The sequence below is a fragment of the Holdemanella biformis DSM 3989 genome (genome assembly GCF_000156655.1).
Classification (GTDB): Bacteria; Bacillota_I; Bacilli_A; order Erysipelotrichales; family Erysipelotrichaceae; genus Holdemanella; species Holdemanella biformis.
The window spans coordinates 193,141-246,787 of record NZ_DS996841.1; the positions used below are offsets into that span (position 1 = coordinate 193,141).

55 protein-coding genes and 1 other annotated feature are annotated in these 53,647 nt (G+C 34.1%); of the genes, 5 read left to right on the forward strand and 50 right to left on the reverse strand.

From position 1 onward, the window contains the following. Positions 1-222: 222 nt before the first annotated feature. The 14 genes from EUBIFOR_RS02460 to EUBIFOR_RS02515 all read right to left on the reverse strand — a co-directional run bounded on the left by EUBIFOR_RS02460 (position 223) and on the right by EUBIFOR_RS02515 (position 12,321). A complete protein-coding gene (locus EUBIFOR_RS02460; RefSeq protein ID WP_040466089.1) occupies positions 223-711 on the reverse strand; it encodes a hypothetical protein in 489 nt (162 codons plus the stop codon). 17 nt (positions 712-728) lie between these two features. Beyond that, positions 729-1,493, reverse strand: a complete 765-nt coding sequence (locus EUBIFOR_RS02465) for a hypothetical protein (protein ID WP_050755939.1) — start codon at positions 1,491-1,493, stop codon at positions 729-731. A gap of 22 nt (positions 1,494-1,515) precedes the next feature. Then, a complete protein-coding gene (locus EUBIFOR_RS02470) occupies positions 1,516-2,169 on the reverse strand; it encodes a class I SAM-dependent methyltransferase (RefSeq protein WP_003864324.1) in 654 nt (217 codons plus the stop codon). Further along, positions 2,159-3,094 carry an acyl-CoA thioester hydrolase/BAAT C-terminal domain-containing protein gene (locus tag EUBIFOR_RS02475; protein ID WP_003864325.1) on the reverse strand — a complete coding sequence of 312 codons (936 nt, stop codon included), beginning with the start codon at positions 3,092-3,094 and terminating at the stop codon, positions 2,159-2,161. The genes EUBIFOR_RS02470 and EUBIFOR_RS02475 overlap by 11 nt, the downstream gene beginning before the upstream one ends. Positions 3,095-3,099: 5 nt before the next feature. Then, the gene (locus tag EUBIFOR_RS02480; RefSeq protein WP_003864326.1) at positions 3,100-3,900 is read right to left on the reverse strand and encodes a class I SAM-dependent methyltransferase; all 801 of its coding nucleotides are present in this window, start codon (positions 3,898-3,900) and stop codon (positions 3,100-3,102) included. Further along, positions 3,897-4,673 carry a hypothetical protein gene (locus EUBIFOR_RS02485; protein WP_003864327.1) on the reverse strand — a complete coding sequence of 259 codons (777 nt, stop codon included), beginning with the start codon at positions 4,671-4,673 and terminating at the stop codon, positions 3,897-3,899. The genes EUBIFOR_RS02480 and EUBIFOR_RS02485 overlap by 4 nt, the downstream gene beginning before the upstream one ends. Positions 4,674-4,931: 258 nt before the next feature. Continuing rightward, entirely contained in the window at positions 4,932-6,590 is a 1,659-nt protein-coding gene (locus EUBIFOR_RS02490; RefSeq protein WP_040466090.1) for an AAA family ATPase, read from the reverse strand. A 370-nt stretch (positions 6,591-6,960) separates the two neighbouring features. Further along, a complete protein-coding gene (locus tag EUBIFOR_RS02495) occupies positions 6,961-7,728 on the reverse strand; it encodes a zinc ribbon domain-containing protein (RefSeq protein WP_003864329.1) in 768 nt (255 codons plus the stop codon). Between the two features lie 325 nt (positions 7,729-8,053). Beyond that, positions 8,054-8,395, reverse strand: coding sequence for a hypothetical protein (locus tag EUBIFOR_RS13205; RefSeq protein ID WP_003864330.1), 342 nt, complete (start codon positions 8,393-8,395; stop codon positions 8,054-8,056). Beyond that, complete coding sequence (locus tag EUBIFOR_RS13210) at positions 8,386-8,646, reverse strand: class I SAM-dependent methyltransferase (protein WP_003864331.1); 261 nt, start codon at positions 8,644-8,646, stop codon at positions 8,386-8,388. The genes EUBIFOR_RS13205 and EUBIFOR_RS13210 overlap by 10 nt, the downstream gene beginning before the upstream one ends. After that, entirely contained in the window at positions 8,637-8,780 is a 144-nt protein-coding gene (locus EUBIFOR_RS13215; protein ID WP_003864332.1) for a hypothetical protein, read from the reverse strand. The genes EUBIFOR_RS13210 and EUBIFOR_RS13215 overlap by 10 nt, the downstream gene beginning before the upstream one ends. Before the next feature lie 202 nt (positions 8,781-8,982). Then, a complete protein-coding gene (lysS, locus tag EUBIFOR_RS02505) occupies positions 8,983-10,896 on the reverse strand; it encodes a lysine--tRNA ligase (protein ID WP_003864334.1) in 1,914 nt (637 codons plus the stop codon). 44 nt (positions 10,897-10,940) lie between these two features. After that, positions 10,941-11,152: a binding site (T-box leader), on the reverse strand. 40 nt (positions 11,153-11,192) lie between these two features. Next, positions 11,193-11,753 carry a TetR/AcrR family transcriptional regulator C-terminal domain-containing protein gene (locus tag EUBIFOR_RS12065; RefSeq protein ID WP_003864335.1) on the reverse strand — a complete coding sequence of 187 codons (561 nt, stop codon included), beginning with the start codon at positions 11,751-11,753 and terminating at the stop codon, positions 11,193-11,195. A gap of 10 nt (positions 11,754-11,763) precedes the next feature. Further along, on the reverse strand, positions 11,764-12,321 hold the full coding sequence (locus tag EUBIFOR_RS02515; RefSeq protein ID WP_003864336.1) for a manganese efflux pump: 558 nt from the start codon (positions 12,319-12,321) through the stop codon (positions 11,764-11,766). A gap of 54 nt (positions 12,322-12,375) precedes the next feature. On the opposite strand from EUBIFOR_RS02515, the gene EUBIFOR_RS02520 reads away from it, so the two are divergent. Next, a complete protein-coding gene (locus tag EUBIFOR_RS02520) occupies positions 12,376-13,452 on the forward strand; it encodes an Mbeg1-like protein (protein ID WP_003864337.1) in 1,077 nt (358 codons plus the stop codon). On the opposite strand, the gene EUBIFOR_RS02525 is transcribed toward EUBIFOR_RS02520, so the two are convergent. The 14 genes from EUBIFOR_RS02525 to EUBIFOR_RS02590 all read right to left on the reverse strand — a co-directional run bounded on the left by EUBIFOR_RS02525 (position 13,449) and on the right by EUBIFOR_RS02590 (position 29,643). Next, positions 13,449-14,075 (reverse strand): SdpI family protein, encoded by a 627-nt coding sequence (locus tag EUBIFOR_RS02525; protein ID WP_244264141.1) that lies wholly within the window; start codon positions 14,073-14,075, stop codon positions 13,449-13,451. The two genes, EUBIFOR_RS02520 and EUBIFOR_RS02525, sit on opposite strands and share 4 nt — an antisense overlap. Beyond that, the gene (locus EUBIFOR_RS02530) at positions 14,062-14,340 is read right to left on the reverse strand and encodes an autorepressor SdpR family transcription factor (RefSeq protein ID WP_003864339.1); all 279 of its coding nucleotides are present in this window, start codon (positions 14,338-14,340) and stop codon (positions 14,062-14,064) included. Before EUBIFOR_RS02530 ends, EUBIFOR_RS02525 begins: the two co-directional genes overlap by 14 nt. Before the next feature lie 110 nt (positions 14,341-14,450). Continuing rightward, positions 14,451-15,341: an O-acetyl-ADP-ribose deacetylase gene (locus tag EUBIFOR_RS12320; RefSeq protein ID WP_003864340.1), complete on the reverse strand. Its 891-nt coding sequence runs from the start codon at positions 15,339-15,341 to the stop codon at positions 14,451-14,453. A 2-nt stretch (positions 15,342-15,343) separates the two neighbouring features. Beyond that, positions 15,344-15,637, reverse strand: a complete 294-nt coding sequence (locus EUBIFOR_RS02540; RefSeq protein WP_003864341.1) for a hypothetical protein — start codon at positions 15,635-15,637, stop codon at positions 15,344-15,346. 51 nt (positions 15,638-15,688) lie between these two features. Then, positions 15,689-16,609, reverse strand: coding sequence for a patatin-like phospholipase family protein (locus EUBIFOR_RS02545; protein WP_003864342.1), 921 nt, complete (start codon positions 16,607-16,609; stop codon positions 15,689-15,691). A gap of 50 nt (positions 16,610-16,659) precedes the next feature. Continuing rightward, positions 16,660-18,003 (reverse strand): radical SAM/SPASM domain-containing protein, encoded by a 1,344-nt coding sequence (locus EUBIFOR_RS02550; RefSeq protein ID WP_003864343.1) that lies wholly within the window; start codon positions 18,001-18,003, stop codon positions 16,660-16,662. A gap of 201 nt (positions 18,004-18,204) precedes the next feature. Next, a complete protein-coding gene (gene bilR / locus EUBIFOR_RS02555; protein WP_003864344.1) occupies positions 18,205-20,208 on the reverse strand; it encodes a bilirubin reductase, long form in 2,004 nt (667 codons plus the stop codon). An 8-nt stretch (positions 20,209-20,216) separates the two neighbouring features. Then, a complete protein-coding gene (locus EUBIFOR_RS02560) occupies positions 20,217-22,139 on the reverse strand; it encodes an oxidoreductase (protein WP_003864345.1) in 1,923 nt (640 codons plus the stop codon). Positions 22,140-22,334: 195 nt separating this feature from the next. Further along, entirely contained in the window at positions 22,335-23,162 is an 828-nt protein-coding gene (locus EUBIFOR_RS02565) for a DUF4300 family protein (RefSeq protein ID WP_003864346.1), read from the reverse strand. A 218-nt stretch (positions 23,163-23,380) separates the two neighbouring features. Then, entirely contained in the window at positions 23,381-24,754 is a 1,374-nt protein-coding gene (gene rlmD / locus EUBIFOR_RS02570; RefSeq protein WP_003864348.1) for a 23S rRNA (uracil(1939)-C(5))-methyltransferase RlmD, read from the reverse strand. Further along, complete coding sequence (locus tag EUBIFOR_RS02575; RefSeq protein ID WP_003864349.1) at positions 24,751-25,512, reverse strand: methyltransferase domain-containing protein; 762 nt, start codon at positions 25,510-25,512, stop codon at positions 24,751-24,753. Before EUBIFOR_RS02575 ends, rlmD begins: the two co-directional genes overlap by 4 nt. A gap of 51 nt (positions 25,513-25,563) precedes the next feature. Beyond that, positions 25,564-26,754 carry a tRNA uracil 4-sulfurtransferase ThiI gene (gene thiI, locus EUBIFOR_RS02580; RefSeq protein WP_003864350.1) on the reverse strand — a complete coding sequence of 397 codons (1,191 nt, stop codon included), beginning with the start codon at positions 26,752-26,754 and terminating at the stop codon, positions 25,564-25,566. Beyond that, complete coding sequence (locus EUBIFOR_RS02585) at positions 26,738-27,868, reverse strand: cysteine desulfurase family protein (protein ID WP_003864351.1); 1,131 nt, start codon at positions 27,866-27,868, stop codon at positions 26,738-26,740. The genes thiI and EUBIFOR_RS02585 overlap by 17 nt, the downstream gene beginning before the upstream one ends. After that, positions 27,868-29,643 (reverse strand): septation ring formation regulator EzrA, encoded by a 1,776-nt coding sequence (locus EUBIFOR_RS02590; protein ID WP_040466092.1) that lies wholly within the window; start codon positions 29,641-29,643, stop codon positions 27,868-27,870. Before EUBIFOR_RS02590 ends, EUBIFOR_RS02585 begins: the two co-directional genes overlap by 1 nt. 263 nt (positions 29,644-29,906) lie before the next feature. Between EUBIFOR_RS02590 and rpsD the strand changes: the two genes are divergently transcribed. Then, positions 29,907-30,515 (forward strand): 30S ribosomal protein S4, encoded by a 609-nt coding sequence (rpsD, locus tag EUBIFOR_RS02595; RefSeq protein ID WP_003864353.1) that lies wholly within the window; start codon positions 29,907-29,909, stop codon positions 30,513-30,515. A gap of 89 nt (positions 30,516-30,604) precedes the next feature. Here the strand turns inward: rpsD and EUBIFOR_RS02600 are convergent, their stop codons facing one another. From EUBIFOR_RS02600 to rdgB, 7 genes are all read right to left on the reverse strand, one after another. Further along, positions 30,605-30,913 (reverse strand): single-stranded DNA-binding protein, encoded by a 309-nt coding sequence (locus tag EUBIFOR_RS02600; RefSeq protein WP_003864354.1) that lies wholly within the window; start codon positions 30,911-30,913, stop codon positions 30,605-30,607. Between the two features lie 174 nt (positions 30,914-31,087). Next, positions 31,088-32,341, reverse strand: coding sequence for an EF-P 5-aminopentanol modification-associated protein YfmH (yfmH, locus tag EUBIFOR_RS02605; RefSeq protein ID WP_040466093.1), 1,254 nt, complete (start codon positions 32,339-32,341; stop codon positions 31,088-31,090). After that, on the reverse strand, positions 32,331-33,530 hold the full coding sequence (locus EUBIFOR_RS02610) for a M16 family metallopeptidase (RefSeq protein WP_003864356.1): 1,200 nt from the start codon (positions 33,528-33,530) through the stop codon (positions 32,331-32,333). The genes yfmH and EUBIFOR_RS02610 overlap by 11 nt, the downstream gene beginning before the upstream one ends. Before the next feature lie 68 nt (positions 33,531-33,598). Continuing rightward, positions 33,599-34,843 (reverse strand): NlpC/P60 family protein, encoded by a 1,245-nt coding sequence (locus EUBIFOR_RS02615; protein WP_040466094.1) that lies wholly within the window; start codon positions 34,841-34,843, stop codon positions 33,599-33,601. A gap of 207 nt (positions 34,844-35,050) precedes the next feature. After that, positions 35,051-35,584 carry a hypothetical protein gene (locus EUBIFOR_RS02620; protein ID WP_040466095.1) on the reverse strand — a complete coding sequence of 178 codons (534 nt, stop codon included), beginning with the start codon at positions 35,582-35,584 and terminating at the stop codon, positions 35,051-35,053. Next, entirely contained in the window at positions 35,562-36,083 is a 522-nt protein-coding gene (locus EUBIFOR_RS02625) for a tRNA (cytidine(34)-2'-O)-methyltransferase (protein ID WP_003864359.1), read from the reverse strand. The genes EUBIFOR_RS02620 and EUBIFOR_RS02625 overlap by 23 nt, the downstream gene beginning before the upstream one ends. A gap of 2 nt (positions 36,084-36,085) precedes the next feature. After that, positions 36,086-36,661 (reverse strand): RdgB/HAM1 family non-canonical purine NTP pyrophosphatase, encoded by a 576-nt coding sequence (rdgB, locus tag EUBIFOR_RS02630; RefSeq protein WP_003864360.1) that lies wholly within the window; start codon positions 36,659-36,661, stop codon positions 36,086-36,088. Positions 36,662-36,755: 94 nt separating this feature from the next. Here rdgB and EUBIFOR_RS02635 point away from each other — a divergent pair, with 94 nt between their 5' ends. Both EUBIFOR_RS02635 and tgt read left to right on the forward strand, forming a co-directional pair. Next, positions 36,756-37,895: a sugar transporter gene (locus EUBIFOR_RS02635; RefSeq protein WP_208853788.1), complete on the forward strand. Its 1,140-nt coding sequence runs from the start codon at positions 36,756-36,758 to the stop codon at positions 37,893-37,895. A gap of 32 nt (positions 37,896-37,927) precedes the next feature. Then, on the forward strand, positions 37,928-39,139 hold the full coding sequence (tgt, locus tag EUBIFOR_RS02640; RefSeq protein ID WP_003864362.1) for a tRNA guanosine(34) transglycosylase Tgt: 1,212 nt from the start codon (positions 37,928-37,930) through the stop codon (positions 39,137-39,139). Positions 39,140-39,183: 44 nt separating this feature from the next. Here tgt and EUBIFOR_RS02645 read toward each other — a convergent pair whose 3' ends face one another. Beyond that, entirely contained in the window at positions 39,184-40,284 is a 1,101-nt protein-coding gene (locus EUBIFOR_RS02645) for a uroporphyrinogen decarboxylase/cobalamine-independent methonine synthase family protein (protein ID WP_003864363.1), read from the reverse strand. Positions 40,285-40,410: 126 nt separating this feature from the next. On the opposite strand from EUBIFOR_RS02645, the gene EUBIFOR_RS12070 reads away from it, so the two are divergent. Further along, positions 40,411-41,445 carry a uridine kinase family protein gene (locus EUBIFOR_RS12070; RefSeq protein ID WP_003864364.1) on the forward strand — a complete coding sequence of 345 codons (1,035 nt, stop codon included), beginning with the start codon at positions 40,411-40,413 and terminating at the stop codon, positions 41,443-41,445. 23 nt (positions 41,446-41,468) lie between these two features. On the opposite strand, the gene EUBIFOR_RS02655 is transcribed toward EUBIFOR_RS12070, so the two are convergent. The 14 genes from EUBIFOR_RS02655 to EUBIFOR_RS02720 all read right to left on the reverse strand — a co-directional run. Further along, entirely contained in the window at positions 41,469-43,277 is a 1,809-nt protein-coding gene (locus tag EUBIFOR_RS02655) for a Na/Pi cotransporter family protein (protein ID WP_003864365.1), read from the reverse strand. A 169-nt stretch (positions 43,278-43,446) separates the two neighbouring features. Then, the gene (locus EUBIFOR_RS02660; RefSeq protein WP_003864366.1) at positions 43,447-44,088 is read right to left on the reverse strand and encodes a site-2 protease family protein; all 642 of its coding nucleotides are present in this window, start codon (positions 44,086-44,088) and stop codon (positions 43,447-43,449) included. Beyond that, positions 44,081-45,184 carry a redox-regulated ATPase YchF gene (gene ychF / locus EUBIFOR_RS02665; RefSeq protein WP_003864367.1) on the reverse strand — a complete coding sequence of 368 codons (1,104 nt, stop codon included), beginning with the start codon at positions 45,182-45,184 and terminating at the stop codon, positions 44,081-44,083. Before ychF ends, EUBIFOR_RS02660 begins: the two co-directional genes overlap by 8 nt. 17 nt (positions 45,185-45,201) lie before the next feature. Continuing rightward, positions 45,202-45,393: a DUF951 domain-containing protein gene (locus EUBIFOR_RS02670; RefSeq protein WP_003864368.1), complete on the reverse strand. Its 192-nt coding sequence runs from the start codon at positions 45,391-45,393 to the stop codon at positions 45,202-45,204. 2 nt (positions 45,394-45,395) lie between these two features. Then, positions 45,396-46,250 (reverse strand): bifunctional methylenetetrahydrofolate dehydrogenase/methenyltetrahydrofolate cyclohydrolase FolD, encoded by an 855-nt coding sequence (folD, locus tag EUBIFOR_RS02675; protein ID WP_003864369.1) that lies wholly within the window; start codon positions 46,248-46,250, stop codon positions 45,396-45,398. Then, complete coding sequence (dtd, locus tag EUBIFOR_RS02680) at positions 46,250-46,699, reverse strand: D-aminoacyl-tRNA deacylase (protein WP_003864370.1); 450 nt, start codon at positions 46,697-46,699, stop codon at positions 46,250-46,252. Before dtd ends, folD begins: the two co-directional genes overlap by 1 nt. Next, the gene (gene ispF, locus EUBIFOR_RS02685; protein ID WP_003864371.1) at positions 46,696-47,181 is read right to left on the reverse strand and encodes a 2-C-methyl-D-erythritol 2,4-cyclodiphosphate synthase; all 486 of its coding nucleotides are present in this window, start codon (positions 47,179-47,181) and stop codon (positions 46,696-46,698) included. Before ispF ends, dtd begins: the two co-directional genes overlap by 4 nt. Then, on the reverse strand, positions 47,174-47,689 hold the full coding sequence (locus EUBIFOR_RS02690; protein WP_003864372.1) for a nitroreductase: 516 nt from the start codon (positions 47,687-47,689) through the stop codon (positions 47,174-47,176). The genes ispF and EUBIFOR_RS02690 overlap by 8 nt, the downstream gene beginning before the upstream one ends. 87 nt (positions 47,690-47,776) lie before the next feature. Continuing rightward, the gene (locus tag EUBIFOR_RS02695; protein WP_003864373.1) at positions 47,777-48,826 is read right to left on the reverse strand and encodes an NlpC/P60 family protein; all 1,050 of its coding nucleotides are present in this window, start codon (positions 48,824-48,826) and stop codon (positions 47,777-47,779) included. 134 nt (positions 48,827-48,960) lie between these two features. Beyond that, a complete protein-coding gene (tpiA, locus tag EUBIFOR_RS13220; RefSeq protein WP_003864374.1) occupies positions 48,961-49,707 on the reverse strand; it encodes a triose-phosphate isomerase in 747 nt (248 codons plus the stop codon). Between the two features lie 18 nt (positions 49,708-49,725). Beyond that, positions 49,726-50,910, reverse strand: a complete 1,185-nt coding sequence (locus tag EUBIFOR_RS13225; protein ID WP_040466096.1) for a phosphoglycerate kinase — start codon at positions 50,908-50,910, stop codon at positions 49,726-49,728. Between the two features lie 107 nt (positions 50,911-51,017). Further along, positions 51,018-51,491, reverse strand: a complete 474-nt coding sequence (locus tag EUBIFOR_RS02710) for a 23S rRNA (pseudouridine(1915)-N(3))-methyltransferase RlmH (RefSeq protein WP_003864376.1) — start codon at positions 51,489-51,491, stop codon at positions 51,018-51,020. Then, complete coding sequence (locus EUBIFOR_RS02715; RefSeq protein WP_003864377.1) at positions 51,488-52,198, reverse strand: AAA family ATPase; 711 nt, start codon at positions 52,196-52,198, stop codon at positions 51,488-51,490. The genes EUBIFOR_RS02710 and EUBIFOR_RS02715 overlap by 4 nt, the downstream gene beginning before the upstream one ends. A gap of 106 nt (positions 52,199-52,304) precedes the next feature. Then, the coding region (locus EUBIFOR_RS02720; protein ID WP_003864378.1) for an ABC transporter permease at positions 52,305-53,647 on the reverse strand (1,343 nt) is incomplete at its 5' end.

Below are 53,647 nucleotides of genomic sequence, written 5' to 3' on the forward strand. Positions count from 1 at the left end.
CATCTCTTACAAAATTATATATTTCCTTGATTCTTTCAAATTCATCCAATTCCTTCCACTTCTTCTTTTGAATCAATTCTTGAATTGCAGGATTTGAATAATCAAGCATTTCTGTTTCTCTAAGATACTTATCCATCATTTTTCACTTATCCCTTCAGGATTTCAGATTTGAACCTACAAAACCTCAAAATCACTATCGCAATATTTACATAACGACTTTGATCAAATTTCACCAAGCAATACCACAATTCCTGCAACTACAAGTGCAACCACCAAATATAGTACAGTAGCCACTCCTCGTTTTATCAACACAGTCTTCCAAGACTTTACATATGGAATTCCTTCCATACCCTCTATATGCCAGATTTTGCTGTGTCCTACCCATAATCTGTCAATCACAATACCATCAAACCAATTCATGACCACAAGAAATAGGCAGGCTTGAAGATATGCCGTTTTTAAATCCGTAACATGATTCCAAACAGAAATAATCAGGATCAAAGCCACAAATATAATGATACAAAAAGGGATCATGAACCATTTTGACCTTTTCATGACAGTTTTCTTATCGGCAATACCACGTTTTTGTGCTTCCACTAAAAAATCTTTCGGATAAAAATATAAACAGTTACTCCCATCGTTTTTTACTGCACATTTTATTAATAATGCATACAACAGACAATATAAAACATTTTGTAAAAGTAATAACATTTTTGCGATACCTTCTTTCAAAATGTCAACTCAGGTAATCGATCTGTCTTAATAATCATTTCTAACATTCTGGCAAATCCATCTGGATACCGAATTTGATACTCCATATGGTTCAATCCCTCAAAAACTGGAAAATTCTCATATTTATAGGCTTGCATTACTGCATTTCTATATTTAAAATGATCTTCTTTACTACCAAATTCCCAGAATGTATGTTTTTGTAGCTCTTCTGATAATTTTGGAAATGGCTTATCTTCTAAACTATCATCCATCTGTTTTCTCAAATTTGTATATGACAAATTCTTTCCTGCTTCAATAAAATAAGGCTTAATATTATCATCGTCACACCACATAATTTTCTTCAATGTTTTCCCATTTGTCCAATACAAACTTTTCATGGCCACATATAAAAATGGAACCATAATTCTACGTGTTATCTTACCAATCTGTGCAAATTGACCACCATCAAAGAATATATGCTTAACCGGTATTTTTGTATCTGTTAGAAATACCATCGCAAGATCTGCACCAATCGAAGATGCTACTACTAGTTCAATCTCTTTGATCCCATGATCACTTAAAAATCGTTTAATCTGTTGTATCTCATCACTTTTACCTAGATACTTTTGATTTGAACAATAAACAGTAGATGTTGGCATAACACAATAATATTTATCTGACAGTTTTTCGGCAATTGGCATACTGCTTTCTCCAGTTACACCCATCGCATGAAAAAATAAAATCACAGGATTCAATTCATTTCCAATTGTTTGAAACAACATAATCTCACCTTCTATCCATACATTATTTTGTGCAACAAAAATATACCATCGATCCATCTATGTGAAGATCTATTTGTTTGTACATCTCTTTTAGAATATTTCTAAGTTCTTCCTCCGTTTGAAATGGTGGGGTGAACCATCCTTTCTTAGAAAGAATATGATTCACAAGCCAATCTGTTCTTTTAGATTTACCCCTAATATAAAAACATCCTATAAAGGTACCACCTGGTTTTAAAACTCGCCACGTTTCTTGAAATGCCTTTTTCTTATCTGGAAAAGCATGAAATCCATTCATAGAAACCACAATATCATAGGATTCAGCATTCATTTTTAAATTGGATACATCCCCCTGAATACATTTAATATGTGTATACCCATCAAATCTTTTCTTAGCTTGTTCAAGCATATCCATACTGTAATCAAGACAAATAATATGCGCATCTTTTAAAGCTATCCACTTATGTTGGGTAAATACAGCTGTTCCAACTGGAACATCTAGAAGATTACCTGAAAAATCATTTGGAATATATGATAATACTTTCTGTGCTATATCATTATCATTAGTACCATTCCAAAATAATTTAATATACAACTTACTGAAAATATTTCCCTGTGTCAAAACATCATCATAAATATTCTTTGATGATTCATACGCATTTTGTATTTTATCCGCCATATCCAACTTCACCTTTTTTCCATTCTTCAATCGCATTCCTAATACGAACATCAATATCTATGCGTGTTTCAAGGCATTCCTTTGGATGTTTTCTTGCGGATTGAAACGCAAATTTCACAAAGCTTGCTGAACCAATTGGAAGCATCATCTTTAACATGCTTTCTGGAAAAACAAAATGAGTCCCATATTTATACACAACAGCTTCTAACTTGCATATATGTTCTCGTTCTTCCATGCGACGAATGTATTTTGCAGCATCCCACAACACATCATCTTCAGCGCCAATCAACAATAGTTTTCCATGAATCTTTTCAATCTTGATTTTTTCTTCTTCCAAAATCGGATGAACGGCTTCTGAATCATCAAACAACTTTCTAGAATTGATCATATCACCTGTTCGCTTTGTTTCTTGTTCAATCACATGCCAATATTGAGGATGTTTATAACAAAATGGCATATATGGAAGCGGTTTTTCTCTATATGAAAATAGTGATTCACCTTCGATCGGCCATTCTTTACAACCATCTTTTTTACCTTGCATAAAGCCTTGCCAAATAAAATCACTTGGAGTTAAGCCAATTGTCAAAGTGATATCTTCAAAATAAGAAGCTGCCGTAAGTGCTAGTGTTCCTGTAGTGGATGCACCCACAATTCCAACCTTCTTGTTTCCATGTACTTTTAGCCATCTTATCGCATTCTCTATTCGTTCTAAAGGATAATTATGATGTCCATAATCTTTTTTTGCGGGTGACATAGTCATTACATTTAATCCAAGTTTATGTAACCATTTTACAGATGTACAGGCTAAATAATCCTGGGAATCATCACCAATCATGGCAATCATCGCACAATCTGAATCCGTTTTGCATTTCCAATAGTCACCATAAAATCCGTCTGTGTGTACTTCAAAATGAATTTTCTTCATCCGTATTAACCCCTATTCTTCAAAACTATAATTTTATTTGAAATATTTCGAACCAATGGAATCCATCCAAACAAATGATAAATAGGATGCAATTCTTTCATACCTTCAATCAAACTAACTTCCTTTTCAAAAATAAATTCTGGTAAAATCTTTTGTAGTTCATTTCCATTCTTTACACCCCATAAAAATTTAGCATTACTTTGATCTATCGACTTTTCTTTCATATGCTTTACTACAAAAGGCGACATAGTTTCGACAAGAACAGTTACTTTTTTAAAGGATTTTTCAATAATAGAAAACATCTTCTGCACTTCTTTTTCGTCTAAATACATAGTTAACCCTTCAATGATCACTAGAATATCTTCTCCATGATACTCAATATCATGGACATAAGAATCATCCATAGCTGATTTTGCGATTTGATACATTGGCCCTGTTTCAGTAAGAAACTGTTCCCTTATCTTCATAGTTTGAGGCAAGTCAAGATTATACCAACGAAGATATTTACCTTTCATTCTGTAACAACGAGTATCCAATCCACATGCAATATTTACTACAACTGCATTTGTATGAACATTTAAATATTGTTCGACCATACGATCCAATACAATCGTTCTTGCGATAACACCACTACTCATAGCACTATCTTTATCAGCTTTAGAAAAATCATAATCTATATTTTCAACAATATGTACGGCAATATCATCCTTGATTTTTGCATTTTGACTATTCGTTTCTTTTGCTCTAGCATATAAAGTCTGAAGCATTGTCTCTGAAACACCTGTAATATCTATTTTTGATTTCATAATCCAACATCTCCAATTACAACATTTCTTACTTCTTCTATCCACTTGTCAGGATGGCAACAAAACATTTCTTCATGCTGCATATTAAATCTATGAATATCTGGATTCTTAAAATATGTATAGTATCTCTTTTCATATTTTTTACCCATTTTTGTCGCATAAAATACGTGAATTTTTGTGTTTGGCACATCCATATTGTGTTGAACTTTTGTCACTAAATCCGAATAGAACTGATTATAAATACTCTTCTTTGTGATCCAAGAACCACCTAAACCAAACATATCTAAAAATCCATTCACAAATTTCTTCTTCGAATCATCCATTTGTGCAATCTTTTTCTCCATAAGTTTTGGAAGCGTTCCTGTATGCACCATTTTATACATAATAGGCGTTACTATAGATGCCTGAATTGTAGCCATCACCTTTCCAGCCTCATCCATATCACTACTTCCAATAATGCCATGATCCATATGAATTCTTTTTCTTTGAATCAACAAAGAAACAAAACTGCCTCCAAGTGAACAGCCATAAGCGGCTTTAATTCTTCCGCCATAATGATCTATAATTTCTTGTTCAATCTTTTCACACTCTTCTTCCATCGAATGAAATTGAGTATTCTCATTTGGATCAAAGCCATCATAAGAAACAACCACCGTATAAAAATATACATGTAATCCTTCTAACACATGATCAAAACTACTATATAAGCAACAAGTGCCCGGAAACAAAAAGATGACTGGTTTACTTTGATCTCCACTTTTATAAAACTTCATAATTAACCCTTAAAATGTTAGATAAAACTAACTTTTTCTTAGCTTCAGTTTACCACTGCAATTAACGACACGCAAGAACAATATGTAGTACAAAAGAAAAGACAACTCCTCTTAAGAATTGTCCAATATATGATTTATTTATTCCTTCAATAAATTATAGTATCATTTGTTGATATAGAAAAAGAGTAGAAGCTGTACCACACAATACAATCTCTACTCTAGTTTTGTAATTATCTTATTTCTTAATCAACCTTATCATCAAACAATGCTTTTAGAACCATGTTCCACTTTAACTACATAGCACTGTTTCTTATAGAAAGATATTCCATAGCCAATTACATTTTCATATTTTTTAAATTTATGTTCTTCAAGATATTTTTGTTCGACAATTTGTCTTGCTCCTTCTTTAGCATCATCAATCAAATCATCTTCACTTATTGAATGTTTACACTCAATAAGCACGATTGTTCCTAAGATATTTTCTGGTAAAACACATACATCAAATCTACCATTTCCAGATTCTTTATTAGATACTACCTCATAATCATTCAACAATCCTACTAGAAATCCATGATAAAAGGATTCTTGATTATCAAAATAACTAATACTTCTTAATAGTATATCATTCAACAATAGATTTACTTTTTTTGCATCTCCATCCACAAATTCTTGATACAATTCACCTTTTCTACTTGTTGTATAATCTTCAAAATATGACATGAAGGATTGTTTATAGATTTCATAAACCTCCTTATTTGGGATAACCAATTCGTATTGATTTTCTCCCCTATCTTTAATGACCTTTAAATATCCAGTTAGTAATAAAAAGCTATAAATATTATTGATATTATCCATTTCACGATACGTAAGTTCAGGCTTGATATATTTAATAAGGGATTGACCATTCATTAATAAATCAAACTCCTTGCGCAATTTTTTATCACCATTTTGAATATACTTAACAACAAGATCATTTCCACTAGTATTTGCCCAAAATGAAATTGGTTTAAAAGACACATCTTGCGTTATATTTTTTACATACATGAGTGTACTCCATGGATTATAGATTTCGTTATTGCCAAATTGATATCCATCATACCATTCTTTTACTTCATCCATCTTTTCTGATAAATTATAATCCTTTAACAACTGTTTAACTTCCGATTCAGTAAATCCAAAAGATTCACTACTAATATTATTTAAAACAGAATAAGCCGTAAAATTATTCAATCCAGTAAAAATACTTTCCTTAGAAATACGAAGGCATCCAGTCATAACACCTTTTTCTAAAGCATCATTCGTTTTAAGCGCTGAAGAAAAAACACTTCTTAAAAACTCAACCATTTCTTCATAATAATTATTTTGATATGCAGCCTGTAAAGGAACATCATATTCATCGATTAAAACAATGACTTTTTGTTGATAATAAGCATATAACGCATTTGTTATGACTCTCAATGAAATTTTCAAATCTTCAACACAAGATGAACGATTATGCAATTTATTTAAAATATCTTTAGTTGTATCCGACAATTGATCTGAAGATAATATTTCTAAGTTTTTATCTAACAATTCATAAATCACATTTGAAAAAGATGAAATTTGCGCATCAAAAGTTAAGCTTTTCATTTCCTTTAAAGAAATAAAAATCGTTGGATATTTATTTTGAACCTTTAAAGCATTCTTATTCTTCGAAATATTTAAGCCATCAAATAGATAAGAGTTTTCCTTTTCTTTGATTGAAAAAAAATAATAAAGCATCGACATATTCAGTGTTTTACCAAATCTTCGAGGTCTTGTATATAAAACAACTTGTTCATTTAATACATCTTCAATGAAATTTGTCTTATCTACATAATACGCACTTTTATCAATCATCATCTTAAAATTTTCAATTCCCGTCGGTAACAATTTCATTCTATCAATTCCTTTCACAGTTATTATACTTTATATTATTAACTTTTTCTTCAATTCCTCATAAGATTTTAAAATTCACATAACTAAAAAAAACTTCCTTTATCAGGATATCCAATTTTCTAGGGGTCTATGAAATGCAATTATTTTCATTCCTGATTCATTCTCTTTTTTTATATCTGATATAACCGTTTATAATTATTTCGTTATGTTCATTGCTTTCAACCAGGAGGTATTCCGATTTGTATTTCAGTTTGCTTTAAAAATGGAGAATCCATATTTCAGGACTCCCCATACATCGTACTAATTATGTGAATTTTTCTTGCTTGCACAAAAATCATTAACTCCAATGGTTTACTATTTTTCTTTATTCTCATCTTTTCTTATACAATACAAGTTCCGGATTTTTACCGTCTTCTTCATAAGTGCAAATAAGAATAAAATCCATATCTGCAACAACGCCGAAACATCTATCGCCGCCGTATTCACATTCAAGCTGATTGCCCAGATATGTCTTTGCCTCATTCAAAAACTTAGCCACTTGCCCATTTGGAAGCTGGTACTCAAGATTCACGTACTTTCCCACAAGGGCATTCAGTTTTTCCACCTTTGGCATTCCGTCAACATTCAATTCGTTAATTTCAATGATTAACTTTTTCTTAAATTCCTCAAATTGACCATTATCACTAAGCTCATCATATTTCTTCCAATAATCCAAAGAAGGAAGCAGCTCTTTCATATAAGAACGAGCTTGTTCCTCCGTGAAATTCTCGCTTATCATATTTTTAACACAAACTTCAATCAAATCGTCCATATCATTGTAAGTATACGTTCCATCGGCATAACACCACTTACAATAGTCCTCATTAAAAGAACCATCGTGATTATGCCCGATAATATTATCATCTTCAAGCGGCATTCCACAGCATTGACAAACAAGCTTTCTCGGTGAGCCTAAAAGTGTATTTATGGAAACATCGAATACTTTTGACAGCAATTTCAATGTTTCCGTATTAGGAACTGTTTCTCCGTTTTCCCAACGTGAAACCGCCTGACGACTTACAAAAACCTTTTCTGCAAGCTCATCCTGCGACATTCCCCTTTGGGTGCGAAGTTCAAGTATAACCTGTTTTGTGTCCATTATGAAGTACCTCCCTTACACCTTTATTATAATCTCACGCATTATCTAAAACTAGCAACTCGCAGTTGCTATCGTTATGACTCGCCTTTTTTATTCCCGGCTAAACAAATTTCACAATAATAGTTTTGATCATTTGTATCCGCAGACGGATAACCTTCAAGCTCCACTGTTGTTCATAGCCAAACTTCAACCTCCTTGTGCTTAGAGTATATGAAGTTTTGGCTTTTACTTGTAGTTTGCGAATATCCGTATAAATAGAAAAAGCCCTTTGAGAAAAGGATTTCTCCTCTCTCAAAGGGCAGGTTGGCAAACTGAAAGTTGTTTATTAAACCTTTTTAACCTTAACCAACAACATCATAGGTCTACGCATTTCATGACACATTCCCGGCATACCCATCATATCTGCCGAAGGCATTGCTTCCTCAATAGCCTCAATTTGAAAACCACATTTTATAAGTGGATTCAATATCTGCGTTAATGTGTGGTGCTGTTTAATTACTCGTTGACCAAGAAAATTGGTTTCTCTTTCGCCTGTGTAATAGTAATTGTCGATTGGCCAATATTTAGGTTTCCCATTTTCATCATAAATCCAATCCTCATTAACACCGGCGGTGAAAGTCGGATGTTCAATATTGAATAGGAAATACCCACCTACTTTTATGTGCAATACACCTTTTGATAAACATTAGCTAAATTTTCGATATAGTGCAGTACCAGGTTAGAAACAACTAGGTCATAAGTATTTTCAGGATAAATGTATTCTTCAACACCGCAAACTTTATACTTGATTTTGTCATCAGAGTTATCAGCTACTGCTTTTGCAATCATTTTTTGACTACTATCAATACCAAGAATTTCAACAGCTCCCATTTGTGCGGCATATTTGCAATGCCAACCGTAACCACATCCTAAATCCAAAACTTTTTTCCCTGTAATTTAGGGAATAACGGTTGCAACTGATGCCACTCTCCAGCAGCTTTCAGACCATCTTTGCTTCTTCCCATTTCAGCATATGCGGCAAAAAATTCACTATTATCGTAAATATTTCTCATTGATAATTACCTCCACAACTTCCAATTTATCTTTTTCTTTCTGAAAATGGGCAATTCCACAATGGAACTGCCCATATATTTTGAAAATTATGTGATTTTTAAGGCTCTGCACCGTTTCAAGCACCATTTGGTGTATTTACGTATTTTTAGAGCTTTTTCACAAATGAAGTACATCCCGTTTTGTCGGGTAAAACGGTACTTCTTAATAAAGCTTAGCACCTGCAGGAATGTTGTCATCAACCATCAATAAATTCAAGCCTTCGTGACCATTTTCTTCATGAACAGCTGAGATCAACATACCTTCAGAATTGATACCCATCATTTTTCTTGGTGGTAAGTTTACAATCGCAATTGCAGTCTTTCCAACCAATTCTTCTGGTTCATAATATTCGTGAATTCCGCTTAAAATAACGCGATCTTTACGTTGACCGTCATCCAAAGTGAACTTTAATAGCTTCTTAGATTTTTCTACAGCTTCACAAGCGAGAACTTTAACAGCACGGAAATCTGACTTACTGAATGTTTCAAAATCTACCATATCTGTGAAGATTGGTTCGATTTTTACATTCGAGAAATCAACCTTTACAGGTGCAGATTCCACTGGTTTTTTAACTTGCGCTTTCTTGTTTGAATCCCCCAAGTTCTTCATGTGAGGGAATAATAATACTTCACGAATTGTTCTTTGATCTGTCAACAACATTACGAAACGATCAATTCCAAGTCCTACACCACCAGTTGGAGGAAGACCATATTCCAATGCTTCTACATAATCTGTATCTACTTCGTTGGCTTCATCATCACCTAATTCACGAAGTTCTAATTGTTTTTCGAAACGTTCTCTTTGATCAATTGGATCATTTAATTCAGAGAATGCGTTCGCATATTCGTGTCCACAAATGAACAATTCATAACGATCCGCAAATCTAGGATCCTTCTTATTCTTTTTAGCTAATGGAGAAATGGATGTTGGATGACCATATACAAATGTTGGTTGTACAATTGTTTCTTCAACATATTTTTCGAAGAATAAGTTGATGATGTGTCCAACTGTATTATGGATCTTTTCAACTTCAATATCATGTTCCTCAGCCAATTTCACAGCTTCTTCATAACTCATATCTTGCCAGAAATCTACACCACAAGCTTCTTTGATCGCATCAACCATGTGAATACGTTTGAAAGGAGCCTTTAATGATAATTGTGTTCCTTGATAAGTAATATCTGTAGTACCCAATACTTCATTAGCTACTGAATCAAATAAACCTTCAATCAAGTCCATCATTCCATGTAAATCACTATAGGCAACATACGCTTCAACGGTTGTAAATTCAGGGTTATGCATCGCATCCATACCTTCATTACGGAATAAACGTCCAATTTCATAAACACCTTCTAAACCACCAACAATCAAACGTTTCAATGGCAATTCAGTTGCGATACGCAAATAGAAATCCATATTTAATGTGTTGTGGTGCGTTACGAAAGGTCTAGCACTTGCACCACCTAAGATTGGTTGCATAACTGGAGTTTCAACTTCCACTAAACCTTGACCATCCAAATAGTGTTGGATTGCACGAATAATTTTTGGTCTTGTTAGTGCAATATGCTTAGCTTCTGGATTCATAATCAAGTCTACATAACGACGACGGAAACGCTCTTCAACATCTGTTAAACCATGGAATTTTTCTGGTAAAGGACGAAGTGATTTTGAAAGATGTGTATAATTTTTAGCACGAACAGACAATTGCCCATGATCTGTCTTCATAACAGTACCTTCAATACCTACGATATCTCCAATGTCATTTTTCTTGAAGATTTCATATTGATCATCCCCAATTTCATCTTTACGAACATAAATCTGAATTTGACCTTCACGATCCTGGATATTCATAAAACCAGCCTTACCCTGACGACGCTTCGTCATGATACGACCTGCAATCTTAACAGTTACTTGTAATTCATCTAATTCTTCTTTTGTCTTGTCTTCATAAGATGATTTGATAATACCCGAATTTGAAGTACGATCATAACGAGATCCAAATGGATCAATACCCATGTCAATCAAATCTTGCATCTTTTGACGACGAACTTGTTCTTGTTGCGTTAACTTTTCCATTGTTTTCTCCTTTTTCTTTTATCCATAAAAAAAGGCACTTGCCACAAAGGGACGAAGTGCTCGTGTTACCACCCTAATTTACCAGACAAATCACTTTGTCTAGCCTTAGTCACTGTCTATAAACAGCGCTTCCTTTAATGCAGGAAATACAAATAGCTCCAAGTCTTTATTCCCAATTAGTCCTACGCTTTTTTTCACCAACCAAAAGCTCTCTAAAGTATTTCTAAAAGGTACTCGCCCTCTTCATTGCCTTTTTATACGCTTTTATCCTACTAGACAATACACAATTTGTCAATTTAAGATTTATCCATATATCGAATATTTAATTCTTTAATACTGTTTTTAAATAAAATATCAATCTTGGCATAATATGTTTCTACATCCGGTTCAAAATTACGAGAAATCCAATACTTTAAAAAGTATAATAAATCATTCGCATAATAATCCACTAAAAAATCCACTGTGAACCTTGAATCCAACCTACTCACATCTAAATAAGAAAATACATTTCTAAATATTTCTTTAAACACATTACTCATTAAATCTTCAAAACCATTCTGTCCTGTGATTCTGTAACAAGATTTAAAGAAATCACGATCATCACTTACAGTCTGAAAGATATGTTTTATAATTTGAGGATTGGATTCATGCTCAATCCCTTTATAAAACATACGATGAATCAAGTATTCTAAAGCCTCATACTTATCCATAAAATGATTATAGAAAGTTCCACGAATAACACCTGTTTTATCGCAAATCTGTTTGATTGTGATCTTTTCGAAAGGCTTTTGTTGCATCAAAATATACAATCCCTCACTCAGAAGATCTTTCATTGTCACCTTTTCATTTAATGTCATGAAATCACCTCTACAATCGAATTAATTTAAAAATTAATGATAAGCTCATAAATAAGTATACGACTCCGCAAAGAAAATAATAAACCTTTTGATATCTGGCACCATTATAATATCCAATATAAAAATGAATCATATAGCCAGCAAGTACAATTAAAAATAAGACTAAAGACTCCATCAAATAAGGAAGATTCATATAATAACAGCCAACTCCAACAAAGAAACAGTCCAATCCTCCAATAAGAGCCAATTTAATAATTTGTTTTGTATCAAACTCTTGTAGTCTCTCCACAAACTTTCCACGCTTAAAGCTATAGATGATCATTCCATTTCCAAGAATCAAAAAGACAAATATCGCAACATATTTATTCAATGTTGCCAATGGACGTCCAAAAATATATGTGGACATTCCATGTCCTAATAAAAACATACCTGAACTGCATAGCGCAAAAATCAATCCATAAACCAATGCTTTTGAAAAGCGAATATTACGAATTGAAGCACCCTGTTCTAGTGCACATACAAATACGTCTAAACTCAGACAAATACACAAAATTCCAAATATCAACATAACAATCCACCTTCACTAACTTTATTGTATACGAACTTTATAAAATTTAAAATTATGGATGAACATATTTCATTAAATGTATTTATGCACTACAATAAACCTATGAAAAACATCATTGACTACATTAAAGAATACGGAAATTTAACCCTTGAAGAATACCCATTTAATAATGTGGACTCTTTAATTCTCTCACAAATTTCCTATATTAAATTTGAAAACTCAAGCATTGACATCGAATCCGAAATCCATTTATTAAGTGATTTTGAAAATGAAATTAATGATTTATGTACTAATACCCGAGTACCTGAATTAAACGAGGAATTATTCCTTCAAACGATTCATTCACTACGATATGAAGCTATTACGATTTCTCATCTACAAACTAATTTTGACAAAGATAATGAAAAACAATTCTGTGCTATGACTTATCACTTACCCAACCAAACAGACTACATTGCCTTTCGCGGAACCGATGCTAGTTTTGTAGGATGGAAAGAAGATTTTAATCTTTGTTTTCAAGAAAATATTCCCAGTCAAATTTCTGCATTAAACTATGTAAACAACTATAAGACAAATCATAAGCTCATCTTAGGAGGACACTCCAAAGGAGCCAACCTTGCCCTATATGCAGGCATACATACACATAATCCAATTTATTGTATATACAATCATGATGGGCCTGGATTTCTTACACCTTATCAAACGGATAAGAAAGTATTTAAGACCATACCACAATCGAGCGTTATTGGACTCTTACTTGAAGAAACAAATAATTATCAAATCATTCAAAGTGATGCCATATCTATCCTTCAACACGATCCATTTACGTGGTGCGTTGAAAACGGTGATTTTATTTATCTTAAACAAAATGATCAACTATCTAAACATACACAATCTACACTATCAAAATGGCTTAAATCCATTGATATCAATACTCGCAAACAAGTCATTGATACCATTTATTCTATCTTTTCAGATTATGAAAACCCAAAAGATTTAAGAAAGAATATCGATATAGCTGAGATGATCAAATCCATTCAGAATATGGATAGTCAAACTAAGAAAATGATTAGTGAAACGATTCAAGTCTTATTCAAATGTATTCAAAACGAAATCAAGCGAGGATTTTAAATTCCTCGCTTAAATAATATGTAGCTATAAATACATGGAATAATAGTCGCTACAAGAATCACAACAATGCCCATTGTCACATAACCAAGTAATCCAAGTACTATAAATAAGATTCCAGCAATGACCATACAATAGCCACCCACACGATTTGATAACACCCAGTTTTCATCACTATTTAAAGCCCACGATGTTTTAATTCCAACCGAATAATTCCGTTTTACTTTCGGCAAATAATTACCTAGTACAATAAGTAATACACCAACTAAAATATTCATCACAAAACTTACATCAAACGAATATCCCAATCCAAAATAAATAATTGTCATATTTGTCACAATACAAACAACGGGACAAATCATAAATAAAATATTCATCATAAAATCTGGAATATTATTTCGCTTTGGATCTTTTACACTCACAAAACAAGTAAATACATGAATTGCCAAGCACAAAAACAACATACCAAATAAACCCATAAACTTAGGCATTGTACCATCGACTTGTCCATTTACATCAAAATGGGTTGGTACAACATCTGGAAGTTGATTATAGAAAACTAGATTCAATACCAAAGGAATCACAAACAAAGCTAAACTAAACATAAACCATTTATTTTTCAACATCTTCATTCCCTCCAATAAAAGATTTAAAATAACACAACATCTCCTCAAAAACAGATGCGTTGATTTGATAAAAGATAAAATTTTTATCCTTCTCTTCACAAATCAAACCTGCATCCTTTAATAAAGATAAATGATAGGAAACGGTTGCCTGAGACATATCAAAATGACTCGCAATATCTCCAGCTGACATTTTGCCTTTTTTTAATAAATTCAATATGTCTCTTCTAACTGGCGCACCTAGCGCTTTAAATGTTTTTTCAAACAAAGTATCACCACCTATTTAGAAATATTTCTAAATAGATTATATACCTTTTAAATATTATTTCAACTCTATTTAGAAAATTTTCTAAATAGTTAACAAAAAAATCAGGAAGACTACTCTCCCTGATACGATGTATATTTCTGATATTCCTTTGTCGTTTCTTCATCAAAACAATACAAACTGATCTTCATTGTATAATCACTATTCGCATCCAACCAATCCGCAATCGTCTTTAATACAAGGGGCACTGCCTTTTCTACTGGATAGCCATAAACGCCACATGAAATAGCTGGAAATGCGATTGTATGAATATCATACTTACGAGCTAACGTTAAGCTATTCCAATAACAATCTCTTAACATATGCTCATCTTCATGTTTACCTGAATACATCGGACCCACAGTATGAATTACATACTTTGCCTTTAAATCATACCCTTTAGTAATCTTAGCCTGTCCTGTTTGACAGCCATTTAATAATTTACACTCTTCAAGTAACATGGGACCGGCCGCTCTATGAATAGCGCCATCTACACCGCCGCCACCCAAAAGCGATTCATTCGCTGCATTGACAATACAATCTCCATCAAAAGTAGTGATATCTCCTTTTACTACTTTGATTTCACTCTCTAAATTCTTATTGTCTAAAATCATTTCAATTAAAACCTTTGGTAAAAAATATGAATCTTTCCAAGGATTTAATACAACTCCACTTACACCTTGTGTATCATGCACCATATGGAGTACATCCATCACACTTTGATTTAATGTTTCTGTAGCCTGACCCAAATCCACTTGAGCCTGCGTCGTAAAAGCGACAAATACATCTTGTCCATCATCTAAAGATAATCTTCGATAGACCTTTTCACCATTTGCATCGCCAACAGGAATAATAAATTGTTTTTCTTCTTTTGCCAGTTTACGAATCTGCGAAAGAACCTCCATATTCTTTTCACGAGTTCCTTCTTGATATAATTCTTGAATCAATGTTTCTAATTTTTCCATACCTATTTCCTTACTACAAATGTCAAACTAAAAGGAAAAGCTCCAATCACATCTTGATAAATAGAGTCATCAATAAAGAATCCCTCTTTCATTGCACTTTCCTTTAATAGTGAATCTAACGAAATAAATTCTTCCTCGCTGATTTTAAAATCATTAAAACAATATCCATCATTAAAACGTTGATAGTTAAATACTTTATCCATTAAATCCCAAGTACTGACTTCGCTACCATCTTCTAATGTATCCATATAGTTTAATAATTCATTTACGATTTCTTGTTGTCTTTCTTGTACCATAAAAATCACCTACACTTATTCTAACACAAAATGAAAAAGAGGCATGGCCTCTTAATCAATTTCTAAATATTCTTTGATTCTTTGAATCTGATTCAAACCATCCAAATATCCCATGTAGTAAAGATTGGCGAGTTTATCCACATCTCCCTCTACACGCGATACATTCACAGGCTTGCTTGGGGCAATCGTAAAGATTCTTCCCTCATTTTCAAGCCTTGCTAATTCATCACACTGTTTATTGTAGTCACTATTCATTGATTCTAGCTTCTTTTCTAAAGCTGGATAGCCTGCATACAATCTTTTCGTCATTTTTTGAACCAAAGGATTCGTCTCACCCTTTCGATACTCTCTTTGACGTGTACGAACGACAATAATCTTTTCAAAATCATGATCCAACGCCCATTGATACGCTATCTTATCACTGCAGCCACCATCTAAATATAAACCATCTTCAATTTCAACCATCTTTGAAACATAAGGCATGGTTGCACTGGCTTGTACGGCTTTAAAAATATCTTGCGTTTTATTCTTACTAAAATATTCGGGTCTTCCCGTTTTACAATTCGTACATACCGCAATAAAATCACGCGTTGGATTCATAAAACGAGGCATATTTAATGGATCAAAATATTGAGTTCCTTTCATCAAAAAATCAAATCCAATGATTCCTTTGTTGTTTTTAAAAGCTTCTAAACCAACATATCGAGAATCATGACGATACCCTAAATTAATTCTAGCACTACGACCAATTTGACCAGCTACATAGTTAAATCCGTTTAGTGCCCCTGCACTTGTACCTACTGTACACTGCATATTGATTTCAAACTGCATTAAAGCATCTAATACTCCTGATGTATATAATCCTCGAAAGGCACCTCCTTCCAGGACAATACACCCAGGAACAACTTTATTTGAAGTATTTCCATTTGGAAGTTTGGATATTCCCGAAAAACGCTTATTATTCTTCTTCATAACATCCCTCCTTCTTAGCTGAAAATTTTAAACTTATTTTTTTTATTTGTCTACTTCTTTTGTTCATTCCAAAGCTTGTCAGCCATTGGCTTCCAATTTTTTGCATATGGAACTGTCTTTTCTAATAAGTGATCCACATCTTCTAATGATTCATAATCTGTATTGACTGCTTTACTTTGTTTAACCAACTCTTGAATGCGTCCCGCATTTTCTAACATTGGGCAAGGTCTTAACATATTTTCATTAAATGGTTGATTATCATGATAAGCCTGGAACAATGGAGATCTTAGTGCATCAAGTAATGTCGTATCATGAATGTTACAGTTTGAATAATGAATAAATACACATGGTTCTACATCCCCTTTGGCATTGATATGAAGATATCTTCTGCCTCCGGCAATACATCCACCCACATATTGCGCATCATTTTGGAAATCCATAGTGAAAATTGGTTTTTCACTTCTGAACTTACGAATCTGATGATAAACATACGCTCTTTGTTCTGGTGTTGGAAGCAATTCTTTCACAGCCCCATTTCCTACTGGCATATAGTGGAAGAACCAGCAGAATAAAGCACCTGAATCAATCATTAAATCAAAGAATTCATCACTTGCGATATCTTTATAGTTTGCACTTGTATAACAAGTACTAATTCCAAAAGGTAATTTGTGTTTCTTTAATAATTCCATGGCACGCTTTACATTTTCATAACAACCCTTACCACGTCTAGAATCATTGGCTGTTTCAAAACCTTCCAAACTAATAGCTGGCACAAAGTTTTTAACTCGCAACATATCCTGACAGAATTCTTCATCGATCAATGTACCATTTGTGAAAGATAAGAAGGCACAATCGGGGTGCATTTCACAAATTTTAATCACATCTTTTTTACGTGTTAAAGGTTCTCCACCCGTATAAATATACATGTAAGTTCCTAATTCTTTTCCTTGACGGATAATTGAATCAATATCGTCTAAAGATAAATTTAATTGATGACCATATTCAGCAGCCCAACAACCTGTACAATGCAAATTACATGCAGATGTTGGATCTAATAATACAGCCCAAGGAATATTACAATTATATTTTTCTGACAATTCCTCTTGTTTTGTACTACCATTTAAAGACGCATTAAAAATATAGTTTTTAAATACAGTCTGCCGAACATCTGCATCTAAATCATACAACTTTAAAATGTAGTCATACCAAACACCTTTTTCATCAATTTGTTCACGAATCACTTTACGCTGTGATCCATACCAACCTTCAGGCATAACCTTATCTACTAAATTCATTAATTTAGGAATGTTTGTTTCTGGATCCTTCTCCAAATACTTCAAAGCTTGATTCATACCAAACTTTTGAACACTACTCTGTAAAGAACTAAAATTCATAACGATTCCTCCGGTTTCATTTATAATTTCATTCTAGTTCTTTAAAAATGAGTTTTTAATAGACAAATTTTCAAATATGTAAATATTTATGAGCTATGGTCATTATTTTTATACCGTTTTGAGATATATATTATATATAATTTATATATTTATGAACCACGGTCATTTTTTTGTGAAAAAAGAAGGTGTTTTCACACCCTCTTAGATTTCATTGGCAGCCTTATATCCTGTACGAATAGCACTTGCGATATCCGCTGTTCTTTCACCACTGCAGTCTCCTACATAAGTAAATGGAACACTTAACTTACTATCATCAAATACATTCTTTTTAGAACCTAATGCATTTATAATTGTATCTGAAGCAATTTCAACATTTGTTTCATCTTTTGTATTCACTGCATAGATGACATTATCTTTAATTTCACTAACACGTGTATTCACAAATTTTTGAACATTGTGTTCTTTAAAATCAGCTTCCATCAATGGCAATACGGTTTCAGATTCTTGTGCCGCAATTTTATCCATCATTTCTACAATTGAAACTTCTAGACCTTTATTTGCCAAATATTCAGCGGTTTCAGCACCTACTAAGCCTCCACCTAAGACTACACATTTACCGGATACTTCTTGACCATTCAAGATATCCCAACTTGATACTACATTTGAATTTTCTACAGGCATAGGAAGATCCATATTGTGAGCCCCAATGGCCAAGATCACATGATCAAATCCATTCAATTCTTCCATTGTTGGTTCGTGGTTTAATTGAATGTCTACTTTACCAGGTAAGAATTTTTCGTAGTATTGAACCGAACGTAAAATTTCATCTTTTCTAGGTGGAACTGATGCGATATTGATTTGTCCACCTAAACGATCTGATTTTTCAAATACAGTCACTGTATGTCCACGCTTATATGCTACACGAGCTGCTTCTAAACCAGCAAGACCTGCACCAACTATGGCAACATTCTTAGTTTCTGTACATGGTTTAATGAAGATTGTTTCTTCATCTCCATTTTCAGCATTTAAAACACAGCTTAAGTAACGACGAGATTGGATGGCATCTACACAACCTTTATTACAGTTCAAGCATTCACGAATGCATTCACCTGTTTCCACTTTATTGGCAATATCTGGGTCTGTTAACAAACTTCTTCCATAGCCAATCATGTCAGCTGTACCATCTTCTAGAATCTTTTCACCAGCTTCCACACTAACAACACGACCCACTGTTGCCACAGGACAAGAAACAACGGCTTTTACTTTTTCACAAGCACCTAAAGTCCAGTTGTATGGAACCGCACCCATAGGAGGAATTGTATCGCCCATGTTTCCTGTGTGGTTAGCTTGAGCCACTTGAATCATATCAATTCCTGCTGCATCTAACATTTTTGCGAATTCAACCGCTTCATCTTCCAATAAACCACCTTTACCACGTAAAGATCCATCTGGATTTACAGTAATGATTGGAAGTTTATATTCGACCATCATGGATGGAGCCGCTTCTTTAATCGCTTGTAAAACTTCTAATGCATAACGAGTACGATTTTCTAAGCTACCACCATAATTATCTGTACGGTGATTTAATACTGTAGAACATAATGAACCAAGTAAACGGTCCCCATGAATTTCAATCGCATCAATACCAGCTTTTTGTGCTTTTCTAGCACATTGGGCAATGCTGTTTTTAATAGCTGTTAATTGTTCAACACTTGCTTCAGTCACAAAGTGCTGCATATCATGATGTAATTTTGCGTAGGCACCCTTTGTCAATTCGTCACAGATTTTTTGTTGTTTTTCAGCCTCTTCTAAATCATTGGCAGCCTTCGCTTTTGCCGCCAATTGACCAGCAATCCCAGCTTCCATGATCATTTTTCCAACGCCTTGAACATCATATTCTGGGTGGAACAATTGTAAAGCGACTTTACAATCGTATTCATGTAAGGCATCTGCCAATTTTTTATACATTTCAATTTGTGATTCATCATATAATTTTGGTGTTGGACTTGCCGTACGAACAGGAGCCACATCACCAATAACAATATAGGAACATCCACCTTTGGCAAGTCTTGTATAGAAAGCTAATGAACGAGGACCAATTGATCCGTCTCTTTCTTCATATCCTGTTGTCAAAGGGGGAAACATAATTCTATTTTTAAAAGTTAAGTTACCAACTTGAATTGGTTGTAGTAATTTACTTGTCATATTTTCTCCTATATATTTTTTGCGATTTCATGCGCATTTGTGATCGCATCTTTTAAAGTTCCTACTTTTTCACAATCACCAATGTAGTGTACATTTTCAGCTTCCACTTCCACTTTCTTAGGTGCATAACCGACTGCGAAAATTAAAGTATCCGCTTCTGTAAGCTTGTGTTCAACACCCTCTTTTACATACGTAATTGTATTTTCATCCACACTTGTTACTTGTGCGTTCAATTCGATGCGAACACCTTTCTGCATCAATCTTTGTGTCAATCTAGATTTTGCAGCTCCACCTTCACCAGGCATTAAGTTATTTGTCATTTCTAATAATGTAATCTTACGATTCATTGGGAATAAGTCATTGATTAATGGTGCTAAATAATCGGCTGTTTCACATCCAACACTTCCACCACCTAATACAACAATATTACGTCCTGGATATTTCTTTCCAGATAATACATCGTCTGCAGTCATCCAATTTTTAAATACTTTGAATGGAGGAATTTCTTTTGGAGTAGCTCCACTTGAACATACGATTTCGTAATCTTTAAATTCATTTTCAAGCATTTCTTTTGTGACTTCTGTATTTAAACGAACTTCAACACCTTCATGATCTAAACGACGAATCATAAATTTAATAACTTTACACAATTCTTGTTTCGCAATTGGAACCGCCGCAAGTCTTAATTGTCCACCAAGTTCATTTGATTTTTCACAAAGAACAACTTCGTGTCCACGTTTTTTAGCAACATATGCCGCTTCCATACCAGCAGGACCACCACCAATGACTAATACTTTTTTCTTATCTGTAGCTTCTTCAATCGTATCATCTTCCACACTTGGATTTACTGTACATCCAATACGTTTACCCATCATGATACCTGTTAAACAACGTCCACATCCAATACATGGACGAATATCGTCTACTTTACCTTCAAATGCCTTATTCGCAAATTCACTATCACATAAGTTTGGGCGACCAATCATACACATATCACATTTTTCATTGGCGATTAATTCTTCAGCCATCCAAGGTTCATTAATACGTGCTACAGTGGCAACTGGAATATTTACATGCTTTTTGATTTCTTCACTTGAGTGAGCGTGAGGTGCTGGACTTGTACCTGGTGCAGGCATACTTGATCCACGTTTGATTGTGTTACCACCAGATACGTGAATAAAGTCAACTCCAGCTTTTTCTAGTTGCTTACAAACATAGATTTGATCATTTAATGTCAATCCACCTTCACTATATTCATCACCACTAATACGAACATCAATAATGAAGTCATCTCCACAGTATTTACGAACAGATGCGATAACTTCTAAACATAAGCGTAAACGTCCATCAATATTTCCACCATATTCGTCCGTACGTTTATTATATAAAGGCGTTAAGAAACCACCTAATAATCCGTGGGCATGAGCACATTGAATTTCAACACCATCACCACCGGCAATCTGAACACGGTGAGCCGCTTGACCAAATTGATCAACGATTGTGTGTAATTCTTCAATTGTTGCAGGTCTTGGTGCACTTTGTGCATAATAAGGACCCACACAGCTTGGTGCAATTAATTGAGGTGTTCCTGGAACTGGGAATGCCATATAAGCTGGGTGGAACAATTGTGCTAAAATTTTTGTTCCATATTGGTGTACGCCATCCACCAATTTTTTCCATCCTGGAATAAAACTATCATCATAAATTGACATATCTCCTGGAAGATATACATACGTTGGTTCTACAGTTACAACTTCAGTAACGATAAGTCCAACTCCACCTTTTGCACGTGCAGAATAGTGTGCTACTAAATCATCTGTAACATATCCTTTATCGGCCATGTTCGTTGAAATAGGTGGCATAAAAATACGGTTTTTTACAGTTGTTTTTCCAATTTCAATTGGTTCAAATAAATGTGGAAAATTATTCATTTTCTAAACTCCTCCTCATAGATTCTTATTATTTTATTCACAAATAGACATAAAAAGCCTATCCCTTTTCTTATGTTTATTATTATGAATTAAAAAATAAAAAGAATGCGCTACCATCATTATAACGCATTTGTTAACATAAAACTATCTATTTGGTTAATTTGTGAACTTTTTTAGTTAGGATTACTTAACAATTTACCTTAAAATTTCATCATTGATTGTCACAATCGGATCAAGTTCACTGCCATCTCCATATAGGTCCGGCCTTGATAATAAATATTCCTTTACTTGTTTTTTATTTTGGAATTTTGTTGCTTGAAAAGGTGCAATATTACTATATTTTTCAAAATATAAGTATCCATCTTCTGTATTCACAAGTAGTCCTGTATGACCTACAAAACGAGTATTTTCTTCAGGAACATGTAAATATATACTTACGATCGAAATGGTATCTGTTTTTAATTGGATATGTCTTGATTTTAAAGTCTCTACAATTTTATCTTCTTGTTTCTTTAAAGTATCTTCATTAGATACATCAATCGAATGAAACAGTGTGACAAAATCCTTTATCTTTTCTTCACTTGTCTTAAATTGTTTAACTGTATTTAATGCTTCTACATCAAACATTAGCCAAGTATCATTTGAATCCTCATCTTTTGATGTTTCAACTACATTTTGAATCAATGAAAAGGCAGTTAAACGACAATTTAACCAATTTAAATAAGCATACGATTTAGCTGTATCATCCAAATACAACGTATCATAATTTACGCCGTCTTTTGGTAAGCGAACAAAACCTTTCTTATATGAATACTCTTTCGAAATCGAATTAAATTCATTCACCCAGTCCATGACTTTCTTTACATCTTTTTTAAGCAATTTATTTTGAATCATTAAATCTGCCACTTCATTTCGTGTCTTTTCATCGACTAAATTTGAATATGTAACAGAACTTGATTGACATCCACTCAAACCAAATGTCATACATATTGTAAGGATGATTGTTAATAGTTTTTTAATCATATATTTCTTTACCTTTCACCAACTTTATTATACGCAAATAAGAAAAGGACTTCAGTTCATATGCCTGAAATCCCATGTTTTTATTTACCATATCTACGTTTTGGTTTATCATCATTTAAACGTCTTCTTGGTTTATATTCACCATCTTTTCGATCATCAAATCTACGTCTAGGCTTATCCTCATCAAAACGACGTCTTGGCTTGAAGTCACCATCTTTTCAATCATCGAATCTACGTCTTGGCTTATAATCACGATCTTTGCGATCATCAAAGCGACGTCTTGGTCTATAGTCATCATTGCGAACAAGTAGCGTAACACTTTCTACATGTGGAGTTTGACTAAACATATCGACTGGTTGAATCTTGACAATACGATATTCTTTCTTTAATACGCCTAAGTCTTTAGCCAAAGTCGCTGGGTTACAAGATACATAGATCATCGTTTTGATCTTTGATTTTAAAATGGTTTCCTTCATTGTATCATCCAAACCAGAACGAGGCGGATCCACAATCAATGTATCCACATCTTTTTCTTGCACTAAGTGTGCTAAAGCACTACCCGCATCTTCACAAATGAAAGATACATTGTCTGCATGATTTAACATCGCATTTTCATTGGCATTATCAACCGCATCCTGAATGGATTCAACGCCAATAATTTCTTGCGCCTTATCTTTCACAAATAAACTGATGGCACCAATTCCACTATAGGCTTCAACCGTAGTCTTTGATCTTGGCATCCAATCTTTAACCACATTATAAAGATTCACGGATTGTTTCGTATTTAACTGGAAGAAAGATCTTGGAAGTAAAGAAAGTTGAATATCTTCTAATTGAAGATGCATCTTTTCTTCTCCCCAAATAAAACGCATATCCCCAAATACTTCGCGTTTTGTTTCTGTTTTTACACTTTGCCAAATCGAAACAACACCCTCTAATTGAGTTACGTCATGAATAAATTCTTCACTTAGATTTTCTTTTCCCGTCACAAAAATAATTTGAATCTTAGAATCAAATTCTTTCATGACCAACGTACGATAACCTGTTTTCTTTTTATCATCATACATCTTTAAATGATGTTCATTCATGATTTTTAAAACAGCCTGACGTGTCTGTTCTAAAAGTTTTGAGTGCACATAACATCTTTCCATCTTTTGGAAATGATTTGTGTCACGCTCATACATTCCAGTATATAATTCACCATATTCTTCACCAAAAGGAAGTTTACAACTATTACGATAAGATAATGGTTCCGGATTCTTTATGATTGGTAATATACGACCATTATAATCTGCATACTTAATTAATGTCTCCTTTAAATTTCCCTCTTTCATCTTACATTGAGCCGGATATTTCACGTGCATCAAGGCACATCCACCACACTCTTTCCAAATCGGACATAAAGGATAACGACGCTTTGAACTCTGTTCTACCAAACGAGTCATTTCACCAATCAAGTATGTATTTTCATCACTTTTAATATCAAATTCGATTACTTCTTCAGGAATGGCATTTTCAATAAATACAGGCTTTCCTTCATGGAACGCAATCCCTTCACCATTGATTCCCCATTTTTTTATTGTTGTTTTCATATTTTTTTGTACACAGTTACGACAAATTCAAACGTAACCTCTAACCTTTCTAATTCTTTTACACGATCAAGACCAGCTTGACTTGTTTTATATCGATATGGTGTCATTTCCAGTAAAGACCATACATCATCCACCATCTTTGTTTCTTGAATGATATCTTGACTCATCAATTCATATTGTTCTTGTATTTCTGGCATTTCATTTTCGTAGGGTGTGTCATACAATACTTCTTTTAATTCAAAACAATGCTTAGGACCCGGACCCACTACAATCCAATATCCATTTTCTTTTAGAATACGATAGATTTCATCTTGGCCTAAAGGCACAAAAATACTGGTAACACAATCTATACTCTCGTCTGAAAAAGGCATATCAAATAAACTCCCCACAATATATTGTGTATGTTTATCTTGTTTAGATGCATGAAGTATCGCTTCCTTACTTAAATCGATGCCATAACTCTGTTCGAAGTTTGCACCAATCTCTTTTGTGTAATAGCCTTGACCGCAGCCAGCATCCAAATACACATTTCCTTTTACCTTTTTCTTTACATATTGACGCATAAAATCATAATAATCTTTTTCCAAAAAATCCGTGCGCGCTTTGACCATTAAAGCATTGTCCCCATGATTCTTTGTCTGTTTACGAGATAAGTTCACATAGCCTTGTTTTGCACAATCAAAAGAGTGATTATTTACGCATCGAAATGTTTTACTTTCTTTTATTAGTTTCTCTTTACACACCGGACATATCAACATAGAAAGATTATAACATAAAAGAAAAAGAGAAGTGCTTAATTTTCACTTCTCTTAGAATAAATCTTCTTCAACCTTAACTGGATGTACCCAAATATCTTCTGTATTATCTATACAATCTTGTACCATCTTGTCAAAATCCCATTTTCCCTCATATTTTTCGCATTTATCAACACGAGGTTTTGTGACTGGATTTTTAGGTGTAAAGATCGTACAACAATCTTCATAAGGAAGAATACTTGTTTCATAGGTTCCAATCTTTTTAGATAGATCAATAATCTCAACTTTATCCATACAAACAACTGGACGAATAATTGGCATGTTTGTGACATCATTGATTGCAAGCATACTTTCTAATGTTTGACTTGCGACCTGACCAATTGACTCACCAGTAGCGATTGCTTGCGCATGTCTTTTTTGAGCTAGACCTGTTGCAATACGCATCATCATACGACGCATTAATGTGATCGCATAACTCTCATCCGCATTTTGATAGATTGCCAATTGAAGATCTGTAAATGGAACAACATGAACTAAAACATCACCTTGATAACCAGATACAAGTCTTGCCAGTTCCATAACTTTTTCTTGTGCATTTTGTGAAGTATATGGAGGAGATGCATAGTGAATACATTCAATATGTACACCACGCTTCATCATTAAGTAGCAGGCAACTGGAGAATCAATTCCGCCACTCAATAAAACCATGGCCTTTCCACCAACACCAACTGGATATCCTCCAGCACCTTGAACACGATCTGTCATGATGTAAGCTGCATCTTGGTGAACTTCAACAACAATTTTAACATCCGGATTATGCACATCTACTTTCCAGTCACTGTTCTTTAAAATTTTAGTGGCTACCTTACGATTAATTTCATCCGAAATATAAGGGAATAATTTATCGCTACGACGTGCAGCTACCTTAAATGTTTTTGGCGTTGTTAAATCTAAAGATTCATAACAAGCATCAATGATTTGATCTAAATCTGGTTCCACTTTAATAGCCAATGAGAAAGATGAAATTCCAAATACTTTCGCTAAAATTTCACTTACCTGTTTTGAATCTTCATCATGAAGGTAAATATACATACGATCATGTTGTTTTTCAAATTCTAATGTTGGAAATGCTTTTAAAGCCTTACGAACATTATCATAAAGCGCCTTAATAAAGTTGTTACGGTTTTTTCCTTTTAAACTCAATTCGCCATAACGAATCAAGATGTGATTATAACGATAAGCCATAATTCTCTATAATCTCCTTACATGTTTCTATAAAATATTTTGCCTCTTCTAAAGTATTCTCATAAGAAAATGATAAGCGAATTCCATGTGTCGCATCAAATTCCGATTTATGCATAGCCAATAAGACTTCAGAAGCATTGGTATTTTGTGAAGAACAAGTGCTTTTTGCGGATACACAAATCCCCTTTTGATCCAAAGCATTCAATAAGACTTCACTTGTGATTTGATCAAATGAAATATTTAGAATATATGGAATCGCACTCAAAGGTGAATGAATATGTGCACCCTTAATTTTAGATAATTCTTCACGCAAATATTGATTGATTTTTGAAACATGAGCATACGCACTAGATTGTTCTTCTAAAGCCAAACGAATCGTTTTTGCCAAAACAATATTGGCAGGTGCATTCTCTGTTCCTCCACGAAGACCCTGTTCTTGTTGACCACCTTGAATAATTGGAACAAGCTGAATCTTCTTTTTCTTCATTAAAATGGCACTTCCCTTTAGACCATGAATCTTATGTGCAGAGATTGTTGCCATATCTAATTTGTCGAAAGGAATATCAATTTTTGAGAAGCTTTGTACACAATCCACATGATAAACACAAGTTGGATTTTGATGTACAATTTTCTCTAATTCTAAAATGGGATTGATGGCACCCATTTCATTATTCACATGCATAACAGAAACTAAAATCGTATCTTTACGCATATGCGCTTTTAAACATTCTGGCGTTACAATACCTTCTTCATTAATTGGAAGAAATTCAACTTCAAAGCCAAAACGCTTTAAAAACTCCATCGCATGACGAACACTTGAATGTTCAACATTACTTGTTAATACATGATGACCTCTATGTTCATTTGCTAGAGCATATCCAACAATAGCTAATGTGTTGGATTCACTAGCCGCTGAAGTAAAAATAATTTCACTAGGCTCTACATGAAGCATAGAAGCAATATTTGATCGACTCTTTTCCATGAGCGTACTTGCTTGACGTCCTATTGCATGCAAACTATCTGGATTGCCATAACAAGTTTCTAACATTTGCCCATAAACACGACGAACCTCTGTACGTACAGAGGTTGTCGAAGCATTATCAAAATAAATCATTACTGCACCTGATTCATAACAGCAGGATCTTTTTGAGCAACTAGTTTCTCATAAATTCCTGGGTGCATGTTTTCGATTGCCTGAATCGCAATCTTAAGTGCACGAGTATATTCTCCATTTTGGAAGCATAACTCTGCACGAGTTAAATCCGAATCCATTTGTGCATGCGTACTACGGAAACGGTTACCAAACACAATCGCATTTTCTACCATAACAGCAACACCGACTAAATTGTTTGCGTTATTGTATAACTTATATACAAAATCGATGGCATCCTGCAAATCTGCATTTAATGTTTGTACATCTAATGGTGAGTGATCCAACACAACACGAACACGTTGAATCAAGCGTTCGCCTTCTTTTAAATCTGCAGAAAATTGAGATGAAATACTAGGTAAATGACGTGTTACTGTATTTAGACGCACTTCATTTAAAATCAATTGTAATTTAGTCAATTGTTTTTTAGCACGTGATTCATCACTACTTGCTCCCACTAGCATTTCTTTCATATCCTTGACTTGATCGTGGAATTCATTAACATCTTCTGAAAATTTACGATAACCATGAACTACATCTACGCTTGGACGTTGATTTTGTTTCAATTCATTTTGAATTTCATCACGACGCTTTTCTAAATCTTCCATTTGGATTTTTGCCAAAGAGAAGCGGTGTGTCCAATCTTCTAAACCAAAACGGTCTTTAATATTGGCATAAAGTGCCATGATTTCCTCAAGTTCCTGACCAATGACATTAACAATATCTAAATTTGATTGAAGACTCACATGAATTTCTTCATATGCCTGTTTTTCATTCGTCACATCATCTTGTAAAGCTAAGATGTGATCTCCAATGATTTCCAAGTTTTCTTGTGCCAATTCAAATTCACCAGCATCCAATTGATCAATTGTACTTGCCAATGCATTTTGAATGGTTGTTAATTTTTCTTCTGGTTCTAAATAAGATAAGTCGATATCTTTTTCTTGTAATTCCTTGATGTGCAAACGAACTTCGTTGATTGCACGAGGTAATACATTCTTGGCCTTTTCATAGAGTCCAGGGAAGGCTGCAATTTTAGAGCTGATCTCATCCACCATTTTTGAGATTTTTTCTTGTTCTTCCTTTGCCTTATTAAATTCAGAAGCAAACATCCATTCTTCGAAATTAGAGAATTCATTTTCGATTTCCTCTAAACATGAATCTACATAATTAACCGATCCATAGAATGAAGAACGATTATCTTGATAAACAGTTTTCACATTACGGAAACGTTCTTTTAAAGCATTTGCCGATTCACGAACTTCTGTTTCACGAGCTAAGATGTGATCCAAAGATTGCGTAACAATACGAATTCTTTCTTTTGTTTCATCCATCATTGTTTCTAAATCATCCATTGCACGCATTGATTTACGCAAACGATGTCTAGAAACATAATCATCTGCTTCATTGAACAAATCATCACATGCACTTAAGTTATTTTGACAAGTATCATATTTTGGAGTTAATTTTTTAACTTTATCCATGATATCATCATTCACTCTTGCGAACGCCGATGCTTTGTTAAATTTATAGGCCAAGGAATTGTTACGAATTTCATTCATTTCAATTTCAAGATCTGAAAGTCGCTTCGACGCCTTTTTACGTTTGATCATACGCATGATGATCCAAACCAAGATCAAGACTAAAATCGCTATACAAAGATAGATGATTACAGTCACAGAAAGTTGATTTTTTATGAATGCGTATACTGATCGAAAGAAATTCAAAACACTATCCATAGTGGTACCTCCTTGCAAACCATTCTTATTATAGCAAAACTTCAAAATCATTGCATCCTTTTCTTGATTTTATTCATGTTCTTTGATATGATACATAGGCATAAATTGATAGCAGCATACAAAGTTAAAGGATATGCGTTACAGCACTAAGCGATATGAGTAAGCTAATAGCTGATAGCGGAAAATATCATTGTTAACACAACCTTTAAAGATTTGTACTGTTATTGTTTTATGAATGATATAAAACAATAGGAGGAAAAATTATGTCAAGAAACACAGGAAGCATTTGGAAAAAGTCTCGTCGTCTTGGTTTCTCAGTTTTAGAAACTGGTGAAGAATTAACTCGTCGTGATACTATTCCAGGACAACACGGTTCACCTCGTCGTCCAAAATTAACAAACTACGGTATCCAGTTACAAGAAAAACAAAGAATTCGTCACACTTACCAATTAAGTGAAAAACAATTCTACAACACTTACTTAAAAGCAAGTAAAAAAGCTGGTTCAGCTGGTGAAAACTTCTTAGTAATGTTAGAATCTCGTTTAGATAATATCGTTTATCGTATGGGATTTGCACGTACTCGTCGTGCTAGCCGTCAGTTAGTAAACCACGGACACGTATTAGTAGATGGTAAGAAAGTAGATATTCCTAGTTTCCAAGTAAAACCAGGACAAGTTATCGAAATCCGTGAACGCGCTAAAAACTTAAGCGTAATTAACGAAGCTTTAGAAGCTGCAACTGCAACTGTTGATTTCGTAGAAGTAAACAAAGACGCTAAGAAAGGTACTTATGTTCGTTACCCAGAACGTAAAGAACTATTCACAGCTCAAGAAATCAACGAATTGTTAGTAGTAGAATTCTACAACCGTTAATCTTAGACATAAAAAAAAGAAAGAAGCGACTTGATTCGCTTCTTTTTTTGTGGATGTGTTTTCTTATTTTGTGTATTTCTCTTTGTTTACTAACGTAAAAAATCAATTTTTTCGGCTACAAAGCCATAGTTTAAGTATACCTTTTCATCCTTTTGATATTTACGCGAATGAATACGACCATTGATTCCTACATAATCACCAATCTTACATGAAGCACTTACCGTTTCAGCAAGTCCTCGCCATACTTCAATAACCATATCATCATTTTCATAAACACCATCTGAATTTGGAAAGTTACGCTGCACACGAACAGGAAGTTCACAAGTTTTTAAACCATTTGTTGTTTCCTTTAAAACAGGCATTTCCGTAATTTTCCCCACGATACTAAACGCATTCATAATTGATTATCCTCCTTCAATTCTGACCACCATTTTCATCACCATCCTTCTTCAAATGTATTGTACAAACATCCCTTATATAAAACAAACGACCTATTTTGTCTATAGGTCGCTATTTTGCACATATTTCTATTGTTTTCAGCCTCTAATTTGGCTAAAATAACGCAAATTAGATCAGATAGAATCATTCGGAAGAATTTTTGTCACACATACATTTGAAAAATCTAAATCATCCAAATTAGAAAGAACCTTGTCTAAAGACATCTTTTGAATGCGATTTAAACTATCCATATAATCAAAATTTTCAAAATGACTTCTTAATAAATCATTCGCTAAACCATCAAAATGATTTAAGCCCCTTAAATTATTCGCTATAGCCTGCGCACGCAAAGATTGATAATCTTCATTCAATATTGTTTTCTTCTTCACCTGCTCTTTTACAAGCTCAATAAAAGCCTCTGGATTTGTTGTTTGTGCATAAAATAAGACATAACTATGATCTGTAGTGAAATCCGCTTCCGCTCCTACAAATTGCGTAAAAATTCTTTGATCCAGCCATTCTTGAAATTTAGGATTCAAAGGCCCCATTAAAGAATCTAGCCACATATTAACCGCAAAATCCTTTTCTATACTCTCCATAACATTTGAACAAGGCTTCATTTTAAAGCCAACACACACAAAAGGCTGAGAAATATCCATTGTATCTACAAATTCTTTGCGATTGACTTCCATCGGTTCTTCTTTAAAAACACGCGAAATCTCTTTATCACACTTACTTTCTACATCCTTTTGACAGTCTTTGATCCATTCCATAATTTCGTCTGTATCTTTTCCAGTGATGCCTACAAGACATAATTTACTTGGATCATAATTCAACTCATAAAAATATTTAAGATCTTCCATACGCATATTTTGAATATCTTTCTTAGATCCTAATACATCTACTTTCATTGGATGATTCTTATATAAAGAGATTAAAGTCTCCTTAAAAAGACGCTGTTCAGGCGATTGTTGATACATATCATATTCACTTAGAATAATTCCCTTTTCTTTTTCAATCGTTTTGTTTGTCACGTCTAGATTCTCAACAAAATCAAATAATAGCTTTAATGGTTTTTTTACATCTGCTGTCGTTGAAAAATAAAATGCAGTTTCCGTATATGAAGTATAGGCATTTGTAGAACACTGCAAACCCGCAAACAATTCACTAACATCTTCTCCATCTAAATAAAACATTTGATGCTCTAAATAATGAGCCAATCCACTTTTATGATGAACAAGTGTTCCATCCACATTTTGATCTATGTCAAAGCCACCAACTTTTGCCCCCAAAAGAAAGAGTGATCTTTGATAATCCGGCTTATGCACAAGTAAAACTTGTAAGCCATTTGGTAAAGTTTCTTTCGTTAAATCCAAATTATAATTCATTTTCATTCTCCGCAACAATGGCTACTGATGCCAAATTCATTTGTAAAGCAACACGCGAAATATCTTCCTTTGTCACCTTCATAATCCTTTCAATTCTTTGTTCTGTTGTTAGTTTACAATGCAACAAATCATCTAAAAACGCTTGGGCAATTAAAGAGAGTGCCTGATCCAACCCGCCAACAAGGCGATCTTTAAATCCCATTTTCGCAATTTCTAAATAGGCATCGTCATAATCCATATTCAATAATCGATCCATTTGGGTTTCTATTAAATTCAATACTTTAGTAACATCTTTACGATTTACACCCGTATGAATCAATATCGCACCATCAAAACGAATGATTGATGAGCTTATTGAATAACAAAGGCTATTCTTCTCACGAATCTCATCAAACATCAAATTCTTTTGACTTTGTCCTAAAATACTACACAAAAGCAATTCTGCCTCATAGTCTGCACTTGAAATATCCACACCTGTAGAATACACTTGCGAAATACAGGTTTGAGAAATATCCTTTTCAAATGTCTTATAACTCGTTTCTACTTTTGGAAGCAATGTTCTTTCTGAAATAAAAGGAAAATGCGAATCCAAAGAATCAATAAAATCATATAATTCTTGATCAACATATCCACAAATATAGAAATGTTTAGCCATATCCATATAGAGTGTATATATTTGTTTGACATCTTTTAAAGTAAGCGTTTCTAAGTCCTTTAAACTTCCTTGTACAGGAATCGAAATCGAATGCTTGTCATGAGCCATTTCAAAGGCATACATACAAGATAAATTGGCTGGGTCATCCATTTGTGCTAATAATCTATTTTTTAATAGATATACAGACTCTTTGAAGTTTTCTTCATCCAATACCGAATGAAATAAAGCTTGATCCATAATATCTTTGATTTTATTTACATAATTCTCATCTTCAATCCAGTCTGGACGAACAAATTGAAAACGCACATCTACTTGAATTAAATCCCCGAAAGATGTTAATCCATAAGATATTTTCGTACCATAAGCTAGATTTAACGTAGAGGCTAATTTCTGTTTTGAATCCATCTTTTCTGTTTTTGCCTTCATCATATATACAAGAACATTGAGTGCTGTAATTGTATTTCGATTAAAAGGCATCATTGTTTTACAAGAAACATAGACATCGCTAAATTTTTGCGTTTGAATATAGTTCATACAAGACCTCCTTGAAAAATATATTATTGATTTTACCACAAAAACAAAAAAAAGGTTAGAATTGAATTCTAACCTACATGAACATATGCAATCAATGCATTACCACAAGAAACCGACTCTATTACTGTTTGATTGCCTAGCCATCCACCATGAACAGCTTGTCCGTTTCCAAGATAAATCGCAACGTGACCTGAATAAACAATAATATCACCTGCAACTGGACTTGATGTAATGCGTCCTAAACTTAAATATTGTTCAGGAGAACCATGGAAATTAATTCCTACGGCTTTCAAAGCATTTGTGACTAACATTGTACAATCTTGACTTGCTCCTACTTGTGCTCTAGCTGCAGCCGCAATAGCTGAAGAGTTTACACTTGGAGTTGATGGTGCATAGTTATTGTTGTAACTATTGTTTGTAGAACCACCTGTTGTATTCTGTGAAGGAGCTTGTGTAGTATTTGTACTTGTGTTTGTACTCGTGCTTGTGTTTGTAGTAGTACTTTGAGCCGGTGTACTTGTAGTGTCTTGAGTTGAAGAATCCTGAGAAGGAGTTATTTCAGTCGCAACACCATTTTCATCGATCTTATATCCATCTTTTTCGGTATTCTTAATTAAATTACCATTTTCATCGAATGCGTATTTAGTTCCATCAATATCTAAGAATTTATTCTTAGTGACTTCACCATTTTCTGCATAATAATAATCCTGACCGTTGATTACTTGCCAACCAGTACGGAAGATTCCATCTTCACCAGTGAAATATGTTTTTCCGTCTACATCAAATTGACCTGTAGCCATCTTTCCATCTTCACCAAAATAATAGTCCTGGCCATCGATTTTTTGCCAACCCGTTACGCAATTTCCTTTTTCGTCAAAATAATATTTTGCGCCATTGTCTTCAACCCAGTTTGTTGAAGTCTTGTTTCCTTTTTCATCGTAGAATGATTTACCATCTTCACTCCATCCATGAAGAAGAATACCTTCCTTTTGGAAATTATATTCACTGCCGTGAATTGTAACCGTGCCTGTTGCTGCAGTTCCATCTGCTTGGAAATAATACGTTTCATCCGAAACATTTTGCCAACCAAACTGCATTTCACCCTTACTATTGAAATAGTAAAGTTCAGTATCGATTTTTGTTAAACCAGTAGCTGTTTGACGATTTGATTCTAAAATATAATAACGATCTGCGCCTTCACCATGCCATCCTGGTTGAACTTCTTTGGCATACATTGTCGAAACAATTGGACCAGAAGTCAATAGACATAGGCTTACGGCTAAAATTTTACTATGTTTTTCGATAAAATTCATCATATCACCTCTTCGTTACAACAACTGAAGTTTAACAAGGATTCTTTTTTGTTGCAAATTTTCGCTTAAAAATCATTTGCACTTTTTAGTAATTTATTTCTTAATTTTCCCTTAATAAGCTTTATATAAAGCATTTGAATCTAAATTGTGGTAAATTGTGTGATTTTATAAAAAATTGTACACAATTTAGTAAATGCATAATATTGTCTACAATTCATGAACAAAATCATCATAATCCGCAATCATTTTTGAAAGCGTATACAGTAAAACTATAGAAACAATCAGCATACTTATAAAAAGCCCTAAAGAAAGCCATTTTAAACAAGAAATTACCAAATATACACTTTTTGAATTTAATGCTTTAACAACCCAAAACAAGCCCCAAACGTATTTAATTCCATTAAAAATAACGACAATTCGAAACTTTTTTATCAATAATATGACTCCTGCAATAGCCAAAATGTCTATTAGTTTTATACAACTAATGAGTTTTAATACATTCAAAGTTGGATTTGAAATCACATAATATAGGATACGAATGAAAACACTCGATTGATACATACCTAGTGTTGACTGAATATGAAATAAACTCTCATAATTCGTCACAAAGAATAATTTACCAAACAGAATGAGCTGCCATACATTCTGCCACAACCAATATAGACAAAGAAAGAAAATAAAAAGAAAGATTCGCTTTTCAAACGAATCTATGCATTGATCAATCAACCTTAAGATTTTCAAGCCAATCCTCTCCCTTAAGCTCTTCATGCGTACTAAGTCCTGGATAATCAAGTTGACGCAACACTTCATATACAATAATGGCAGCACAATTGGACAAATTCAAGCTTCTTGCGTTTGCGACCATAGGAAGACGCATACAAGTATCTAAGTGTCCTTTGAGGATTTTTTTGTCTACACCCGTACTTTCTTTTCCAAGCACTAAATAAACATCGCCCTCTTCTTTTGCGAAGTCAAATTCACTTGGTGCCTTTTTTCCATAGCGAGTCATAAAATAATAATGTTCACATGGATTTTCAGCCACAAACGCATCCCAATTCTTGTGAATATGAATATCGGCATCTTTGATATAATCCATTCCCGAACGACGCAAATGTTTTTCATCTAACGAAAAGCCCAATGGTTCAATCAAATGCAAACGAGAACCTGTAGCCATACAAGTTCGAATAATATTTCCTGTATTTTGTGGAATTTCCGGTTCATACAATACTACATGCAACATACTTATTTACTCCAATCTTTCAAAAACTTCTCAAGCGCAATACCACGATGTGAAACACTATTTTTCTTTTCTTCACTCACATTGGCAAGCGTTGTCTTAAATGCAGGATAATAGAAAATAGGATCATAACCAAATCCATTTTCACCTTCCAATTTATCGTGAATCAAACCTTCACATTCACCACGATATACATGTTCTTTTCCATCTTCATCAATATAGGCAATTACACACACATAACGAGCTGTACGCACCTTACCTTGTACTTGATCTATAATATATTGATTCTTAATATCATAGCTTGTATCTTCACCTAAAAAACGAGCGGAATAAACACCCGGCTTTTTGTCCATCGCATCCACTTCCAAACCTGAATCATCACTAATGACAGGTTCATGTAGTTCATTAAATAATGTACGAGCTTTGATCAATGCATTTTCTTCAAAAGTTGTTCCATCTTCAATAATATGGATTGTATGATCTAAATCTTTTAAACATTTCACATCACAATCCTTCAACATCGTCTGAAACTCTTCCACTTTATGAGCATTGCTCGTTGCTATCCAAATTGTTTTCTTCATAAATTATCACCGATATATATTATAGAAAGAAAAAATAGGGTTTTCAATAAAACTTATGGTAAAATAAAAATCGTTTTTGAAAGGATGATTTATTTTGCATAAGAAACAATGGATGCCACTTTTAGGAATGACAATTGCCGCATTTATTTTTAACACTTCTGAATTTATGCCCATTGGCCTACTTACAGATATTGCCCAATCTTTTTCCATCACCCAAACACAAGCCGGTGCAATGATTACTATCTATTCTTGGGCTGTGATGCTACTTTCTTTACCATTAATGATTTTAGCTTCTAAATACAACTTAAAGAAAGTCTTACTTACTACACTCTTCTTATTTGGACTAGGGCAAGCCATTAGTGCTATTTCTATGAATTTCGCTATATTAATACTAGGAAGACTTGTCGTAGCATGTGCTCACGCCGTATTCTGGTCTATCGCAAGCGTCATAGCTGTAAGACTTGTCAATGAAGATAAACGTGAATTTGCGATGAGCATGATTGTTACGGGTACAAGCGTTGCCATGATTGCCGGTTTACCACTTGGAAGAATGATTGGTTTATGGATGGGATGGAGAATCACATTTTTGATTGTAGGGATCATCAGTATCCTTCTACTACTTTTTCAAACACACTACTTACCTAGTCTTGAAACAACTTCTGCCTTTACTTTATATCAATTACCTACACTATTAAGAAATAAACAGCTAATTACCATTTACGGTATTTCCTTATTATTTGCGAGTGCCTACTATACGGCCTATAGCTATATCGAACCCTTCTTATCACAAGTCGCAATTTTATCCAATACAACAATTACACTTGTACTCTCTTTATTTGGTGTTGCCGGAATCGGTGGAAGTATCTTATTCTCTAATTTCTACAACAAGAACAGAAAGAGATTCATCTTAGTTTCACTATTCTCTCTTACACTTGTTTTATTCTTATTAAAACCAAGTGCAGTATCCATCATCACACTCTTGTTGATGTGTATTGTATGGGGAACTAGCTCTACTGCATTTAATGTGGCTTGCCAATCAGAAACAATGTTGGCAACTGATGAAAATACAAGTTCTGTTGCAATGTCGATTTTCTCAGGCATCTTTAATCTAGGTATTGGATTAGGGTCTTTTATCGGAGGACAAACCATTAATTGGATTAACATTCAATCCATCGGATATGTTGCAGGTATAATCAGTATACTTGGTATAATCTTTTATATAAGCCGACGCTAATATATGATAAAATAAATGAGTTGGAGGCATTTATGGAATATAAAAATGACAATAAATTTTATTTTGAAATTGAAAAAAGAATTCCTGGCCATTTAGGAAGAGCCGGAATTATACATACACCTCATGGTGACATTAAAACGCCAGCATTTATGTGCGTAGGAACACATGGTGAAGTTCGTTTTGTTTCTATGGAAGAATTAAAGAGTATTCATGCTCAAGCCATGTTAAGTAATGGATATCATTTACGAAACATTTCCCCAGAAATTGCCGCTAATGGAGGCTTATCTGCATGGTCAAAATGGGATGGTCCAACCTTAACGGATTCTGGTGGATTTCAAGTCATGTCTTTAGGTTCAGGTTGTGGAAAAGTTGTCAGCATGAAACGTGAAGACAACATGAAAAATACGGAAGAAGAAAAACGTTTAGCCCACGTTACAGAAGATGGAGTACACTTTCATGATCCATTTACAGGTCAAGAAGATTTTATTGGTCCTGAAGAAAGTATGCAGATTCAATGTCGTATTGGAGCCGATATCCATATGGCTTATGATGAATTAACTTCTTTAGCGGATACTTATGAATATAATGTTGAATCTTTGGCAAGAACTGAGCGTTGGGCAAAAAGAAGTCTTGATGAACATAAGAAACATTGTGATGATTTAGGATATCACCAATCTCTATATGGCGTAATTCAAGGTGGGCGTTGGGAAGATCTTAGAAGATCTACTTGTAAAAAGTATGCACAAATGGATTTTGATGGTTATGGATTAGGTGGAGCTTTCTTAAAAGAAACATTAGGCGATATTTTAACTTGGTGTAACGAAGAACTACCAGAAAACAAGCCAAGACATTTATTAGGTTTATCTCATCCAGATGATATCTTGATTGGAACTGAAAACGGTGCAGATACATTTGATTGTGTAGCCCCTACAAGAGAAGCAAGACATGGAAGATTGTATACAATGCATGGTCCTATCAATCTATCTAAATATAGAGATAGCGATGAAATCATTGATGAAGGATGTGATTGTCCAACATGTCAAAGTAAAATCACATTAGGCGAATTAAGAAGACTTTGGAAATCACAAGACCGCACAGAATCAGCCAAATATTTTGAACTAGCTTCGATACATAATCTTCGTTTCATCATTCGTCTTACAGAACAGGCTAGACAAGCTATTTTAGATGGTACATTTAAAGAATTCAAAGAATCTTTCTTAAATTCATACTACGGGAACAAATAATTGTTCCTTTTTTTGTGAAAAAAAGAGAAATCGAACGATTTCCCTTAAATGAAGTCTTGGCAAGATACCAATAAATCAATTTTCTTCCATTGTGTTTCTTCATCAATGCAGTTACCTTCTTCTACAGAGGCAAATCCACATTGTGGAGAAAGTGCAATATTCTCACCAACTACAGCTTTAGCTTGTTCATAACGCTCTTTAATCGCGTCATGCTCTTCTAATTCTTTACGCTTAGTCGAAATCAAGCCAGCTACAAATGTGCGGTCAGTGCCTTTTAAAACAGCCCAAGGATCAAAGGTTCCACTACGAGCATCATCATATTCTACAAAATAGCCATCGTATGGAATACTTGCGACCGATTTGGCAATCGTATCATAGAATCCATGGAATAATGGATTTCCTTTGAAGTTTCCTTTACAGAAATGTGTTGCGATCTGCATATCTTCTGGACGATTTTCTAAAGCCTTTGTACTTACACGCACAAACCAATCTAGTACTTGTGCTTTTGTATAACCCAAACCTTCTACCTTTGATACAAACGTATCGTCAATCATATATGTCCATGAAGTATCATCAATTTGAATATAGCGACAACCATGATTATAGAAATCACGAATGGCTGCTTGATATGCCAATCCAATATCTTCAATCACCGCTTCAATATCCGTACCATAATATGGTGTATCTTTAATGCCTAGTTGTAAGAAATGATCAATCAAAATCATATTTGGTCCAGAAATACATTTCTTGGCTTCTACACCATATTTACTTGCTTCCTTCTTTAAGAAATCCCATGCGTACATTTCTTTATGTGCCTTATTTGGATCATAGAAGATCTTTCCTTCAATCATACCCAATTCAATATGATTGTTTCTTCCATTAATAAACTTATCTAAGTGTTTTGTGGTAAAACCATCAAATTCTTTTAGCCAATCCAAATGCCACCAGCGACGACGAAACTCTCCATCCGTCACAAACTTTAATCCGTGTTGTACTTCTTTGGCAACCAATTTTGCGATTTGTTCATCCTCAATATCACGTAATTGTTCATATGTGATTTCATTATTATTAAATTTAGCACGAGCCTCTTTAATTTCTTGTGGTCTTAAAAAAGATCCTACAATATCATATTTAATATTCAACATTAGTCAATTTCCTCCAATGACATTATTTTATCATTTCTTATTGATTATTTATAATATTTAAAAATATGCACTTGTTATAGTTTTTATCTATAATCAAAAAGAAAAGAATATGGTAAAATAATTTCTATGAACACAAAAGAATATATACTTAATCAATTTAAATTATATCCACAACTTGAATTACAAGACCTTATGAAGTTTTTGTACCAAAGTAGTTTTGGATGTGAACACCTTGTTTCTGATTTTTCTACCGTCAAATCAAGTATTGAACAAGAACTACAAAATCATCAAGATTCTTCAAATTCAATTGAAGAATTAGATGGTGACTATATTCGTCTACATTTGAATTATGGCTTAAATGTAAACACACTAAGTACCTTATTTATACGATCATGCCAACAAGAAAAAAATGGGATCAAACAACTTGAAGATAAGATTCAAACTCTTTTAGATCTTATCTTCGACAATACTCTTCCCTTTTCATTCGAAAAATCTAAGGATTTACTTTTAAAATGGAAAAAAGAGGGGTATCCTGCAATTCATCATTCAGATACGTTCAATCAATTGTATCATCCTGCATATCGTTTGATTCACAAAAAATATATTCCATTTTTAGAACTATTCAAATATATAGACAACAATCACCCTTCTATGATTTCAATTGATGGTCGTTGTGCTTCGGGTAAGACAACACTTGCAGACTTACTTAAACAAATATATGACTGTAACGTATTTAAAATGGATGATTTCTTTCTACAACCTTTTCAAAGGACAAAAGAAAGGCTTGAAAGTCCTGGAGAAAATGTGGATCATGAACGTTTTGAACAAGAGATATTGATTCCATTATCAAAACATGAAGATGTGAAGTTGTGTAAATTTAATTGCTCAACTATGTCTATAGAACATGCTATCTTGATTCCATATAAACCATTCAATATTATAGAAGGCTCTTATTCTATGCATTCTCGTCTTCAAAAATATTATGATTTTTCCGTTTTCTTAACAGTCAATAAAGATGAACAAATAGAAAGACTAAGAAAAAGAAATCCAAAGATGTTGAATAATTTCATTCAACAATGGATTCCTTTAGAAGAAGCCTATTTTAATACTTTTTCAATCCAAGACAAATGTGACATTCAAATTAATACATCAAAGGCCTGATTTCTCAGGCCCTTTTTTAATTTCTATTCAACTTGATCGTCTTCCATACTTACAATACGACCTTTTCTTTGTCCAAGATCATATTTTTCTTGATATTCAGCCAACGTTGTTTTATAATCGTCACCTTCGATCGCATATACCTTTGAATCGTGAATATGGATATCTGTATCTTTTTCACGAATCTTAATCAAGGCCACCATACTACTTGCACAATGCGTGGCAATACGATTTAAACTATTCAATAAATCATTGAAGACTGTACCTTCTTCAAGTCCACAGTTTCCTTGTGATAAACGTTCAACGTGACGTAATTTCATTTCATCACAAAGTCCACGAATGACAATTCCAAGTGGGGATACACGTCTAGCTAACACAAGATCATCTTCTAAATAAGCATGATATGTCATATTCATAGATTCACGAACAGCTTCCATGACAAGATTTAATTCATCCATAGCCGCTTCCGACATTTCCATACGATTTTCATTGATACTCTTTGACATCTTGGCAATATCTGCAGCATGATCACCAATTCTTTCAAAGTCACTAATAGTATGAAGATATAATGAGGCTTGTCTTGTTTGTTCAGTATTTAATGCTTGTTTTGTAAGTTGCATCAAATAAGAACCTAAACGTGCTTCATATTTATCAATCAATTTTTCTTTACGCCCAACTTTTTCGTATTTTTCAGGTCTAAATTCATTAATTAGGTTCATCGCACGATTCACATTGTTACGCACTTTTTTAGCCATACCATTCATAACACGATGACATTGTGCAATTGCCAAAGCAGGATATGGAATCAAACGTTCTTCTAATAAATCAAAGTCCGCTTGTTCTTCTAAATCTTCAGGACTGTCTTTAATGAATACCATTAATAATTTTTCAATTTGTGGAATAAACCAGAATAAAACTAGAATCGCCCCAGAACGAAGAACGGTGTTCATTAAAGCAATCGTTACAGGTGTCATGACCATATTCACAAAGGTAAAATGTATAAATGCATTCGCACCATAAAATAAAATTGACCATATAATCATACCGAAAACATCATTTAATAAATATTCAATGGCTGTTCGCTTTCCATTTTTATTTGCACTTAAGGCAGAAATCAACACAGGACAAGCGGCTCCAATTCCAACCCCTAACGTAATTGGAAAAGCAGCAGCAAACGTTAAAGAACCAGTCATTGACAAGGCTTGTAAAATACCAATGGCAGCACTTGCACTTTGTAGAACAGCTGTAAACAAAATACCAACAAGAATACCCATAATTGGATTTGAGAACATTGTAAGCATACTAATGAATGTTTCATTTGTTCTTAAAGGTGAAACAGCACCACTCATTTGTTGCATACCTGTCATTAAAATTGCAAAACCAAGCATGATGTTTCCCACATTTTTATGTGTTGTACGTTTTCCAAATGTTTTTAAACAAATACCAATAAACGCAAACAATGTTGTGATCGTAGCTGTTGAAAATAAGCTAGCGATACCACTTGATCCACCAACATAAGATAAACACAATATCCAACCGGTAATACTTGTACCAATATTAGCACCCATAATAATACCGATTGCTTGTCTTAGTTTCATCATACCTGAGTTAACAAAACCAATGACCATTACTGTCGTAGCACTACTAGATTGAATAACAGAAGTAACACCTGCACCTAGGGCAACACCTTTTAGACTTGTGTTTGTCATCTTGTACAAGAATGCTTCTAACTTATTACCAGCTACGCTTTTTAGTCCATCGCCCATTAAAGACATACCGAACAAAAATAACGCAATGCCACCTAATAGGGATAAGACCATTGTAACTATTTCCATCTTGAACTCCTTTTATAAAATGAATATTTTATTTTCAATTTTTTCACGCAAAAAATTCCACATTGCGACGTCTTTATTATGCAATAAAAATAATGTCAAAACAATATTAAATTTATGTTAATTTTTAGTAAAATGTCATTTTTTGTGAAAGCGTTTAAAAAAGATGACTTTAGAAACCTAAAATCATCTTTGCGATCATCTCGAAAAATTGAATCATATTTGAACGTAACATACCTAGTGGATAATCTAATAGACCTGTAAAAATCAAAAAGATAAATAAGATGTTCATCCATGGTGCACCATCAATAAATTTATAATACTTATCATCTGGTAAAAATGAAAATAATATTTTCGATCCATCTAGTGGTGGAACTGGAATTAAGTTAAAAATTCCAAATCCCGTAGAAATAAGTCCTGTATAGGTCAATGTGTTTGATACAAAATAACCAACACTTGTCATCATAAATTGAGGTGCAAATTTATAAAGTGCATAAAACAGGAATATACAAATAAAGCTTAAAAGAAAATTTGCGACAGGCCCCGCAAAACTAGTCCAAATAATCCCTGTTTTTGCGTCTTTATAATATCTTGCATCAATTGGAACCGGTTTTGCCCATCCAAATCCACAGATCAATAGACAAACTAAGCCTAGCCAATCCACATGTTTAAAAGGATTTAGACTTAATCTTCCCTCTAATTTAGCGGTTGGATCTCCCATCCAATAAGAAACTAAGCCATGAGCTGTTTCATGAATTGACATGGATAGAATAACGGCAATCACCAAATAGACAATACTTTGTAGACTAAACATTAAATCTAAAATGCATTACATCGCCATCTTGAACGACATAATCCTTTCCTTCTAGGCGTAAACGTCCTGCTTCTTTAATAGCTAATTCACTACCCAATTCATCAATATCATCAAAGCGATATACTTCTGCTCGAATAAAGCCTTTTTTGAAATCTGTGTGGATAACACCAGCACAATCCGGTGCTTTCATACCTTTTTTGAATGTCCATGCACGACATTCATCTTCTCCAGCCGTTAAGAATGTACATAAATCTAATACGGAATAGGCTTCTTGAATCAATTGATCTAAGCCAGATGTTTCAACACCTAATTCTTCTAAGAACGCATCTTTTTCTTCTTTATCTAAACCAGACAATTCCTCTTCCATTTGCGCACACAAGGCAACGACTTGATTATTTTGACTTGCAGCATATTCTTTTACTTGATTGTAGTAAGCACATGAATCTGGATCCATAATACCTTCATCATCTAAGTTGGCAACATAAATCATAGGTTTTGCGGTCAATAAGTTATAACCCTTCATCAAAATTTGTTCTTCTTCATTTAATTCTAATGAACGCGCTGGTTTTCCTTCTTCTAAAACAGGTTGAAGACGATCCAATAAAGCAAGTTCATCCAATGATTCTTTATCTTTGTTTGTCTTAGCCTTACGTTCAATCTTACTTCTACGATTTTCAATTGTTTGAAGGTCAGCTAAAGTCAATTCTAAGTTGATAATTTCAATATCACGAATTGGATCCACACTATTTTCTACGTGTGTAATATCCGGATTGTCAAAACAACGAACTACGTGACAAATCGCATCTGTTAAACGAATGTTCGATAAGAATTGGTTACCCAAACCTTCACCTTGACTTGCTCCCTTTACTAATCCTGCAATATCAGTAAATTCAAATGTTGTATAAATCGTTTTTTTAGGATTGAAGATTTCAACTAAACGATCAATACGATAGTCTGGTACTTCTACAACACCTACATTTGGCTGAATTGTCGCAAATGGATAGTTTGCAGCTTCCACTTGAGATTTTGTGATAGCGTTAAATAAAGTCGATTTTCCTACGTTAGGAAGACCAACAATTCCTGCAGTTAATGGCATAATTCAATACATCCTCTCTATTCTTCTTCATGTCGAATTACTTTTTTCAATTTCTTTTCAAATTTTTGTCTAGGCATCAAAACACTTGCTCCACAACCCAAACACTTAATTCGAATATCAGCACCCATGCGAATAATTTTCCATTCTGTGGACTTATGACAAGGATGCTCTTTTTTCATTTCAACAATATCATTTAATCCATATTCCATAATTATTCTCCCTGCATATGCATTTTATATGCATCTAGCGTATTCGATAATAACATACAAACCGTCATTGGACCAACACCTTTTGGCACAGGACTTACATAACTTGCTTTTTTCGCAACCGATTCGAAGTCACAATCCCCAACAAGTTTTCCATTGACACGATTGATTCCCACATCAATCACGACAGCTCCTTCTTTTACCCAATTTTCATTGACCATTTGACTAACACCCATCGCAACAATCAAAACATCCGCTTGTGAAGCAATCTGTTCAATATTTGGTGTTTTCGAATGTACAATTGTAACTGTCGCATTGCGATTTTGAAGCAATAATGCGACGGGTTTTCCAACTAAATTACTTCTTCCACAAACAACAGCACGTTTTCCCGATAAATCTTTATATCCAATCGAATCTAACATAGCCATCACCCCTTGTGGAGTACATGGAATAAAGCCTGGACGATTTGTCAATAAACACCCGGCATTCATAGGGTGTAATCCATCCACATCTTTTTGTGGATCAATCAATTCTAATGCGGCCGTTTCATCTAAATGTTCTGGTAGTGGCATCTGTACTAAAATACCATCCACTTCCGGATCTAGATTTAGCTCCATAATCACATTACTCAATTCTTCTTGCGATACATTTTCATCTAAGCGAATCGTTTTTTGAAGCATTCCTATTGAAGAACAAGCCTTTTCTTTACCACGAACATAAGACATACTTGCCGGATTATTTCCTACAAGAACTACACTTAATAAAGGTAATCTTTTATTTTGGGCACGAATGTCATCAATCTTTTGTTTCATTGAAGACTTAATACTTTCTGCCAATATATTTCCATATATAATTTCCATTAAAATAACTCCTTCGAATCCAATACAATTGTAACTGGACCATCATTCAACAATTCAATCTTCATATCGGCTCCAAAAATCCCCTTTTCTACATGCATACCTTGATCTTGTAACTTCTGATTAAATTGATCATATAATACTGTAGCTACATCGGGCTTTCCTGCATTTGTAAAACTTGGGCGATTCCCCTTTTTACAATCCGCATATAAAGTAAATTGTGAAATAGATAGAATACTACCATTTACATCTTGAATCGATTTATTCATCTTCCCATTTTCATCTTCAAAAATACGTAAAAATAAAATTTTATGAATCATTTTATCAATGATTTCTTCAGTATCCTCATTATTAAAACCTACAAAAATACAATAGCCATGATCAATTTGTCCTGTCACTTGCCCTTCAACTGTACATTTTGCGTTTTTTGCCCTTTGAATTACAACTCTCATCTTTTTTTCTCCAATATACAAACACTTAAACTCACTATGCCCTCTTCATTTCCTACAAAGCCTAGCTTTTCTCCACGCGTAGCCTTAATGGAAATGTCTTCCATATCACAATGTAAAACAGCTGCAATATTTTTTCGCATAGCCATAATGTGTGGTGCCATTTTCGGTCTTTCTGCCAAGATTGTCGCATCCACATTTCCAATCTGGTAACCCATTTCATTCATCATTTCATAGATATGAGCCAATAAATCTAAACTATTCGCGCCTTTATATTTAGGATCCGTATCCGGAAAATGCTTTCCTAAATCTCCTAATGCAAGGGCTCCTAAAATACTTTCACCTACCGCATGTACTAAAACATCGGCATCTGAATGTCCTAACAAACCTTTTGAATGTTCGATTTCTACACCGCCTAGAATGAGTTTTCTACCCTCTTGAAGTTGATGAATATCTACAGCTTGTCCAATACGTATATTATGCATAAATCACCTTAGAAGTTCTTTCAGCACGCTTGTCAAGCGTATTTGCACGATAACCTAAAATACAATGGCCAATTCCTTCATAAGATTCTGGTAAGCCCCATTTTTTCTTTAATTCTTTACCAAAATCCGTTTCAAAAACTTCTTTAGCACGATGGATCCAACATGAATCGACACCTAAGGCATTAGCAGCGTTCATTAGATTTCCCATAGCTAAGGCTCCATCATATAAATATGTCGGTGCATTTGAATCCGCAAATACAATGATCATACTTTTAGCTCCATAGAAAGGATCCGATGATGAATTCATAACTTCTGCATTCATTTTAGATAACACATTAACTAACTCTTCATCTTCGACAACCACAAAAGCATAGATTTGACGATTCATTCCACTAGGCGCACATTGACCTGCATAAACAATTTTTTCAATTAAGTCATGACTGACCTTTTTATCATTATATTTTCGAACACTTCTTCTCTCTAAAAGATTTTTATATGCTTCATTCATAAATAATAGCCTCCAAAACTACATCATATTATACAATACAAAAGAATTAAAAAAAAGCCTGGCAAATTGCCAAGCTTAAAAATTCAATTATCTTACTACACGAATATATTGTGGATTACCCATACCATTTTGGTATGCACTAGCTATTACAGTTTTACCATTATAGTTTCCGTGTACAGCTTGTCCATTTCCAATATATACGGCGATGTGGTCAACGCCACGTCCACCATTGTTGTAGTAAATCAAGTCACCAGCTTGAGGACTATCTGTATAATATCCATATACACCTTGATATTGATCAGGCCATAATTGATATGCATCACTTACACCCGCATTAGCTAATGCTTGTTGTACAACTTGTGTACACCATAATCCATCCGTTACACCGACTAAACCTTGGGCTGATGAAGAAATACGATCACCTAAGCTAGAAGCTGTTTGTTCTGGTGCTGGTGTTACAGTTTCTTCTGGAGCAGGAGCAGGAGTCTGTTCTGGAGCTGCAGGAGCTTCTGGAGCAGGTGTTGGATTTTGCTCTGGTGTTTGTTCTGGAGCTGCAGGAGCTTCCGGGGCAGGTGTTGGATTTTGCTCTGGAGTTTGTTCTGGAGCTGCAGGAGCCTCTGGAGCAGGTGTTGGATTTTGCTCTGGAGTTTGTTCTGGAGCTGCAGGAGCCTCTGGAGCAGGTGTTGGATTTTGCTCTGGAGTTTGTTCTGGAGCTACAGGAGCTTCTGGAGTTTCAGTAGTATCTGTTGTTGTATCTGTAGTTGTTTCTGTTTTAACTTCTTCAGTTTGAACAGGTGTTTCATCTACAACTGCTTTTTCTTCAGTTTCTTGTTTTACAGCTTCTTGACTAGCTGTTGTTACTGTTTCTTTCACTTCCCCCGTAATGTTACTTGAAACACTTGCTGTAGTGGCATTTTCAGTTTTTGAAGAGTTTACTGTACCATCTTCTGAGAAATAGTAAGATTTTCCTTCAATTTCTTGCCATCCTTTAGCTACAGTTTTATCTTCGTTTACGTAACGATCGCCATGCCATCCTGGTTCTTCCTTGGCTGCAACCACTGTTGCGACAACAGGGAAAGCAGATGCTACACAAAGAATTGCTGCGACTTTTTTACCATTATTTTCTACAAAGTTCATTTTATTCTACCCCCTATTTAAAATAGTTCATGATTAGTTTACCACGAAACCACCTCACAAACAACCCTTAAATTTATTTTTGGTTAGAAACAGCTAAAAATAAAAGGCCTCAAAGAGGCCTATATAATCATCAATTATTTTGTTTTTTCAATGATTTCTGTGAAGCTATCTTCTTTCAAACTAGCACCACCAATTAATGCACCATCGATATCTGGTTGAGCCATATATTCAACGATGTTATTAGGTTTAACACTTCCACCATATTGGATACGTACTTTTTCAGCAGCTTCTTCACCATACATAACCTTAACTTGGTCACGTACGATTTTACAGCAGTTTTCAGCAATTTCAACTGAAGCAGATTTTCCAGTTCCGATAGCCCAGATTGGTTCGTAAGCAATTACCATTTCACCAACACATTTTGGACATAAGTCAGCTAAAGAACCAGCTAATTCTTCACGAATTACTTTTTCTGAGTTTCCAGCATCATAATCAGCTTCTGTTTCACCAACACATAAGATTGGAGTGATTCCAGCTTTGATCAAACGTTTTGCTTTTTTGTTAACTGTTTCATCTGTATCGCCGAACATTTCACGACGTTCTGAGTGACCGATAATGCAGTATTTAACTCCCATTTCTTCTAACATAGGAACACTAACTTCACCAGTGAAAGCTCCACTATCTTCAAAGTGGCAGTTTTCAGCAGCTACAACTAAGTTTTTAGCGTGATCCAATGCAGTTCTTAAATCAGTAAATGGACATCCAATTCCATAAGTAGCATTTTCGCTAGCAGCAACACCATCAACAGCTTCGAAGAAAGCTTTTGTTTCAGCGTTGTTTTTATTCATTTTCCAGTTTCCAACGATAATAGGTTTTCTCATTTTAAGTACATCTCCTTATTACTTTTCGCTGATAATAGCGATACCAGGTAATGTTTTACCTTCCATATATTCCAAACTAGCTCCACCACCAGTTGAAACGTGAGAGAATTTGTCTGCATATCCTAATTGTTTTGCAGCAGCAGCAGAATCTCCACCACCAATTACTGTAATAGCTTCTGGTAATTCAGAAATTGCTTTACATACTTCTTCAGTACCTTTAGCAAATTTAGGCATTTCGAATACACCCATAGGTCCATTCCATACTACAGTTTTAGCACCAGCTAAAGTTTCTTTGAACAATTCAACAGATTTAGGACCAATATCTAATCCCATCCATCCATCAGGAATTTGTCCAGCATCAGCAACACTAGTGTTAGCTTCTTCACTAAATGCATCAGCGATTACGTTATCTACAGGAAGAACTAATTTGTCTCCAGCTTTTTCTAAATATTCTTTTGCTAAATCTAATTTGTCATCTTCAACCAATGAAGTACCGATTGAACCACCAACAGCTTTAGAGAATGTATAAGCCATTCCACCACCGATGATAACTTTATCAGCTTTTTTCAATAAGTTGTCAACAACATCGATCTTACTAGATACTTTAGATCCACCAATGATAGCTACGAATGGATGAGCTGGTTCATCAACAGCTTTTCCTAACATTGTAACTTCTTTTTCTACTAAGAATCCTAATCCATTTTCTTTAATATTTGTAGGGATACCTACAGTAGAAGCGTGAGCACGGTGAACAGATCCGAATGCATCTTCAACGAATACTTCACCTAAGCTAGCCCAATATGCACCTAATTCAGGATCGTTTTTGCTTTCGCCTTTTTCGTAACGAGTATTTTGCATTAATACGATTTCTCCATCAGCTAATGCATTTACAGCGTTTTCTAATTCTTCACCACGAGTTACTGGGCAGAAAGTTACTTTTACATCTGGTAACAATTCTTGTAAACGTACAGCTACGCATTCCAAGTTGTTTTTAGCTTTGTCTTCTTCAGTCTTAACTTTTCCTAAGTGAGACATCAAAATAACTTTAGCTTTGTTTTCTACTAAATATTTAATTGTAGGTAAAGCCATTACGATACGGTTATCATCAGTGATAACACCATCTTTTCTTGGCACGTTAAAATCACAACGTACGATGACCTTTTTTCCAGCTACATCAAGGTCTTTAACAGTTCTCTTTGTCATGTATATTCCTCCTACTGTCATTTTTTTGCACATCCATTATATCACTACATAAATTGATTGACTAGTTTTTCACAAGTAAAATATTTCACAAAAAGCGCTTACATCATCTACTTGTGGTAATTACGACCATTATTGATCATAAAACCACGATAAATCTGCTCCAACATCAAAACTCGCGTCATCAAATGTGTAAAAGTTAGATCCGATAATTTCCAACGATAATTCGCTCTAGAAACTAATTTTTCACTCGGTCCTAGACTTCCCGCAATCACAAAAACAATATTTGAATGCTTCATTTGCCAAGTATCCAAATTTTTCGCAAACGTCTCAGAATCAATCATTTTGCCATGAAGATCAAGCAATACTACAAAATCTTGATCTGATAATTTTTCTAGAACACGATTTCCCTCTTTTTCTTTCACCAATAAAACCTCGGCTTCTCTAGAAACATGCTCATTTGCCTCATCCTTGACTTCGATTTCACTAAACTTACAAAAAGCCGACAATCGCTTCATATATTCTTTCTCTAAAGACTGTAACGCCTTATCTTTATTCTTTCCAATCGCAATTAATTTAATCACAATATCCCTCCTTCATTATTCTCTTGAATATCTTTCACAAAATAATCATACCGATCCAAAAACAATTTCATTGTTTGATAGCTAGACGTCGATTTATAATCTACTTCTTCTACCTTACCATCATCAAACGATAAGATTTGAGCATTGGGAAAGCCCAATAATATCGGTGAGTGTGTCGCAATGATAAACTGACAATTTTGTTTCACACATTCCTCAATCAAATAGAGTAAGGCCAATTGATTCTGACAAGATAAAGCTGCTTCAGGTTCATCTAGAAAGTATAATCCATTTTTATTTGTTTGTTTCATCAATACAGAAAAGAAACTCTGACCATGCGATTGATCATGGTATCTTTCAGAAAAAATTCCTCCATATTCCATTTCCTTTGTCGCCACATTATAGAAGCTTTCTGCACGCAAGAAATACATCCAATCCGGTTTTCTATTACGCCACAAACGCATATGTTTATGTAAACTAGAATACGAATCATACGTAGAAAAATCATAATTTCTTGTTCCACCCTCTGGATTCAATCCATTTTTAATCGCAAGAGCCTCTAATAAAGTAGACTTACCACTTCCATTTTCCCCACAAAAGAAAGTCACTGGCTTACTAAAAGTTAATTGATCAATACTTCGAATACTTTGAATATCGGCCACATAATCATCAATTTCATCCCATAAGATGTCAAATCCATTAATAAACATATATATCACCTAAAAAAATAGTACTCTAATCGAGTACTAAATTCCATGATGATTTACATAATAAATATAGATACATAACCCAATCAAAAGAAATCCTAATATCCAATTAAACATTTCTTTTCACGATTCCATAATAGATTTTTGAAGTTAATACATAAATCACAATGTAGACTAGCGCAAAGGCCACAAAACAGAATATTGTCGTACGAATATAAAGCCATGAATCACTCACAAATAATAAATGAAGTAGCTTTTCAATCATTGGATACGCAAAACAAACATGAAGCCCTGCCACAAGTAATGGCATAAAGAATACCGTTAATACCTGTGAATGAATAGCCTTCTTTACATCTTGTTGTTCAAGACCTACTTTTTGCATGATCTCAAAACGATCCTTATCTTCATAGCCTTCTGTAATTTGTTTATAGTACATAATCAGAATGGTTGCCATGATGAATAAAAAGCTTAAGAAGATTCCAATAAATAAGATGCCTGCATATAATTCAATCAAACCTTGTTTCTGATCCAATTTACTTAACCAAATAAAATCATTTATATTCTCATTCTGACCTAACTTTTTAATAACTTCACGCTCATTCGCATCACAATCAAACGAATAATAAGCACGTATTGCACTCGCATTATCGCCATACACATGTATCTGATCTTGTTGCATCTTCTCTAAAGTCTTTTCTGAATTCACAATAATATAATAATGTTCTGTCACATTAGGATTACTCTCATCCATCTTCAAATGATCCAATTGTTTTTTTACAACATATTCTTTTCCAAATAAAGACAAAGTCTTTTTCTTAATCGTCTCTGCATTAGAATACACATAGATTTCATTTGGTTTTAAAGACCCCTTAATATTTTCATAGTCCTGAATATCTTTTAGTGGAAAACAATAAAATTCTTGTACTTCATTTACCGCATTCATCCCCTCATTCCGATAATCCGTAATCAAAGTTCCATTCTTTAAATATCCAGCATAATCCAATCTCTTATACGCAAGAAGATTCTTTGGAACAATGCCCATACGAATCAATTCTTCATTCATTTCATCAAAATCAATATTGGAAGCATCCCCATATCCATTTCCCATTACACTTCGAGGATATTGTGAATCCACAACACGATCAATACTTGACCACATACTTAGTGTTGTAGACAACATGACTAAGACCATCGTTGAAAGAATACAGATATTAGCTAGTCCTACGGCATTTTGTTTCATACGATACATCATGCCAGAAACACTAATAAAGTGATTCGTCTTATAGTAGTAATTCTTATTTTTTTTCATTAATTTTAAGAAAGTCACTGATATAGATGTAAACAATAAATACGTTCCAATAATGACAAGTACAACAGCCACAAAGAAAAAATAGAATGCCGTTAAAGGATTTTTAGTCGTAATTGACAAATAGTATCCAATACCTAGACAAA

Bases quoted from the DNA above. Each gene is read 5' to 3' on its own strand.
- EUBIFOR_RS02460 (WP_040466089.1), bottom strand. From the start codon at position 711: ATGTTATTACTTTTACAAAATGTTTTATATTGTCTGTTGTATGCATTA.
- EUBIFOR_RS02465 (WP_050755939.1), bottom strand. From the start codon at position 1,493: ATGTTGTTTCAAACAATTGGAAATGAATTGAATCCTGTGATTTTATTT.
- EUBIFOR_RS02470 (WP_003864324.1), bottom strand. From the start codon at position 2,169: ATGGCGGATAAAATACAAAATGCGTATGAATCATCAAAGAATATTTAT.
- EUBIFOR_RS02475 (WP_003864325.1), bottom strand. From the start codon at position 3,094: ATGAAGAAAATTCATTTTGAAGTACACACAGACGGATTTTATGGTGAC.
- EUBIFOR_RS02480 (WP_003864326.1), bottom strand. From the start codon at position 3,900: ATGAAATCAAAAATAGATATTACAGGTGTTTCAGAGACAATGCTTCAG.
- EUBIFOR_RS02485 (WP_003864327.1), bottom strand. From the start codon at position 4,673: ATGAAGTTTTATAAAAGTGGAGATCAAAGTAAACCAGTCATCTTTTTG.
- EUBIFOR_RS02490 (WP_040466090.1), bottom strand. From the start codon at position 6,590: ATGAAATTGTTACCGACGGGAATTGAAAATTTTAAGATGATGATTGAT.
- EUBIFOR_RS02495 (WP_003864329.1), bottom strand. From the start codon at position 7,728: ATGGACACAAAACAGGTTATACTTGAACTTCGCACCCAAAGGGGAATG.
- EUBIFOR_RS13215 (WP_003864332.1), bottom strand. From the start codon at position 8,780: ATGAGAAATATTTACGATAATAGTGAATTTTTTGCCGCATATGCTGAA.
- lysS (WP_003864334.1), bottom strand. From the start codon at position 10,896: ATGGAAAAGTTAACGCAACAAGAACAAGTTCGTCGTCAAAAGATGCAA.
- EUBIFOR_RS12065 (WP_003864335.1), bottom strand. From the start codon at position 11,753: ATGACATTAAATGAAAAGGTGACAATGAAAGATCTTCTGAGTGAGGGA.
- EUBIFOR_RS02515 (WP_003864336.1), bottom strand. From the start codon at position 12,321: ATGTTGATATTTGGAATTTTGTGTATTTGTCTGAGTTTAGACGTATTT.
- EUBIFOR_RS02520 (WP_003864337.1), top strand. From the start codon at position 12,376: ATGGATGAACATATTTCATTAAATGTATTTATGCACTACAATAAACCT.
- EUBIFOR_RS02525 (WP_244264141.1), bottom strand. From the start codon at position 14,075: ATGTTGAAAAATAAATGGTTTATGTTTAGTTTAGCTTTGTTTGTGATT.
- EUBIFOR_RS12320 (WP_003864340.1), bottom strand. From the start codon at position 15,341: ATGGAAAAATTAGAAACATTGATTCAAGAATTATATCAAGAAGGAACT.
- EUBIFOR_RS02540 (WP_003864341.1), bottom strand. From the start codon at position 15,637: ATGGTACAAGAAAGACAACAAGAAATCGTAAATGAATTATTAAACTAT.
- EUBIFOR_RS02545 (WP_003864342.1), bottom strand. From the start codon at position 16,609: ATGAAGAAGAATAATAAGCGTTTTTCGGGAATATCCAAACTTCCAAAT.
- EUBIFOR_RS02550 (WP_003864343.1), bottom strand. From the start codon at position 18,003: ATGAATTTTAGTTCTTTACAGAGTAGTGTTCAAAAGTTTGGTATGAAT.
- bilR (WP_003864344.1), bottom strand. From the start codon at position 20,208: ATGACAAGTAAATTACTACAACCAATTCAAGTTGGTAACTTAACTTTT.
- EUBIFOR_RS02560 (WP_003864345.1), bottom strand. From the start codon at position 22,139: ATGAATAATTTTCCACATTTATTTGAACCAATTGAAATTGGAAAAACA.
- EUBIFOR_RS02565 (WP_003864346.1), bottom strand. From the start codon at position 23,162: ATGATTAAAAAACTATTAACAATCATCCTTACAATATGTATGACATTT.
- rlmD (WP_003864348.1), bottom strand. From the start codon at position 24,754: ATGAAAACAACAATAAAAAAATGGGGAATCAATGGTGAAGGGATTGCG.
- EUBIFOR_RS02575 (WP_003864349.1), bottom strand. From the start codon at position 25,512: ATGTTGATATGTCCGGTGTGTAAAGAGAAACTAATAAAAGAAAGTAAA.
- thiI (WP_003864350.1), bottom strand. From the start codon at position 26,754: ATGGCTTATCGTTATAATCACATCTTGATTCGTTATGGCGAATTGAGT.
- EUBIFOR_RS02585 (WP_003864351.1), bottom strand. From the start codon at position 27,868: ATGATTTATTTTGATAATGCTTCGACAACCTCTGTACGTACAGAGGTT.
- EUBIFOR_RS02590 (WP_040466092.1), bottom strand. From the start codon at position 29,643: ATGGATAGTGTTTTGAATTTCTTTCGATCAGTATACGCATTCATAAAA.
- rpsD (WP_003864353.1), top strand. From the start codon at position 29,907: ATGTCAAGAAACACAGGAAGCATTTGGAAAAAGTCTCGTCGTCTTGGT.
- EUBIFOR_RS02600 (WP_003864354.1), bottom strand. From the start codon at position 30,913: ATGAATGCGTTTAGTATCGTGGGGAAAATTACGGAAATGCCTGTTTTA.
- yfmH (WP_040466093.1), bottom strand. From the start codon at position 32,341: ATGAATTATAATTTGGATTTAACGAAAGAAACTTTACCAAATGGCTTA.
- EUBIFOR_RS02610 (WP_003864356.1), bottom strand. From the start codon at position 33,530: ATGAACTATATTCAAACGCAAAAATTTAGCGATGTCTATGTTTCTTGT.
- EUBIFOR_RS02615 (WP_040466094.1), bottom strand. From the start codon at position 34,843: ATGAATTTTATCGAAAAACATAGTAAAATTTTAGCCGTAAGCCTATGT.
- EUBIFOR_RS02625 (WP_003864359.1), bottom strand. From the start codon at position 36,083: ATGTTGCATGTAGTATTGTATGAACCGGAAATTCCACAAAATACAGGA.
- rdgB (WP_003864360.1), bottom strand. From the start codon at position 36,661: ATGAAGAAAACAATTTGGATAGCAACGAGCAATGCTCATAAAGTGGAA.
- tgt (WP_003864362.1), top strand. From the start codon at position 37,928: ATGGAATATAAAAATGACAATAAATTTTATTTTGAAATTGAAAAAAGA.
- EUBIFOR_RS02645 (WP_003864363.1), bottom strand. From the start codon at position 40,284: ATGTTGAATATTAAATATGATATTGTAGGATCTTTTTTAAGACCACAA.
- EUBIFOR_RS12070 (WP_003864364.1), top strand. From the start codon at position 40,411: ATGAACACAAAAGAATATATACTTAATCAATTTAAATTATATCCACAA.
- EUBIFOR_RS02655 (WP_003864365.1), bottom strand. From the start codon at position 43,277: ATGGAAATAGTTACAATGGTCTTATCCCTATTAGGTGGCATTGCGTTA.
- EUBIFOR_RS02660 (WP_003864366.1), bottom strand. From the start codon at position 44,088: ATGTTTAGTCTACAAAGTATTGTCTATTTGGTGATTGCCGTTATTCTA.
- ychF (WP_003864367.1), bottom strand. From the start codon at position 45,184: ATGCCATTAACTGCAGGAATTGTTGGTCTTCCTAACGTAGGAAAATCG.
- EUBIFOR_RS02670 (WP_003864368.1), bottom strand. From the start codon at position 45,393: ATGGAATATGGATTAAATGATATTGTTGAAATGAAAAAAGAGCATCCT.
- folD (WP_003864369.1), bottom strand. From the start codon at position 46,250: ATGGAAATTATATATGGAAATATATTGGCAGAAAGTATTAAGTCTTCA.
- dtd (WP_003864370.1), bottom strand. From the start codon at position 46,699: ATGAGAGTTGTAATTCAAAGGGCAAAAAACGCAAAATGTACAGTTGAA.
- ispF (WP_003864371.1), bottom strand. From the start codon at position 47,181: ATGCATAATATACGTATTGGACAAGCTGTAGATATTCATCAACTTCAA.
- EUBIFOR_RS02690 (WP_003864372.1), bottom strand. From the start codon at position 47,689: ATGAATGAAGCATATAAAAATCTTTTAGAGAGAAGAAGTGTTCGAAAA.
- EUBIFOR_RS02695 (WP_003864373.1), bottom strand. From the start codon at position 48,826: ATGAACTTTGTAGAAAATAATGGTAAAAAAGTCGCAGCAATTCTTTGT.
- tpiA (WP_003864374.1), bottom strand. From the start codon at position 49,707: ATGAGAAAACCTATTATCGTTGGAAACTGGAAAATGAATAAAAACAAC.
- EUBIFOR_RS13225 (WP_040466096.1), bottom strand. From the start codon at position 50,910: ATGACAAAGAGAACTGTTAAAGACCTTGATGTAGCTGGAAAAAAGGTC.
- EUBIFOR_RS02715 (WP_003864377.1), bottom strand. From the start codon at position 52,198: ATGTTTATTAATGGATTTGACATCTTATGGGATGAAATTGATGATTAT.